This window comes from Desulfosarcina widdelii, from assembly GCF_009688965.1.
Lineage (GTDB): Bacteria > Desulfobacterota > Desulfobacteria > Desulfobacterales > Desulfosarcinaceae > Desulfosarcina > Desulfosarcina widdelii.
On record NZ_AP021875.1, the window covers coordinates 115,344 to 173,014 of the forward strand.

General features: G+C 51.6%; 56 protein-coding genes (2 of these 56 cut by a window edge). 38 read left to right on the forward strand and 18 right to left on the reverse strand.

The genetic code is table 11. The features are described from left to right. The 7 genes from GN111_RS00555 to GN111_RS00585 form a co-directional block, all read left to right on the forward strand. Window positions 1-737: the end of a restriction endonuclease subunit S gene (locus GN111_RS00555; RefSeq protein WP_155301879.1), read on the forward strand. The gene continues 853 nt to the left of window position 1, outside the view; only the last 737 of its 1,590 coding nucleotides appear in the window; its start codon lies beyond the left edge, outside the window; the stop codon is at window positions 735-737. 58 nt (window positions 738-795) lie between these two features. Beyond that, window positions 796-1,824 (forward strand): death domain-containing protein, encoded by a 1,029-nt coding sequence (locus GN111_RS00560; RefSeq protein ID WP_155301880.1) that lies wholly within the window; start codon window positions 796-798, stop codon window positions 1,822-1,824. A 3-nt stretch (window positions 1,825-1,827) separates the two neighbouring features. Further along, window positions 1,828-2,358, forward strand: coding sequence for a hypothetical protein (locus GN111_RS00565; RefSeq protein WP_155301881.1), 531 nt, complete (start codon window positions 1,828-1,830; stop codon window positions 2,356-2,358). 425 nt (window positions 2,359-2,783) lie between these two features. Next, window positions 2,784-3,461, forward strand: coding sequence for a tyrosine-type recombinase/integrase (locus GN111_RS00570; RefSeq protein WP_155301882.1), 678 nt, complete (start codon window positions 2,784-2,786; stop codon window positions 3,459-3,461). Window positions 3,462-3,464: 3 nt separating this feature from the next. Further along, window positions 3,465-3,764, forward strand: coding sequence for a hypothetical protein (locus GN111_RS00575; protein WP_155301883.1), 300 nt, complete (start codon window positions 3,465-3,467; stop codon window positions 3,762-3,764). A 91-nt stretch (window positions 3,765-3,855) separates the two neighbouring features. Further along, on the forward strand, window positions 3,856-4,173 hold the full coding sequence (locus tag GN111_RS00580; protein WP_155301884.1) for a DUF2958 domain-containing protein: 318 nt from the start codon (window positions 3,856-3,858) through the stop codon (window positions 4,171-4,173). A gap of 31 nt (window positions 4,174-4,204) precedes the next feature. Beyond that, window positions 4,205-5,035, forward strand: coding sequence for a hypothetical protein (locus GN111_RS00585; protein WP_155301885.1), 831 nt, complete (start codon window positions 4,205-4,207; stop codon window positions 5,033-5,035). Window positions 5,036-5,124: 89 nt separating this feature from the next. On the opposite strand, the gene GN111_RS00590 is transcribed toward GN111_RS00585, so the two are convergent. Next, the gene (locus GN111_RS00590; RefSeq protein ID WP_155301886.1) at window positions 5,125-5,418 is read right to left on the reverse strand and encodes a hypothetical protein; all 294 of its coding nucleotides are present in this window, start codon (window positions 5,416-5,418) and stop codon (window positions 5,125-5,127) included. A gap of 265 nt (window positions 5,419-5,683) precedes the next feature. Here GN111_RS00590 and GN111_RS00595 point away from each other — a divergent pair, with 265 nt between their 5' ends. The 4 genes from GN111_RS00595 (at window position 5,684) to GN111_RS00610 (ending at window position 8,534) form a co-directional block, all read left to right on the forward strand. Continuing rightward, window positions 5,684-6,019, forward strand: a complete 336-nt coding sequence (locus GN111_RS00595) for a helix-turn-helix domain-containing protein (RefSeq protein WP_155301887.1) — start codon at window positions 5,684-5,686, stop codon at window positions 6,017-6,019. Between the two features lie 265 nt (window positions 6,020-6,284). After that, complete coding sequence (locus GN111_RS00600) at window positions 6,285-6,569, forward strand: integration host factor subunit alpha (RefSeq protein ID WP_155301888.1); 285 nt, start codon at window positions 6,285-6,287, stop codon at window positions 6,567-6,569. Continuing rightward, complete coding sequence (locus tag GN111_RS00605; protein WP_155301889.1) at window positions 6,559-7,362, forward strand: nuclease-related domain-containing protein; 804 nt, start codon at window positions 6,559-6,561, stop codon at window positions 7,360-7,362. The genes GN111_RS00600 and GN111_RS00605 overlap by 11 nt, the downstream gene beginning before the upstream one ends. Before the next feature lie 275 nt (window positions 7,363-7,637). Further along, window positions 7,638-8,534 (forward strand): hypothetical protein, encoded by an 897-nt coding sequence (locus GN111_RS00610; RefSeq protein ID WP_155301890.1) that lies wholly within the window; start codon window positions 7,638-7,640, stop codon window positions 8,532-8,534. Window positions 8,535-8,806: 272 nt separating this feature from the next. Here the strand turns inward: GN111_RS00610 and GN111_RS00615 are convergent, their stop codons facing one another. Further along, entirely contained in the window at window positions 8,807-9,688 is an 882-nt protein-coding gene (locus tag GN111_RS00615) for a hypothetical protein (protein WP_155301891.1), read from the reverse strand. 188 nt (window positions 9,689-9,876) lie between these two features. On the opposite strand from GN111_RS00615, the gene GN111_RS00620 reads away from it, so the two are divergent. From GN111_RS00620 to GN111_RS00645, 6 genes are all read left to right on the forward strand, one after another. Beyond that, window positions 9,877-10,494, forward strand: a complete 618-nt coding sequence (locus GN111_RS00620; protein WP_155301892.1) for a hypothetical protein — start codon at window positions 9,877-9,879, stop codon at window positions 10,492-10,494. A 30-nt stretch (window positions 10,495-10,524) separates the two neighbouring features. Next, window positions 10,525-10,692, forward strand: coding sequence for a hypothetical protein (locus GN111_RS00625; protein WP_155301893.1), 168 nt, complete (start codon window positions 10,525-10,527; stop codon window positions 10,690-10,692). Window positions 10,693-10,719: 27 nt separating this feature from the next. Beyond that, window positions 10,720-11,133: a hypothetical protein gene (locus tag GN111_RS00630; protein WP_155301894.1), complete on the forward strand. Its 414-nt coding sequence runs from the start codon at window positions 10,720-10,722 to the stop codon at window positions 11,131-11,133. A gap of 450 nt (window positions 11,134-11,583) precedes the next feature. Beyond that, complete coding sequence (locus tag GN111_RS00635; protein ID WP_155301895.1) at window positions 11,584-12,084, forward strand: hypothetical protein; 501 nt, start codon at window positions 11,584-11,586, stop codon at window positions 12,082-12,084. Window position 12,085: 1 nt separating this feature from the next. Continuing rightward, window positions 12,086-12,637 (forward strand): AHH domain-containing protein, encoded by a 552-nt coding sequence (locus GN111_RS00640; protein ID WP_155301896.1) that lies wholly within the window; start codon window positions 12,086-12,088, stop codon window positions 12,635-12,637. Further along, window positions 12,628-13,146, forward strand: a complete 519-nt coding sequence (locus GN111_RS00645; protein ID WP_155301897.1) for a hypothetical protein — start codon at window positions 12,628-12,630, stop codon at window positions 13,144-13,146. Before GN111_RS00640 ends, GN111_RS00645 begins: the two co-directional genes overlap by 10 nt. Before the next feature lie 1,008 nt (window positions 13,147-14,154). On the opposite strand, the gene GN111_RS00650 is transcribed toward GN111_RS00645, so the two are convergent. The 3 genes from GN111_RS00650 to GN111_RS00660 form a co-directional block, all read right to left on the reverse strand. Continuing rightward, window positions 14,155-15,867, reverse strand: a complete 1,713-nt coding sequence (locus GN111_RS00650) for a hypothetical protein (RefSeq protein WP_155301898.1) — start codon at window positions 15,865-15,867, stop codon at window positions 14,155-14,157. Between the two features lie 300 nt (window positions 15,868-16,167). Beyond that, on the reverse strand, window positions 16,168-17,526 hold the full coding sequence (locus GN111_RS00655) for an ISNCY family transposase (protein ID WP_155301899.1): 1,359 nt from the start codon (window positions 17,524-17,526) through the stop codon (window positions 16,168-16,170). 120 nt (window positions 17,527-17,646) lie between these two features. Next, on the reverse strand, window positions 17,647-18,450 hold the full coding sequence (locus tag GN111_RS00660) for a hypothetical protein (RefSeq protein ID WP_155301900.1): 804 nt from the start codon (window positions 18,448-18,450) through the stop codon (window positions 17,647-17,649). Window positions 18,451-18,896: 446 nt separating this feature from the next. Between GN111_RS00660 and GN111_RS00665 the strand changes: the two genes are divergently transcribed. The 3 genes from GN111_RS00665 (at window position 18,897) to GN111_RS00675 (ending at window position 22,687) form a co-directional block, all read left to right on the forward strand. Further along, window positions 18,897-20,402 (forward strand): GMC oxidoreductase, encoded by a 1,506-nt coding sequence (locus tag GN111_RS00665; RefSeq protein WP_170302064.1) that lies wholly within the window; start codon window positions 18,897-18,899, stop codon window positions 20,400-20,402. Window positions 20,403-20,567: 165 nt separating this feature from the next. Then, window positions 20,568-21,344, forward strand: coding sequence for an SDR family NAD(P)-dependent oxidoreductase (locus tag GN111_RS00670; RefSeq protein WP_197740475.1), 777 nt, complete (start codon window positions 20,568-20,570; stop codon window positions 21,342-21,344). A gap of 227 nt (window positions 21,345-21,571) precedes the next feature. After that, window positions 21,572-22,687: an IS110 family RNA-guided transposase gene (locus tag GN111_RS00675; RefSeq protein WP_155301902.1), complete on the forward strand. Its 1,116-nt coding sequence runs from the start codon at window positions 21,572-21,574 to the stop codon at window positions 22,685-22,687. Window positions 22,688-23,148: 461 nt separating this feature from the next. Here GN111_RS00675 and GN111_RS00680 read toward each other — a convergent pair whose 3' ends face one another. Next, window positions 23,149-23,646: a hypothetical protein gene (locus tag GN111_RS00680; RefSeq protein ID WP_155301903.1), complete on the reverse strand. Its 498-nt coding sequence runs from the start codon at window positions 23,644-23,646 to the stop codon at window positions 23,149-23,151. Window positions 23,647-23,671: 25 nt separating this feature from the next. After that, window positions 23,672-24,514, reverse strand: a complete 843-nt coding sequence (locus GN111_RS00685) for an SDR family oxidoreductase (protein ID WP_155301904.1) — start codon at window positions 24,512-24,514, stop codon at window positions 23,672-23,674. A 211-nt stretch (window positions 24,515-24,725) separates the two neighbouring features. On the opposite strand from GN111_RS00685, the gene GN111_RS00690 reads away from it, so the two are divergent. Both GN111_RS00690 and trkA read left to right on the forward strand, forming a co-directional pair. Next, window positions 24,726-25,991, forward strand: coding sequence for an ATP-binding protein (locus tag GN111_RS00690; RefSeq protein ID WP_155301905.1), 1,266 nt, complete (start codon window positions 24,726-24,728; stop codon window positions 25,989-25,991). 11 nt (window positions 25,992-26,002) lie between these two features. Next, window positions 26,003-27,406, forward strand: coding sequence for a Trk system potassium transporter TrkA (gene trkA, locus GN111_RS00695; RefSeq protein WP_231715636.1), 1,404 nt, complete (start codon window positions 26,003-26,005; stop codon window positions 27,404-27,406). Window positions 27,407-27,583: 177 nt separating this feature from the next. Here trkA and GN111_RS00700 read toward each other — a convergent pair whose 3' ends face one another. After that, on the reverse strand, window positions 27,584-28,996 hold the full coding sequence (locus tag GN111_RS00700) for a TrkH family potassium uptake protein (protein ID WP_231715637.1): 1,413 nt from the start codon (window positions 28,994-28,996) through the stop codon (window positions 27,584-27,586). Window positions 28,997-29,228: 232 nt separating this feature from the next. On the opposite strand from GN111_RS00700, the gene GN111_RS00705 reads away from it, so the two are divergent. Further along, window positions 29,229-30,485 carry a CinA family nicotinamide mononucleotide deamidase-related protein gene (locus GN111_RS00705; protein ID WP_155301907.1) on the forward strand — a complete coding sequence of 419 codons (1,257 nt, stop codon included), beginning with the start codon at window positions 29,229-29,231 and terminating at the stop codon, window positions 30,483-30,485. A gap of 104 nt (window positions 30,486-30,589) precedes the next feature. After that, window positions 30,590-32,059 (forward strand): mannose-1-phosphate guanylyltransferase/mannose-6-phosphate isomerase, encoded by a 1,470-nt coding sequence (locus GN111_RS00710; protein WP_155301908.1) that lies wholly within the window; start codon window positions 30,590-30,592, stop codon window positions 32,057-32,059. A 69-nt stretch (window positions 32,060-32,128) separates the two neighbouring features. On the opposite strand, the gene GN111_RS00715 is transcribed toward GN111_RS00710, so the two are convergent. From GN111_RS00715 to GN111_RS00755, 9 genes are all read right to left on the reverse strand, one after another. Next, window positions 32,129-33,082: a nucleotide-binding protein gene (locus tag GN111_RS00715; protein WP_170302067.1), complete on the reverse strand. Its 954-nt coding sequence runs from the start codon at window positions 33,080-33,082 to the stop codon at window positions 32,129-32,131. A 187-nt stretch (window positions 33,083-33,269) separates the two neighbouring features. After that, window positions 33,270-33,710 (reverse strand): D-aminoacyl-tRNA deacylase, encoded by a 441-nt coding sequence (gene dtd, locus GN111_RS00720; protein WP_155301910.1) that lies wholly within the window; start codon window positions 33,708-33,710, stop codon window positions 33,270-33,272. Between the two features lie 8 nt (window positions 33,711-33,718). After that, a complete protein-coding gene (locus tag GN111_RS00725; protein ID WP_155301911.1) occupies window positions 33,719-36,010 on the reverse strand; it encodes a Tex family protein in 2,292 nt (763 codons plus the stop codon). A 101-nt stretch (window positions 36,011-36,111) separates the two neighbouring features. Beyond that, window positions 36,112-38,394, reverse strand: coding sequence for a type I DNA topoisomerase (topA, locus tag GN111_RS00730; protein WP_155301912.1), 2,283 nt, complete (start codon window positions 38,392-38,394; stop codon window positions 36,112-36,114). Between the two features lie 19 nt (window positions 38,395-38,413). Beyond that, entirely contained in the window at window positions 38,414-39,532 is a 1,119-nt protein-coding gene (gene dprA / locus GN111_RS00735; protein ID WP_155301913.1) for a DNA-processing protein DprA, read from the reverse strand. Then, complete coding sequence (gene secF, locus GN111_RS00740; RefSeq protein WP_155301914.1) at window positions 39,533-40,567, reverse strand: protein translocase subunit SecF; 1,035 nt, start codon at window positions 40,565-40,567, stop codon at window positions 39,533-39,535. It abuts the gene before it with no gap. Between the two features lie 77 nt (window positions 40,568-40,644). Further along, window positions 40,645-42,222, reverse strand: a complete 1,578-nt coding sequence (gene secD, locus GN111_RS00745; protein WP_155301915.1) for a protein translocase subunit SecD — start codon at window positions 42,220-42,222, stop codon at window positions 40,645-40,647. Between the two features lie 139 nt (window positions 42,223-42,361). Further along, entirely contained in the window at window positions 42,362-42,742 is a 381-nt protein-coding gene (gene yajC / locus GN111_RS00750; protein ID WP_155301916.1) for a preprotein translocase subunit YajC, read from the reverse strand. 154 nt (window positions 42,743-42,896) lie between these two features. Then, window positions 42,897-44,390 (reverse strand): Rne/Rng family ribonuclease, encoded by a 1,494-nt coding sequence (locus tag GN111_RS00755; protein ID WP_155301917.1) that lies wholly within the window; start codon window positions 44,388-44,390, stop codon window positions 42,897-42,899. Window positions 44,391-44,715: 325 nt separating this feature from the next. On the opposite strand from GN111_RS00755, the gene leuS reads away from it, so the two are divergent. Together leuS and lptE are read left to right on the forward strand one after the other, a co-directional pair. Then, on the forward strand, window positions 44,716-47,310 hold the full coding sequence (gene leuS, locus GN111_RS00760) for a leucine--tRNA ligase (protein WP_155301918.1): 2,595 nt from the start codon (window positions 44,716-44,718) through the stop codon (window positions 47,308-47,310). Between the two features lie 155 nt (window positions 47,311-47,465). Further along, window positions 47,466-47,987, forward strand: a complete 522-nt coding sequence (gene lptE / locus GN111_RS00765) for an LPS assembly lipoprotein LptE (protein WP_155301919.1) — start codon at window positions 47,466-47,468, stop codon at window positions 47,985-47,987. Window positions 47,988-48,076: 89 nt separating this feature from the next. Here lptE and rpsT read toward each other — a convergent pair whose 3' ends face one another. Continuing rightward, window positions 48,077-48,340, reverse strand: coding sequence for a 30S ribosomal protein S20 (gene rpsT, locus GN111_RS00770; RefSeq protein ID WP_155301920.1), 264 nt, complete (start codon window positions 48,338-48,340; stop codon window positions 48,077-48,079). Between the two features lie 111 nt (window positions 48,341-48,451). Here rpsT and murJ point away from each other — a divergent pair, with 111 nt between their 5' ends. From murJ to hslV, 12 genes are all read left to right on the forward strand, one after another. Beyond that, entirely contained in the window at window positions 48,452-50,059 is a 1,608-nt protein-coding gene (gene murJ / locus GN111_RS00775) for a murein biosynthesis integral membrane protein MurJ (protein WP_155301921.1), read from the forward strand. Beyond that, the gene (locus GN111_RS00780; protein WP_155301922.1) at window positions 50,056-50,355 is read left to right on the forward strand and encodes an FtsB family cell division protein; all 300 of its coding nucleotides are present in this window, start codon (window positions 50,056-50,058) and stop codon (window positions 50,353-50,355) included. Before murJ ends, GN111_RS00780 begins: the two co-directional genes overlap by 4 nt. A gap of 1 nt (window position 50,356) precedes the next feature. Continuing rightward, entirely contained in the window at window positions 50,357-50,653 is a 297-nt protein-coding gene (locus GN111_RS00785; RefSeq protein WP_155301923.1) for a hypothetical protein, read from the forward strand. 37 nt (window positions 50,654-50,690) lie between these two features. Beyond that, window positions 50,691-51,167, forward strand: a complete 477-nt coding sequence (locus tag GN111_RS00790) for a hypothetical protein (protein ID WP_155301924.1) — start codon at window positions 50,691-50,693, stop codon at window positions 51,165-51,167. A gap of 58 nt (window positions 51,168-51,225) precedes the next feature. Continuing rightward, window positions 51,226-52,428 (forward strand): bifunctional phosphopantothenoylcysteine decarboxylase/phosphopantothenate--cysteine ligase CoaBC, encoded by a 1,203-nt coding sequence (gene coaBC, locus GN111_RS00795; protein ID WP_155301925.1) that lies wholly within the window; start codon window positions 51,226-51,228, stop codon window positions 52,426-52,428. Between the two features lie 65 nt (window positions 52,429-52,493). After that, window positions 52,494-53,198 carry a uracil-DNA glycosylase gene (locus GN111_RS00800; protein ID WP_155301926.1) on the forward strand — a complete coding sequence of 235 codons (705 nt, stop codon included), beginning with the start codon at window positions 52,494-52,496 and terminating at the stop codon, window positions 53,196-53,198. 39 nt (window positions 53,199-53,237) lie between these two features. Then, a complete protein-coding gene (locus tag GN111_RS00805; RefSeq protein WP_155301927.1) occupies window positions 53,238-54,545 on the forward strand; it encodes an NfeD family protein in 1,308 nt (435 codons plus the stop codon). Between the two features lie 49 nt (window positions 54,546-54,594). Further along, the gene (locus tag GN111_RS00810) at window positions 54,595-55,359 is read left to right on the forward strand and encodes a slipin family protein (protein WP_155301928.1); all 765 of its coding nucleotides are present in this window, start codon (window positions 54,595-54,597) and stop codon (window positions 55,357-55,359) included. A gap of 140 nt (window positions 55,360-55,499) precedes the next feature. Beyond that, a complete protein-coding gene (locus GN111_RS00815; protein ID WP_155301929.1) occupies window positions 55,500-55,823 on the forward strand; it encodes a transcription termination factor Rho in 324 nt (107 codons plus the stop codon). A gap of 28 nt (window positions 55,824-55,851) precedes the next feature. Further along, complete coding sequence (locus tag GN111_RS00820) at window positions 55,852-56,424, forward strand: 5' nucleotidase, NT5C type (protein ID WP_155301930.1); 573 nt, start codon at window positions 55,852-55,854, stop codon at window positions 56,422-56,424. Continuing rightward, entirely contained in the window at window positions 56,421-57,350 is a 930-nt protein-coding gene (locus tag GN111_RS00825) for a tyrosine recombinase XerC (RefSeq protein ID WP_155301931.1), read from the forward strand. Before GN111_RS00820 ends, GN111_RS00825 begins: the two co-directional genes overlap by 4 nt. 210 nt (window positions 57,351-57,560) lie before the next feature. Next, window positions 57,561-57,671 carry the 5' portion of an ATP-dependent protease subunit HslV gene (gene hslV / locus GN111_RS00830; RefSeq protein WP_155301932.1) on the forward strand. Its footprint extends 447 nt past the window's final position, so 111 of the gene's 558 nt are visible here — the first part of the coding sequence; its start codon is at window positions 57,561-57,563; the stop codon falls past the right edge of the window.

A 57,671-nucleotide genomic window follows, 5' to 3' on the forward strand; every position in this document is an offset into this window, starting at 1 on the left:
ATGATGAGCCTGCATCGGTTCTGTTAGAAAAGGTAAGAACAGAACAAAAACGAAAAATTAAGGAATCTAAACTAAGAGAAACTAAACCAATTAAACCCATAACTCCAGATGATATTCCAACATCTATACCAAGTGGGTGGGGTTGTGAGCGTTTTGGTAACATAGCTCTTATCAGTGGAGGAGTTACGAAAGGTAGAAAATTAGCTGGTAGGAAAACAGGCTATTACCCCTATTTGAGAGTGGCCAATGTTCAAAGATGGCACCTTGATTTAAATGAGGTAAAGGAAATTGAAATACCTGTTGATGAACTTGATAAATACAAACTGGAAAACGATGATATTCTAATCACTGAAGGTGGCGACTGGGATAAAGTTGGTCGGGCTGCGGTGTGGGAAGGTCAAATAGAAACCTGTTTGCATCAAAACCATATATTTAAAGCCCGTCTTTCCTGCGATGAAATTGAAAAGAAATGGCTATTGTTGTTTATTAATTCTCCAGTTGGGCGTGAATATTTTGAAAATTCTTCAAAACAGACCACAAACTTAGCGTCAATAAACATGACACAGCTTAAACATTGCCCTGTCTATATTCCTCCTGTGAATGAACAAATAAGGATTATAAATAAAGTCGATGAACTATTGTCGTTGTGTGATGACCTCGAAAGACAATTGAATGAGGGAGAGTCTTGTAGAAATCGATTAATCGGCGTTTTTGTTAGTCACTTATTAGCGGCTTAATGTATGTTCACGATAACCGCTCCATTAAATAAATAACACTTATTTTAAAGGAGTTAAAATGATTGAGGAAGCGAGAATAACTTTCTATGAAATAGAAAGATGTGGGTACTATAGATATAACCATGATGAACCAGAGTTCGGATCTGTTTTGGATGTTATGTCCCAATTACATGACTGGGTAAAACAAGATGATTGTGTTTTGGGTGAAACTTGTACTTATAAAGTTGAAGAAGGAGAATCAGTTTATCATACATACTGTTTCGATTTGGTAAAGGGTAACCCAACAAATGATTTCCTGTTAACTACATGGAATGAGGTTCCCTCTGTTAATGGACAAATTGCCGCTGTAAATGCAACTGAGCATGTAGGTGCAGCTACGGTTAACCTAAGTGAAATAGCCGAAGGTCATATACCTGGATATGCAACATATTTCTGGATTATACCAGAAAGAAAGATTTTTGCCACTATATGCTTTCATAATGCATTAAATGGTCATCAAAATTTCAAAAAATATATGAAAGAATATATAGCAAAGTTTACTAGTTATGTTGTGGCTGAAGAAGATGAAGATCAAACGAATATAATTGGTTATGCACAGAATCCAGGTGAACAAGCTCAAAATTATCTACCAAGCTTTAATTCACGTTTATTCCGTCTTCCAAGCAAACTTGAATATCTAAGAAATAACCATCAATTCATAAAAAAGATAATCAGAAAAAATAAGTTGAATCCTGACGTTCAAGAGAATCTGTCATTTTGGGAATGGATGTTAAGGAACATTGGTATTGCTGATCCCGAACCGCTTGAGAATGAAATACGAATAAGGTATGAGTTCAATCGTACACCGTCTATAGAAGAGCTTAATACCATTATTCACCAGTATTATGAAGATCATGATTCAAAATGGGATGATGTTGGATTCCATCTTGAAGGTGAGGATGCGCCGATTTGGTTAAGTCATTCAGTTGCTAAGAACAAGTTTGATCTTGATATTGAAAAGGACAATGCTGAAATCATAAATGCTAATTCGCTTCTCGCAGCTATTTGTCAGAACCGTCAAAACATACTCAATCTTGTAAACAATTAAAAAATGTTAAAATCAAATATTATAAAATTTTTATTAACGATTATATCTGGAATAGGATTTTTTTATTACGGTAAAAATATTCCTTTTTCCGAACAGTGGATACTATATGAAGCTCTTAGAAATACGTCAGCAATTATCTTTGGTGTGATGGGTGCATGGCTTGCAATATTGTACCCTTCTGGACTTTTGAATATCTTTGGTAAAAAAGAAAATATGCCAGACACTAACACCTCCAAAAATGTTAAAAAGTTTTTCCCGCCAATTGTGTATTCAACTCTGATATTAAGTTATGTTTTAATGGCCGGAGTTATCGCTCCATTACTAAAGACAATTCCCATTTTAATGAATTACAAAGATATTTTAAGAGGTTTGTCTTATTCAATTATTGGCATGCTTACTTTAGTACAATTATGGGCATTGATTCTAACTTTAGTACCCAGCTATATTTTACATCGTAAACTTGATCATCATGAATCAAAAGAAGCTCAAAGAAAAAGAATGTTTTCTAAGACTCAGAAAAAAAGAAAAGGATAAAAATATTTTTTTTAAATTTATGCATTAGCGGGTCATTATTTCAATAATGAAAATTGATTATCATTTAATGCTTTTGTGGGGCGGTACATATTGACGGATATGAAAAGTTTGAACTCAATATAATCTGTTCAAAATATATTGGGTTCAGCTGTGATTCCGGTTGTAAATAACTGAATTGTGGTTTCAAATCTACACCGAAACTCAATAGAAAATCGTTTCATCGGCTAAAAACAGCCAAAAATTGTGCAAAATACATATAAAAACAGTTGTTTATAACAAATTTAACTCTTTACACAAAAATTTGAAAATGATATAATACTGAAATAACAACGTAATATTAATTTTTAACCTGAATTAGAAAGCCGTCACGTGCAATTTGTGCGTGGCGGTTTTCAGGTTCTTAGGGACAATGAAAAGGAGGCTGCATGGGAGAACCTGCGGTGGTAGTTCAATTGCCAGTGAAAAGACCAGTTCGGAAAAGAAGGAAAAAGCCTCCTCAGAATATCGATGGCATCAAGTATTTCACAGAGAACCAGATCAAGCTGATTCGTAAAACCGTTCGTGATAAAGCTAATCTGGATCATGCCAAGGCCAATGTCACCGGTATACGTGAATGGATGGCAATCGATCTGATAACATCGACTGGTTTGAGAGTGGCTGAGGCTTCAGACCTTTGCTGCGGTGACATTAGATGTGGATACGGTCAAAGCGAGATTTATGTTCGTGACGGCAAAGGCGGTAAAGCACGAACGGTTCAAATACCGGCCAGCCTTAAGAAGCACCTTAGCCACTTTCTGAAATGGAAGGAAGAACGTGGAGAAGGTGTTTCATATGACGATCACCTTTTCATTGGTCAGCGTGGGCCATGGACAACTCAGGCAGTGCAGCAACTTGTGAAGAAGCATCTGAAGGTCTTGGGGCTGTATGAGTCCGGGAAATCAGTACATGCATTGCGACATTCATACGCTGTGCAGTTGTATCGTCAAAAAAGGGATCTAAGGGCCGTACAAAAGCAGCTGGGCCATGCTTCAATCCAAACAACGCAGATCTATGCCGATGTGACATCGGAAGATATTCAAGATCAAATTAAAGGAATCTGGTGAATAATGAATCGGCGATTGGTTATAAAGAAAATGATTACAACAGCGGTAAGTTTTACCATCGGTATGCCACTTGTTTTAGAATTTATATTTTTCGTTAGCCACTGTGATGAAAATAAAAAGAATCTATCATTCGTAGCAATCATCGAAAAAACAATAGATCACCTTTATATAAAAGATGGTTTCGTTGATCTGGTTACGCTTTCTACGGAATTATTACAAAATGGACAACTTGAAATGATCGGTGGAATGGAAAATCTACTTTTCATAATTGATCGCTATAATCTCTACGATAGACTAAACTAAACGTCATCAGATAGAAGTAATCTTTGCAATGCCGCTCTGGACTATTCCAGGCGGCTTTTGTTTTTTTTATGTGCCGATAAAGGAGAAAGCCATGTGGAACGAACCATCGAAACAAGACTTGCAGAAAATTGGAATACCGAAATTGTACGATGATGAAGAAACCCCGCTAAAAGATAAACTGATATACGGTCACTTCTTCATCGGTGCATGTGACTGGTTCATTGCCGAATGGGACGGTGGCGATTTGTTCTTTGGATATGCGAACCTGGGTGATGATCAATGCGCCGAGTGGGGTTACATATCATTCAGTGAACTTAAATCGTTAAACATTAATGGTTTTGAAATTGAGTATGATGCGCATTGGAAAATTCGACCTGCCAAAGAAGTCTCTAAAATCATTTTTCGATAATAAATCTCTACTACAGATAGGAATGTTATAAATGGATAAAGGTTTCCGATTTGGAAATAGAAAGTCGTATCTTGTTTTAGATAAACTCGGTAACGGTTTTGAGGGAACGGTGTACGCCGTATATAGTAAGAAGGAGTTGAAGGCAGCCAAGATAACTATCATTGGTGAAGAGACCATCTACCAGTGTTCCAGTTATAGCCGTAGTGAGTTCGACCTACGGCGAAGCCACCCATTTAAACCGTTACCGGCAAAATGGTATTCGTGTGCCGACGATGACCTCAAGAATGAGGTGATAGACGTATTGAAGCTGCTGAAACAGCAGCATGCGTTGCATTCGCAAATACAGCGGAAAAAAATACCGTGGCTAATACCGCCCTTGCAGGATTATGGATTGCTCCTTCTGCCATCGGACGATGGGTTGACGCCGGCTACTTGGGAAATATATCCGCTTGTGCAGGGGCAAACGCTCAAGCGCCTGCTCGACAACCTGAACGATGTGATCCTGATGCAGTCCTTCCTTAACACTGGTCGGATAAGAGCTGGAATAGATGCTAAGGCGGCCTACAGCAGATTGGCTGACATGGTTATCCAGCAACTTACCCATGGTATAGAGATTTTATACAAGCATGGGTTCGCTATCGCCGAGATCGACCTACACCCAAGCAACCTGCTATTCGGTGCAGTGGACGGTGGGGCCAATAGGGTTTACCTCATAGACAACCGATTATGTGCTGAGGGATGTGGGTGTAATAAAGACGAATTGCTCAACGAAATAGAAATGGTCGGAGGCCATATTCGTGATTGGCATAAAAAAGGAATGATATACAGTGCGTATTATAATAGTCTGATTGACGATATCTGAGAAAGTACTCAAATGAGTAGACCACCTAAAGAAAAACCGGGTATTTTGATTAGATTGTTAACCATAATACCCGGTTTTTTATTATTTTTTTAAAGAGTTTCTACAATCTGGGTAATTCTTTGATGGACCCTCTTGGTCCGTGTTCGGTCAAGAATTAAATCCCATGTCCAGAGTGGTATCAATCTTGCTTTTGATACTATTTCAACCGCCGTGTCCCCGGTAGTTATTTTTGTTTTTCCGGTTTTTAGAGAAATCAAGATGCCGTTCTTGATACTATCAATACCCTTTAGCTTTACGCTTTTCATCATTTGTAAATCACTAAATAATTTTGTTTTTAGCTCATCCAAATTAATTTTTTTGTTGATTGTTTTTTTGTGTGCCATAAATCCTCCTTTTAAATTGGTATATAAGTTGATGTTGATGAAGATAAACAGATATGTTTCTTATATTATCATTTGTCCTACGGCTTTTGGTTACGCCATTTTAACCTCCATTTTCAGTGGGTTAACTGAATGTAGCTCATAATGTTTCAATCGCTCTTTAATCTTTTTCCATACAACCTAAACGTAGTATCGGCATTTAATTTATTACCTTTAGGTGTCTGTATAGACCTTCCCTTGTCAGATATAAGCAGGGTGGAGGTTTTATATGGATTTCAATGCATTAAAGAAGCGATTTGGGATCAGACTCAAAAAACTGCGACTTGATAGAGGCTTGAGGCAGGAGGATCTTGAAAAGTGGGGATTTTCATATCGACACTACGGACGGCTTGAAAGAGGCCTTGTTAATCCGACACTTGAGACCATGGTTAAGCTTTGCCAGGTATTTGAAATCACACTTCCTGAAATGTTTAAATTCTTGGATTCAAAACAGTCGCCGACTGAGGATCAAGAGGCTGTATTGTTAAGTTTAAACAGGATCCTTCAGGACGGCAATGAAGATAAAATCCGGAAACTAAAAATTTTCTTACAAGAAATCCTGTAATGGATGAATCAGTTTCTCACCGCTGGAGCATCCATCCGTATTGCCCTTCCAGCTAACTGCTGTCCCCACAGCCCCCATTATCCATCACTTTGAGTTATAAGTGGCAAAATGTCTGAGCCTTCTATGATGGCCCTATCCAAGAGTTGACTCTTTATTATGTTAAAAATTGTTTCTGATATACTAACATATTGACAATTCTATTAATATTTGAAATTCTTCATTTATTTCTCCTTCTAAATAAATCCTAAAAAAGCGGTATTGTAATATGGCACTGACTAAACACGATATCGTTGATCAGATCCAGAACCAACTCGGTATCCCGAGAAATGTGTCCGCTGACGTTACCGAAACCCTCCTTGAGATCATCAAGGCTACACTGGCATCAGGTGAGGACGTCTTGGTCAGCGGGTTCGGCAAGTTCTGTGTGAAGGACAAACAGGAGCGGAAAGGCCGTAATCCAGCTACTGGTGAGGATATGATGCTGAAGCCGAGGCAGGTGGTGACGTTCAAATGCTCTGGATTGCTGAGGAACAAGGTAAATGGCAAATAAGTTTACAATTACTAAAAACACAAAACGATCCCCGTTAAAGGCTTTACCGCTTCATACGGCTGGACAATCTATAGACGAAGAAATCCACAGAATACAAACCGTTGAGATTGGCAGCTACTTTGCTGGAGCGGCGTGTATGGTGTTCATTGCCTGCTTTGAGTGGTACAAATGGGTGACATCAGCGCCACCATCTCCGGTATCGATTAGTATCGGAGCAGCCGTAGTTGTTTCATACTGCGTTTACAAGATTATAAAGTTTCGGAAAGAGGTGAAAACGCTGCGGTTAGCACGGGATGGTGAGAGAGCGGTTGGGGAATACTTGGATTCCTTCAGACAGCAAGGCTATAGAGTCCTTCATGACTTGGTGGGAGGCGATTTCAATATTGATCACATTATAATCGGGAAAACTGGTATTTATACAATAGAAACAAAGACCATCAGCAAATATGTCCGGGGTACTCAAAAGATTAATTATGATGGAGAAGAATTATCCATCAATGGAATGAAACCAGACAGGAATCCCATAATTCAGGCGAAAGCACAAGCAGGCTGGGTAAAAGAGTTCGTCCGAGATTTTCTGAAGAAAAATGTTCCCATCCAGCCTGTGGTTGTATTCCCTGGCTGGTTCGTTGAAGGGAATCAAAAATCGGAGGTTTGGGTACTTGAACCGAAGGCTCTAAAAGGTTTCATCAGCCGCAGAGATGAAGTTATGGATGAAAAAGATGTCTCGATTATCGCAAATTACCTTACCAGACATCTAAGAACCCGTGAAGAATACTATAGGAAGAATTGATGCCAGAGAATCGTCAAAAGACGAAGATCACCTGACAAACCTTATAGACTTAATTTATGTGGTTTGACAGACGTGAATGATGTTATATGCCATCGTGTTAATTCATGAATGATCTCAATTAGTCTTTAATTTGACCTCTCACAATAAGCTACGCACACGCACCCACCGTAGCTAATTTACCTGCCATATTATTCGATTATAGAATTGTTTCGCAGCGAATTAATGTGTAAATTGGGCCTGTATCATTGATATCAAATTGAGGTGTAATAAACGTTATGACGGGAACTATTCTTCTATCCATTCTTTCGGGGGTTTCATTTGCGGGAGCAGGCCTTGGATACAAGATGGCAGAACGCTGGCGGTGCCGATCATCAGTATTCATACTTGTTTTTGCGATAACCGGTGGAGCTTTTGCAGGGGTTAAGGCTTTTTCCGAAACGACGGTATGGCTTGAACCAAAGTTATGGATACTGGGGATAGCCATGGGACTTTTATTTGATCTGGCTATTTATTTTATCATGCAGGCCAACCGTCTTGGACCAGCATCGGTGAGTTGGACAGTATTGAATCTGGGATTATTGGTGCCGATTTTTATTTCGCCGTTCATTGTTGATGAAAAAGTGCTCTGGTTGGACCCGATTATTGTAGTGCTGTTTATTTTAATGTTATTGATGTTTGCCCGTGGCATGAAAAATACTGGTGAGGTAATACAGGGAGGTCATAAACTGCATATCCTGATGTTGTTAGGGATATTTTTTGCTCAAGGTTTGTTTCTGCTGGGCAATAAAATCAAGTACGCTTTATTCAACGATGCAAATACGGCTGCGCTGACATTTATTGTATATATGAGTGGAGCGGTGGCGGTATTGCTCTTTATCTATACTACTAAAAAACGGGTCACCTTTTTGGGAAGTGAGTTGAAGGCCGGGGCTATAACGGGCATTTGTAACAGCCTTGGGGTTATTCTGCTATTAAGCGCAATGAGCCTACCATCAACGATAGTATTTCCCTTGAGCGCATCTATCGCATTGTTAGGAGGCGTATTTTTAACTTGTTTGATATATGGGGAAAGACTAGACCGAATGAAAACGACAGGCGTGATGTTGGGATTAACGGCATTAATATTAGCTGTTTTTCGGGAAAACTTGGTAAGCTTTTTAACCGGGAATTGAGGAGGTAAAGTTTATAGAGTAATGTTTGTGGTATGTATAAACCACCAAATGCCAAATAAAGTTAATGCAGCCAACGTAAAAAGTCGAGGGCCGGTCTACAGCATTCGTACTCACCAGGACTAAGTAGCCTGCTTAAAATCGGAAGTTTGGGTGATACAGTTATCGCCAAATCATCAACAGAAAAATGGTTTCTGAAAAGCTACGATGCCATACTGTCAAGCGAAGGCTCGGCACTCATTCCAGTTTTAACGGACTATCTTAAAAAAGATGAATCAGACATTTGAACCTTCCATAGACAATGCCCTTCCAGCCACCCGCTGTAACCACATAGCGCACTGTTCCGGTCCGCCAGCTATCCATGGCTGTGTTGAGTGAATCTTGGTAAATAGATCTTTGTGCTGGATATCACCTGCCAGAAAAATTAATGCGAAATGCACCCGACGCATGATCAATTGGAACAACCGGTGGCTGTCCATTGCTTTTTCAATTTCAGCCGGAATCTTTTGTAATCCATTCCATGGTCCAATATACCGCCGCAGATACTCTTTCACCAGATCAATGAGACTCCTATCGTTCCCCTCAAGCATCGGATATATATAGAATTTCAGCATATCGACGGCTTCCACTCGTGTGCTGTCGTCCTTGATAAAGGCTTGCCAGCATGACCTTTTAAGTAGCGTAGACTCGAACTGTAGCTGGCTCAGTGGCAGAATGTTGCTAAGCATAGGGAACTCCTTTACCTCGCAGGAACGCTGAACCATCCAAACGATGGACGGTTGGCCCTTCAATAGCTGGTACTCACGGCTATTAAAGCCATGAACAACAGCGGCTTCCGTTAACCGGCAGGCCACGATGTCTGGATTGATTCCTATGAGCGGTTCCTTGCATTCGCATGAATTTTCAATGTCCTCGTCGGCCATGCAGGTTCGGCAGTAGGCAGCAGATCGGTAAATGCTCTGCATCAGGTTCCGTGTCTCTTGGAGCAGGACGGCTATCTCGATGCAGGCCTGCGGTTGTACAGTGTGGCCGGCGTCCTCAGCCAAATTTATCTGTTTGGCTAACTCATCGATGGAATCGTATTCTGGGAAAACGAGTTGGTTCTGTGATTCAACGACGGGATGTACTGTACGTTCATTTTTTGTGAATAAATCCATGTTGTCCTCCATGCCGGTTTAAAACGTTGATTTTTTTATTTATTAAACTGGCAAAAGGGAGGCTGACATTCGTAACATCAATAAATATTATGGATTAAATCAATATTGACATTTTTTATTAAACTTTTTTGGTACAGAAACCGATATTGAATTAAAAATAACCTTTAGATTTACAGTAGGAGTTATCAATGCTGGAAGATATCTATAAACCAACGGTTTCTTTTAAGAAAAACTTAGTTTTCTTTCTGGTCATTTTTGTATCATCGATGATCACAGGTTGTGGTAAAGATGCTTCTGATCATCGGAGCGAACTTATAGAATCCATAGAAAATAAGTTTGAGAATGTATATCACTGTGATGATATAGAATCATATAAGATAGATAAAAATGAGCAAGTTATTTATCCTGAAATGTCTTTCAGAGACAAAGGTAATAATAAAATAATAATTTCACATAATTCATTAAAAAATAATAGTAAGAAAATTGTTTTTAATGGAAAAAGTTATAATATTTCAAAGTCATCATTTTTATTTTGGGAAAAAATAGAAATATTTCCTTCATCCTATGATCAAAGTGATTTTCAATATTTTAAATGTAATAATCAAGGTTGCAGACTGATTGATCCAAATAATGATCACACGTCATCAGTTAATTTCTTTGCAACTCTTCTCATTGGTGCTGTGTTTGGTTTTGATGCTGGTGACGGTGCTGCAGGTGAGCTAATTACAAAATATGAAATGAGGATCTTAATTCCTGATGATATTAAAGCCATAACCATGCAAGTTAATTTAGGCAACCACGTCTAAAATCAAAAATTATAATTCTCAGGAGAAAATATGGCTAAATTTAGTATTGTTTATAAAATAATATCCAAAAAAGATCAACGGAATATGCATATAGATGCTCTTGATAAAAATGATTCCGTTGCGAAATCAAAAATGAAATTATCTCAACTATACGGTAACGACTATAAAATAATAAGTTCGGCTAAAATTGGCAATTAAATAGAATCAGTATTTATGAGGGCAACAATGGATAAAAAAGTATTTATGCTAAGATTACCAGCAGTGATCATTTTAATTACTTTTTGTTCGATATTTTTAATGTCATGCGATAACAGCACTTTAAACAAACAACAAAAAATAGATAATTGGACTCAAAAACCTGCATTTAAAACGCTTTCTTCAGATGAGCATAATCAGTTTTTTGTTAGAAAGTTAGCCAATAAATGGATGACGCATTGGAAAAAATGTATCAGAAATAATAATTTTATTTGGGGAATACTTTTCTCTTCCTTATATCTATCAGCCTTTTTTTATGCAACGCCTGTTGTTTTTTTAGGTGATTTAATTACTTTAAACATTGGTGCTGCAATTGGCTCTGTAATCGATGGAGTTGGTGGTTTAATACATGCTTTATTTGCATTATTTAGACTATTTATATAATGTAGTTTTAGGAAATAAATATTATTAGACAGATTTTTGTGGATCAAAGGATATTAGTTTGAAATATATATGCAAATATTGTGGAAACAAGACACAAAATTCAATGTATGCGCAATCAAACTGCGTGCAAAGCCCATTCAAAACACATTTGCTAATTACTGATTCTGGTAAATACGTTTGTAAATATTGCGGAATAAAAAATACTAATTCATTTTTTGTTAGAGGGTTATGTTCCAATCGGGTAAATGAGCATCATGAAATAATAAATGATATTAACTTTTATCTTTGCAAATACTGTGGCATAAAAGGGAATGATCCAATTTTTATTAGGCATAATTGTTCTAAAAGTCCACATGGTAAGCATGAATTAGTCGATCAATAATTCACAAAAAATAGCGTGATAAACGATTCGATTATTTTTTCTATATAGTTAATTAATGAGGAGGATATATGTCAATTGATAACATTCATCTAAATAACTATATAAAAAAAATAAGTTTTATATTTCTTATCGTTTTACCAGTTTTGATATTAACAGGATGTGGAAGCAATAATATTCCCTTGGAAGAACGTATAAGAAACGACTATGTAAAAAATCATAGATTAGACAGATATTACGAGCTGCATGAAAGGTATGATGGAGTAAAAGTTGTACTTTGGCTGAATAGTGAGGAAGATCGCTCATGGTTTCTAAATTTTCCAGTTTGGGCCTTTTTCTCAATTATGCCTGATTTGCCGGAAGTTTTAGCGGGAGGTGGTGTTATTGGTATTATCTATTTTGTTGCTTGGTGGATTGGCGTTACATTGACAGGTGGAGGTATATTAGCAGTCCTTGCATGGTTAGGTGCTATGGCTGGTGGTATTCCGGGTATTCCTCCAGCGATGGTAGGAATTGTATTTTTATGTTCGATGTTTGTAATACTGGTAAATATATTCGGAATGGTTTTTTAGAATGACTTTGAACGGAGGTAGCCGGATAGTAAAGACCTATTTCATCGCTCTTGCATTAACATTTAGTATGATATTCAATGCATCAAGTACAGCTCATTGCAGTATCTTCAGCAATGCAAAAAAGCAAATTACAAAAAAACTGAAATCAGTAAAAAAGGGTACTGGTGTCGGTAAGACGACCGGCGGGTCAAGCGTAGTATTGGCCAACAGGCTTGGAATAGCAGCAAGAAAAGGATGGGCAGCACATCATGTCATTCCGGTACAATTGAAAAACCACAGAGCTTTAAAAAAAATCGGAATGGATATGGATGAAATAGCTAACGGCATAGCCCTGCCTACAAAACCTGGCTTGGATCCAAAATTGCCTTTGCACCGAGGCAGCCATCCATCGTATACTGCCGCAATAGCTCAGGAACTAGATCAAATACCGGTTGATGCATCTGTTAGTGAAACCAAACGGATGGTAAGCAAAATACAAAAAAAATATAGACAAAAATTAGAATCAGGAACACCATTGCATGATAAATATGGAGCTTCAGATCCATGGTATTAAAAAATAGAATAGAAGATTTTATAGAGATAATTGGTTCTATTGATTGGTTTTGTAGAATTGGAAGCAATTACATTTTCGATAACAAAAATTTGAAATACGCAAATAGCAAAAAAAACGCTCAATCATGTTGGATATCAGAATCATTTGAAGAAGCAAGTTCAGTTGCCTGGGAGGCCTTCAGACAAGTTATCGTTACAGAAAAAAAGAAATTAAAATATTGGGAAAAAAGTTTTAATAAATGCCATGAAAAGCTTATTAAAACATTAAGCACTTCAGAAAGTGCGTTAAAATTAATTAGTAGTCTTAATCAAGATGTTGATGAGTTCGCATCGAAACTGCCCTTTTTAGGTGCAGTTGGTGAAATAATTGTATCAGATTTAAAGCCAGAATATGATTTTTTTACTACACAAATACCTTTGTATATTGAAGGTGTTTGGGTTTGTGGTTGGGAAGGAAAACTAAACTCCGAAAAGTTCGTGTATCCAAAAAAAAATTTCATTATTTATTAACTAACGTTTGGTTAAATGAAATACCACGTGGCGAAGAAACCCTCCAAGTCTATTGCAGAATACCCCCAAGATTGTCCAACAATGTGCATGCCTCTGTAGCCACAGGCAAGATCAAGCATGTTGCGGTATTTGGTACGAAGCTGAAATGGCGTAGAGGGGATGTGACATCTATCAGTCTGTCAACTAATCTTGATGAATAGCAATGCAACGGCTTTATGGCCCCCATTTACGGTCATTTCATCGTAAGTTCGCCTAAATATGGCTCAAGCAACCGTATTTGTTCCGCTTTCTGGCCAATTCTAAGCCGATTCTCCCGTATTTCGGTCGTTTGCGTATATCATGGCATGCGTTAACGGTGAAAATGCCACATTGCAGGTGTCGCACCCGAGATTGGTAATATCGGTAATTCACCAGACACGATAGCAACCAAGCCGTACACAATTTCAAGTTAGGAGCTATAGCATACCTGCCAAAAATTAGATAAAACGGCAGTCAATATTCACGGCATCGCAAGAATATAGTCCAACAATAGTTTTGTTCCGTTTTCTGACTAACCATGAGACCGTTCTCCTGCATTTCGGCTGCTTACACGTATGATGGCATGCGTTCATCGTGATAATGGCGTATTGCAGGTGTCACGCTGGAGAAGGGTAAGATCGACTTTTTGTGGTTCTATGATCACTTTTTAACCACAATCAAACTTTATTAAAATTCTGCCAATCGTCAATATGGTAATGCTATCCATGTACCAACAGATAGGAGTGGTGAACAAAGGGTTAGAAGCAATTCAGCCAGATTCAATCTGCACAACTATATAGCCATAAGAGTTAAGATATCAATTCTTATAGCTTAGGTTTACGGTGTTGCCGCTTGCGGCGTACTGGAGCTATAGATACCATGTCATGCTGTCGTACCGCCGGAGGCGGTAGTGGTGCATGTGATGATACATACCGTGTTACGCTGATAGTGTCAGATATAGCCTTAAATGTTAGTTGTCTGTATGTGAACCTATGTACGAGTGTATTTAACAAATTCAGCTTTCTTCTCCTTACTGACGATCGGTTTAATCTCGAAAGTGGGTGTCTCGAACCCAGAACGTTCACCAGCCATGGTGATTAACTTTTGAGGTATAATATCGCCTGTAATTAGTCCATCGTGCTCATTCTTATAAACAGGGATGCCGTCTTCACTGCACAATATGGTTAAGTGGTGGATAAAAGCAGCCTCTTGGCCTTGTAGCATGAACGCAGACAACGCACGCTTACAAGATGCTATGTGTTTGGGTTTTCTTAGCTCTTTGTTTCCTTTCAACCTGTCTATCAATATTGGCTTGCTGTTTGGTGATTCCCGTAAGCCTTTCTCTTTGAACTTCATGCCGCAGGCGTTTTTCCAGTGTTTTAGTCCACTGTGCCTGTATATGTAGCGTTTATCATTGCAATAGTAGAGATATGTACCCCATTGATTTGTTGCCTTGATCAAGGGCTTGAAGTGTTCATGGAGAGCTCTTAGATGCCTATTAATCCTTAGTATTTCGTAATCGTTCTCCTTGCTTATTAGTTTGTAAATTTTGCCTTTTTTATTCCAAAGAAATGTGCCCATTATTAATGAGTAGAACACTCTTTTCCACTTACTCTCTGACAGCCCCACAGATTCAGCCAGGTCTTCCCTGTTAACTGTACCGTTTACGTAATTATAAAGCCATGGGCATTTTATTCCACTATACTCTAACTCATGGTGAAAAATGTATGCTTGACTTGATTTTACATCATAGTTGTAGAGGCCATTTATACCCGCCATACAGAGGTTTTTAAAAACTTTTGATGCACTTTGAAAGCCACCGTTTCTTTCGGATAATCTTCCACCTTTTTGGATTGTGTAGGCCGCTTTGTACGTGTAGACCGGATCGTTACCGTCTGCATCGCTTAGCAATACCGGGAACTGGGCAAGGATAGTGCTTTGTGCTTTCCGGCAGTTGTTTAGCCGGCCCCTGGCTTTAGATAGCTTTTTTTGGGCTTCCTTGTGCTTAACCGAGTCCTCCCCACTGGTACGCTTAGCCTCATCAAATTCACTTTGGCAGTGTTTCATTTTGCGTTCGAGGGCATTGACGAATGTACCAGCCTTCTTGGGCCTGAAAGGAAAGGGTTGCAGCGCCTTTATGCTGCGACGTATTAAAGTCGGGGTATTAAAATCATCGCCATGTTTGTTGACATACCTGAACCTGCTAATGACCGGAGACCGCCACCGCTGACCAGTCATCAAATTGACCATCGGAGATCTTTTACCAGACCCTGTGCGCTTTAACCATAAATCACGCCAACGCTGATTTACATTTTCATAGGGCAATTTGACGACTGCTCTGTAGAGGTCTCCTACAAGCCTGAACTCCCGGGACTTACCTCTTTGGATGCTTTCAGGCTTAATTTCAATGACATTGGCATCCTTTAACTTGTGTACCTTGAAACCCCGACCAAGTTCACGTTTGATGAGCCCGCTGTAGATTGGTATAAACGGTCCATCTTGATCGCTGTGTTTATCCACTATGAGCATTGATGCGCATACGTGAGCGACAAAGCGATAGTACAAACCCTGGTCAGAGTCCGGTACATTGCTTAGCTTGGCATCCACTGTATCTTTCAGAAAGCGGTACAAAGCATCGGTAGTGCGGTACTTTTTCTGAAAGCGCCCTCGTCCGTAGTAGCTTTTTTTTCCGTTTTTACCCATATAATGATCTTTCCACGATCAAGAAAAACGTCAAATTTGATTTTTTTCGTCTACAGGTCTATTTCCGCCGGCGTTAAATCAATCGCTTGAATCCAGTCGAAATCATCGAATATTCGATTAAGTAGTGCCCGTCCAGAAACAGCGTATTTGAGTTCTCTTCGCGGAACAAAAAATTGAGCGCTACTTTTTTGAGAAGTACTTACGAAGGTGCCGCTCTTATTTTACGGTCATATGTGCATAAAGGCTCTTTTCGTGCCTACCTTTCCATCGGGTCGTTGCGCCGAACGGAAAATCCCGTTTCTAAACGGTTGCCAGTTTCTTGCGCGCCATCGTAAGCAAATTGGCGGCAACGACCGATGACAAGACATAGGATTTAAACGAACGAAATCCTTTCCAGGTGCAACGGGTCAGCCCGAAGCTGCGCTTGAGCCAGGATATGCCGGATTCGATTCCGGCACGAAACTGGCGAAGTTTTTTGTAAACGTAGTCGCTGCGGCACATGTCCGCTTCTTTTAGGCCTCGTTTTTTGGAAAAGCATACGTCTTTGATTCTGCGTTCTTTGGCTTTGGCAAGATTGTCTTTGGAGGCGAAACCGCCGTCCAAAGCGACTTTCAACGGATAGCGGCCATAGATCCTTTTTTGACGGTCGAGCATGGTTTCGACCAATTCCGTATCGGCGGGGTTGCCTTCCAAGATGACGCAATCCAGGATCAGGTTGGAGGCACCGCCCGTCAAACAGATTTTATGACCGTAATGTGTCTCTCGGCGGTCCTTGATAATGATGTCCGTATGGTCTTCGAAAATGGAAAACACCTTCTGGCCGGCCGGGACGCTTTCGCCTTGAACGATCCGGCGATAGGTTTGGTCGTATACTTGCCGGGCCAGGTCGCCATAGTGTCTGATTTCGTCGAACAAGCCCAACAAAAGCGGGTCCGCGCTGCAGTGTCGTGCCAGGATCTTTTCGGCCCGGATGGCATAGCCGATGGTTTTGCCAGTGACCTTGAGCAGATCTTTATACAGGGGAATACGCTGCTTCTCATTTTTGGCGTACTGGATACCGATCATCCTTTTCTTGGCGCGGCGCCGATGATCGGTAAAGACGATCTTGATCCCGAATTCGTCTCGGGCTTTGGTCAACAAACGGGCGATCACGCGCACCGAATCGAACAGTTGCACGGAATCGAGAGGCTTATGGATGTTGGACTCGACCACCGTACAATCGATCCGTGCCTTCCTGCCCTTTTCGATTTTATCGTCCTTAGCGCAGGCCAAAAGGTCGTCGGATATACGTTGCCATGTTTGCGGCGACAACGTTTTGATATTGGCGTTGAGGGCCGACTTTTTGAATCCCTTGTCGGCGATGCCGATGCGACAGAATCGTCTCAAGGCCCTGGAGTCGGAGATATGAAACGCCAGGTCTTCATATGTGAAACCGTAAAGCCGCATCACCACCGCAGCACGAATAATCTGCTCGGCCGTCATGCCGCGAGCCCCGGTTCGACGCTTGATGATTTTTCCCTTGTTGAGATCTTGCAGTACATGATCGCAAATGGTAGGAGTGCTATCGAGCACAATGCTGATCGCTTCCAGCTCTTTTTCCTTGGGATGACCGGTTGGGGGATCGATAAGCAGCATTTGTTTTTGATGTTTTTCGCGCATTTTGTGTTTGGCCCTTTTCTTTTTTTTGTATTGATATTGAACGTTTGGCGACATTCAATATACTACAATGAGAAAAGTAAAGCCAGTGCAAAATGCGCTTTTTTTATCAATAACGGCAGGTTACGTTGCCGGATGGGCACTAAGTAGCCCAGATAATAGCTCTAATTCGTGGAAATATATTTCATCCTTAGCCATCGCCTCCCTAGCATGGTCGATATCGCCCTTTTTCAGATACTGCTGGAGCCCTTGGGTAAGAGTACGAGTGGCACTTTTAATACGGACAACTGATATATCATCGTCAACGGACTCCCCACTGGCCTTTGCTTTCTTTTTCGCCAATTTTTCTTTACGGCGTATCCATTTACGTTCATCAATCCGCTGCTGTCTGCGTGCCCATTTATCCGATTTGCTGTTGTTGTAATCATCCTCAACATAGGTAAAGCCCGGGCGTTTAATAACCTCAACCAGCATGTCGTTGACCTCCAATCGGAACATTCCAATCGATTTTGCGTCTGTAATGTCGGGTTTTGGATCAACGCCATGATTTTTAAGGAACTGATCAACGGTCTGCTTTTTCGTGCTGTGAATGATGATGTCTAAGATGTGGCATTGTGGCAGGTAGCCGATGGCTGGGAACGCCTCAATGTCAATTCGTTTTGCCATCCTCATACATCTCTGAATCAACTGTTTGTCTATGTAGGGGAACCATTTATTTAATGCTTTCAACCATTTCTTCTTGTTTTGCTTGACTGACTTTTTCAACCCAAGGAAATGTTCGCCCATCCTGATCTTGTGGGCTGTTTTCGCTAAGTTGCCCTCCATGATCAATTTAAACTCTTTTTGAATCTTGCCGCTAACATACTCAAATTTCTGCTTGTCGGTCTTGCATCCATCTGGGAACTTGATTGATGGGATATCTCGCATCGTTGACCTCGTACCGAGTTTAGGCATCAGAATTAACGTTTTTGTATGGTCGCCAAGTGGCAAACCACGGGCACTTAACGTCGGTATCTGGCCGTTACCGGCACGAGTTGGTGGAGAGAATTACCTTAAATACAAAGGGAATAGGGTAGGTGACTGCTTCGCACCTCTTTTTAAGTCGTTCTAAGAATACTGATTTGACCCGAACATTATCGTTTCCAGGGGCAAACCACGGGAAAAACGCTTGACATCGAAAAATATTGTGTGTATCTACCGCTTTCCTTTTGGATCCAAGGCTTTATTGCTGAGCATAAAGTCCGATTTGATGGTACAATGATACTGTTGGCGTCGTTTTGGGGACGCCACTTAAAAATATATGTTACATCCCTATGTACGGGCCGTTTGCGCGGGTTTTACCGCCAGGCGGCTTTTTTGTTGTTAATCGACCGATGCCCCTATCCAATCCCATACCCGAGCGTTTCGATGCCATCGTCATCGGCACCGGTGCTGGCGGCGGCACGGCCGGCTACAAGCTGGCAACCATGGGCAAGCGCGTCCTTTTTGTCGAGCGGGGAAAACGGTTTGACGATGCCCGGGCCTTTCAAGATGAACAGGCCATGCAGATCGAAAAACAGGCATCGGACGACCGGCAGTTCGATTTCGGTGGGTTGAGGGATCGGCCGTTCATCGGAGGCATTGCCGGCGGAAGCACAAGCCTATACGGGGCATGCCTGATGCGGCCGGGGCCAAGCGATTTCACGCCGGGCCGGTATTATGGCCGATACCTGGATCGAAGCCTTTGGGACTGGCCTGTTTCCCAAGAGGAGATGGCGCCGTTTTATACCGAAGCCGAAAATATTTTCCGGGTGGCCGGAGAAATCGGCCAAGCAACCCCGCATCTGATGCAGCGGTTCATGGCCTATCCCGCCGAATCCCTGCCGCTGCATCCCACCAACATTGCCCTGAAAGCGACGTTTGAAAAGGCGGGGCTGCGCCCGTTCACGCTCCCCTTGGGGATCGATCCGTCCACCTGTGACCGCTGTTCGACATGCCCGGGCTACATCTGTCCTCCCGGAGCCCGGTCTTCCAGCCTGAATCGCTGCATCGTTCCGGCAGTTGAAAAACACAATGCCGTATTGCTAACAGACACTGAAGTGACCGCGGTGAAATCCAAGGGGCGCCGGATCGTCGGCCTCGAGTTGAAAAATTCTGCTGGCAACTATAGGGTAGCTGCCGATCTTTTCATTTTATCCAGTGGTGCCATCGGCAGCCCGGCGTTCTTGATGCAGCACGGGTTGACAGGAGGAAACGATGCCATCGGTCGCAACTACATGTTTCACCTCGGAGTGATTTTTACGGCCCTGTGCGCCCGCCGAACCGGTGCCGGCCGGGAGTTCATTAAGCAGCTTGGCATCACTGACCTGTATCTGTCCGACGATGCAGCGCCCCACAAGCTGGGTTATATCCAGCAATTGCCCATACCCGGCGTTCTGACCATGCGGGAGCAATTGCCGCTTCCCCTGCCCAAGTGGCTTCTTGAGCCGGCGCTGACCCGCAACATTACTTTCGCCGGTGCCATTGAAGACCTGCCCCAATACTCGAACCGAGTTGCGCTGCGCAACGGTCGGATAACCATCACGCATCGCTACCACCCCTATGACGTCCTCCGCGCACAACTGTTGAAAAAAGGTTTCCTGCCGGCCATGCGCCGTATCCCATCCAGTCTAACCTTTGCCATGATCGCCAAAAATGAAAAGCTGCATGTCGCCCATCAGGTGGGCACCTGCCGCTTTGGCAACGATCCGGCCACCAGTGCCCTGGATAAAAACTGCCGCCTTCATCACTTGGACAATCTTTTCGTGCTCGACGGCAGCTTCATGCCCACCTCCCTGGGTGTTGCCCCGGCCTTGACCATCATGGCCAATGCCCTGAGGGTGATCGGCAGCCTTTTGTAAAGCCGATCATGCATTTGTTAGCGTTCAACCACCAGGTGGATTTAGCGCTTCCAACCGGTTCCTCACATTTTTCTAACACAGCACTGACACTATCCTGAATCTCATTGAAAGGAACGGCTGGAGACGAGGCCGGTATCAATTGAACGTAATGGGTGGAATTGAGATATGATGGAAAAGAAGGTACTCATCACCGGTATCACGGGCACCTTGGGCAGCGCCCTTGGAGAACTTTATTTAAAGCGTGGTTGGAAAGTCCACGGCGCAACACGGCAATCCATTGCGCAGCATCCTGCGTGCAGCCATGTGATCACCAACGATCAAAGCAGCATCGACGATGCCCTGACCCTTCTGAAAATCGAACCCGATCTCGTCTATCTCAACGCCGGTGCCATCGAAAAGGAGATCGGCGCCATGGGCGAGCCATTGTCCGAAGTGACCCAGTCCATCACGACGATCAACTACACCTTCCCAGCCGTGTTTGCCCTCGAGGCCTCCAAATCTTCGCAAAAACCCATGGACATCATCGCCATCGGGTCCATCGCCGATGGCAGTCCTTCGGCTTTCGGACCGGTATACCACGCCTCGAAGGCGGCGCTGCACTATTTCATCCAGGGCACCAGCCCGATCTTAGGGTATGCCAATCCCAACATCAAACTGCGTCTTTACCGCCCCGGCGCCATTCACGGGCCGCTCTCCTGGGCGCCGGTGAACCGCCTTAACGAAAAGGGGCATAAGGTCCGCGCCAAGCGGTGCAAAAACGCCCCCTCGGCGGAAAAAGTCGCCCTGCACGTCGAAAAATTTCAAAAGAGCGGCAAATGGGTCACCAATTACGACGAACCCATTTCGTTCAAGTTTTTGAAGTTCTTTTTCGCTCTGGCGCCCAACCTATATTGTAAGATGCAACACTGGGTCTGGCGTCGCGCAAGCAAGTTCAAGACATAATGGTTGACAGTTTAGACCGAGCAACACGGTGAATCTATGAGAGCAACCCGCGAAAATCCATCATGACCTCCGACGAGCATTTTTAGGGGCCCATTCTCGGCCATGATGATTTTCGCTGGACTCCGCAGCAATCCCGGATAAAAAAACCTGCCATCCTTGCAAACGTGGGTTATGTTGGATGTCGTCTGATAAACCCCAACACAGAGCCAAAATCAAGGAGGCAGGTCATGACAAAGCATAACACATTTATCGGTATGGACGTCCATAAAAATTCCATTGATATCGCAATTGCTGACGAAGGCCGTAAAGGACAAGTGCGTCATTATGGTAAAATCGATGGCACTCTTTCCACCTTGGACAAGGTCGTTCGCAAACTGGTCAGCACGGGCAACCGACTACACTTTGTGTACGAAGCCGGTCCTTGTGGCTATCAGATCTATCGCCATCTTTCCGATCAGGGATTCGATTGTGATGTGGTCGCACCATCCAGGATTCCCAAGCCCAGTGGAAACCAAATCAAAAATGATCGTCGCGATGCTCTGATGCTGGCCCGTCTGCATCGTTCCGGCAACCTTACCGCTGTCTACGTTCCCCGTGCCGAAGACGAAGCCATCAGGGATTTGACCCGAGCCAGGGAAGATGTAAAAAATGACGAGAAAAGAAGTAAACATCGTCTGCTATCTTTCCTCCTTCGCAGTGGGATCCGCTATACGGGTGGATCGCCGTGGAGCATAGCCCATATGCGCTGGCTGTCTGACATCAAGATGCCTCATCAGTCCCAACAGGTCGTCCTGCAAGAGTATATCGGCACCGTGAATCAATGCAAAGAACGCGCACAACGATTGACCGAACAAATCCAACAGCTACTGCCCGAATGGCAGCTGTACCCAATTGTTCAGGCACTTCAGAGCATGCGCGGTGTCTCAACAATTGTGGCGGCCACGACCGTTGCCGAGATCGGCGACCTGAAACGGTTCCAAACACCAAGCGAACTGATGAGCTATCTGGGTCTGGTGCCGTCGGAGCACTCCAGTGGTCCAAAAACAAAGCGCGGTCCGATTACCAAAGCTGGAAATGGACATGTCCGCCGTGTCCTGACCGAGGCAGCCTGGGCATATCGGCTGCCGGCCCGGGTCAGCCGGGCATTGCTCAAACGACAAGAAGGCCTGCCAGAATCCGTCTGTGATATTTCGTGGAAGGCGCAACTCCGGCTTTGCTCTCGCTACCGTCGACTATGGAACAAAGGAAAAGCGAAACAAGTTGTCGTAACGGCCATTGCACGGGAACTATGCGGATTCATGTGGGCAATCGCAAATGAAATTGAAGTACCGGCAAACAACTAACCCAAACAGATAATCAAAGAACAACTGGCAACAATCTAACGGAGATCATTTAACAAACAAATCCAACAACGTTCCAGGGCAGTTACAGGGGCGCAACCACGGTCAGGAGAACCCTCGAGGGCACTATTGGATAGGTCGTTTGGCCGAACTCCCGAATCAAGACCGAGGCAGCTCCACGACGAAGCTATGTCATGCGGTATCCAATCCGCGAATATCAGAGTGATCAACCGTCGCAACTCTGGTTCCGCTCCTTTGAGTGCCCTGGAACATAGCACTGACAAGGACCGCTGAAAAACAGTTGGCAGGGAGTTATTTTTTCTCTTGACAACTGTCAACCATATCAGCGCCCATAGGCCTTGCCCCAACCCCACTGGGAACATTCATCCAGATGTACAGGCCGTTGTGCAGATTACACCGCCAAGCGGCTATTTTTTTTGAGAAACGAGAGAATTTGCAGCTTTTTACTCGGTTTTGCCCTTCATCTCCTCCGAAACCTTGTTGATGGGGCAGGCAAAATAAATACAGCGGTGGCATTCATGGCGCCGGACGGTGGCGGCGAACCCTGCCAAAGATAGCAGGAAAATGGCCAGCAGGTCTGGTTCGTGGATCAGCCAGATGAGGGGAAAGGCCAGCAGCGCTGCCGGAGCGGCCCAGGTCACGATTCTGTCCCTGGTATCGAGTTCTCCCGGACGCGCTGCAAAGAACTTGGGCAGGTCCCAGAAAAATATGCAGCGCAGCAGTTTGTCTTCACGGGCATAGTGAGGACAGCGGCTGCAAAAGAATTTGAGGACCAAAATTACCGCAACAACTATCAGAAGGATATACACCAGCAGGCCTCCCAACGTATTTCTTGCGATCCCCACGGCAGCCGTCAGCAGTGGAACGGCCAACAGGCAGGTATAGAAGAGAAAATCGAAAAAATCGTACCGTTCCCTTAATTCTTTCGAACACGGTTCCATGGTACCTCCTCGATTTGGGTATTATTCATCCCGGTTTGGCTGTTTCGTTGCCAATTGCCCGCCGGATCACAAGATCCGTAACGGTACGCGATAAAAAACCGTTGGAGAGCCTGTGCATGAGGTAAAGGAAGCGGGTACGGCGCCCCGGAACGCACCAGTAGGACTTTTTTTGGATGGCCCGGACAATTTCTTTTGCCGTGAATTCGGGAGTCAGGAGACCGCCCATGTTCTTTACCGCCCTTGCCTGGGGCGGCAGGGTTTTGGCTTCCGTTTCGTTCATGGGGGTGTCCACCTCGGGCGGGAAAACGACGGTCAGCGGCATTTTCAGGGGCGCGAGTTCGTAGCGCAGGCTTTCAGCAAATCCCATCAGTGCACCCTTGGAGGCGGCGTAGGCCGTATACCCGAACATGCCGAACAGGGCTGCCGCCGAGGAGAGGATGACCACATGGCCCCGTTTGGCCTTCATAGGGCCGAGCAGGGCATGGATGGGGGTGCGCACCCCGTTGACATTGACGTTCATGACCTCGGTGAACATTTCTGGGGTGATGTTCTCGAAATGGTCGGCCGCCGTATTGATGCCGGCACTGAGAATCAGGATGTCCGGGGCGCCAAAGTCGGCAACGGCGGCCCTCATTTTTTCGTAAACCTGGACATGGTTGCTTACGTCGAGGCTCAGGGTAGCGATCCTTTGCCGGTCCGATTGCCGGGTGCGTTCAACGGTCCGTTGCGCTGCTTGGAGGCGTTGCGCCGATCTGGCTACCAGCAGGATGTCCGCGCCCAGAGTGGCCAAGATTTTGGCCAAAGCAAGGCCGATTCCGCTGGAACCCCCGGTAATGTAGGCAGTTTTATTCTTGAAAGATTTCGGCATATTGAAAAAAAATATGAGTACTCGGAGCCTGTTGAATAACCATTCTTGATCGCCGGTGTCAAGGATTTACGGAAAAAAGCTTGTCCAGAAAATTCGCGTTGATCGCCTCTTCTGTCGCGTGGCCGAGCGTTCTCTGTCAGTGCCTCGATAACGGTTTGTATTCTGTAAATAAAGCGTTGACATCGTAAATTTTACAGTATAAAAGTCGATAATGAGTGAAAAAACACAGATTGCGCGGTTGCTGTCCGACCGCCTTCCTTCGTCTTCCGAAAAACGAATCGTTGTGCTTACCGGCGCACGGCAAACCGGCAAAACCACCCTGGTTAAACGTCAGTTTCCCAATCTTAACTATATCAATCTCGATGCCCCGGAAAACAGGGATGCGTTGCGGTCGTTGGCGACTTTCGCCTGGGAGAAAACCGTCGGTAGCGCCGTTATTGATGAAGCCCAGAAGGAACCGGTGGTGTTCGAGAAGGTCAAATACGCCTACGATGAAGGAGGCATCCATTTTACCGTTCTGACCGGCTCCAGCCAAATTTTGCTGTTGAAGAAAATTCGGGAAACCTTGGCGGGCAGAGCCTTTTTTTATGAACTGTGGCCCTTGATGCAGTGTGAAATCAATGCCTCCATCGACAAGGATAAAGACACCTTGCCGCTGCTGGATACCATTTTGACGGAAACCTCCACTGACGCCGTGTTGACTGAAATCCCGACGACGCTATTGGGGAAAGCTGCCAATGCCTGTCAGGAGGCGGAGGACCACATGATCAAATGGGGCGGTATCCCTGCGCTGCTGAACCTTTCGGAGGATGACCGCTGGCTTTGGCTTAAAAACTACGAATACACCTATCTCGAAAGGGATCTGAGCGATTTGGCAAGGTTGGATGATCTGATGCCTTTCCGAAAATTTCAACGACTTTCCGCATTGCGATCGGCCCAGTTGCTCAATTATTCCGAACTGGCACGAGATACCGGAATCAGTGTCGATACGGCCCGCCGCTATCTTGAATACCTTGCGCTTTCCTACCAGGTCGTTTTGTTGCAGCCGTACTACAGGAATCTGACCAGTTCGGTGATCAAGACCCCGAAACTTTATTGGATGGATATTGGGATATGGAGACATCAGACCGGGTTCAGGGGCGATCTGTCCGGTCAGCTTTATGAGACCATGGTGGTTGCCGAAATCGTCAAATGGGTTCGCACCCGGCAACGGGAGGTTGAGGTCTTCTTTTACCGGACGCGGTCCGGCAACGAAGTGGACCTTTTGTTGGAGACTTCGTCCGGTGTGATCGGCGTGGAGGTTAAATCCCGGGCAAAATTAGCTGCCAAGGATACGCGATCGTTGAAAATGGTTGCCGAGAAGTTGGGGGAACGGTGGTGCGGAGGAATGGTGGTGTATCGGGGTGATGAAATCAAGCGAATCGGCGATCCGGACATTTTCGCCGTTCCGTCCAGACGCCTTTTCCAGAAGTCATGAAAAGATCGATCATGCTTAAAAAAAAATCGTTTATCGAAAACATCCTGATCCTGGGATTGGGCGGGGTCGGTTCTTACCTGGCCAAACGTCTGGTCCACGAAGGGTATGCCGTTACCGCCATCGAACCGGACAGTAGTCTGATTCATTACGCCGACAGCCATTTGGACGCCCGGCTGATTCAGGGATCGGCGTTGGATATCGACTGCTGGCGTGGGGCCGGTGCTCAGGACATCGACGTGCTGATTGCCGTCACCAACAACGATGCGGTCAATATGTTGTCCGCCATGATTGCTGACAGGTTCCATATTCCACTGAAAATAGCCCGCGTCCGTTCCCTGGATTTCGGTGGCAGGGACGCCATCCTGAGTAATGAAGATCTCAAGATTGATCTGATCATTCACCCCGAAGAACTGGCCGCCCAGGAGATTGTGCGCCTGGTCAAACGTACGGCCGGCATCGAGATTATTGACATCGCCGACGGCCAGACCCAGGTCATGGCTACCCGGGTAACCGAGGGATCGCCCCTGGCCCATAAAAAACTCAGAGACCTTTCCAGAACCTACAACGATTTCCCCTTTCGGGTGGTGGGCATCGCCAGAGGCATCACCACCATTTTGCCAGGTGGAGACAATGAAATTTTGCCTCAGGATCAGGTGTTGATCATGGCTTCCAGACAGCACCTTCCCCGGTTGATGGCCATCACCGGCGAAGAGCAGCGGAGACGACACCGGGTCATGATTCTGGGCGGCGGACTGGTGGGCAGCCGTGTGGCCGACTTGATGGGCAAGGATGTCAAGGTCAAGATCGTCGAAAAGGACGAAGCGCGGGCTGCTGAATTGTGCCATCGACTCAGCCACGCCGAAGTGCTGCATGGTGACGGCTCCGATGCCGAATCCCTCGACCTGGCCGGTTTGACCGACATGGACACTTTTATCACGGCCACCGGAGAAAACGAAACCAACATCATGAGCTGCATGCTGGCCAAGCACCTGATGACCACCAACAACGGCGAGAGCCGCAATACCGAGCGTAAAACCATTTCGCTGGTGAGCAAAGAGGAATATCTGGTGCTGGCCGCAACCAGCGGTTCGGACATCGCATTGAACAAGAAAGTCCTGGCCGCCAACGAGATTTTGAAGTTCATCCGGCGCGGCGAACTGCTATCCGTGGCCCACCTGCACGGGTTTGACGCCGAAGTGGTCGAAATCAAGGCGGCCAAGGGCTCGTCCATTACCCGCATCCCCCTTTCCAAAATCGATCCCTCCTTTCACGGTAAAATTCTCATCGGAGGCTTCTATCGGGACGACCAGTGGAAAATTGCCGTGGGGGACACCCGCATTCTGCCCGAGGAACGGGTGATCGTGATCTGCAAGTCGATGCATCTTAAGGACGTGCATAAATTATTTCTTGGATAGGGTTCAAGGGGTCGAGGGTTCAAGGATTCAAGTGAAGATCTAAAACCAGAGCAAAGGGTTCAAGGGGTCGAGGATATAAGGGACCGTGGGTTTGTTTTCCAGGGACCGTATCAATTCTTTATAGTTTTTCAGCATTTCCCTCGAATCCTCGACCCCTTGACCCCTCGAACCCTTCTTTTATTTTTTCCAGAAGGAGGGATAAAAGATGACCAGGGCAGAGAACATCTCCAGACGGCCCACCAGCATGTTGTAGGAGAGAAACCATTTGCCCGCATCCGAGATAAAGGCGTAGTTCTCGGACGGACCGATGGCCCCGAATCCGGGGCCGATGTTCATCAACGTTGCGATTACCGAACTCATGGCGGTGACATAATCCATGTCGTCTGTAAGCACCATCACACAGCCGCCGCCCAACACCATGAAGATGTTGACAATAAAGTAGCACACCGAGAGGTGGATGATGGTGTCGTCCACCGGGCGCTGGTTAAGGCGCACATAGATGACGGACATGGGTTGGAAGAATAATTTTTTAATGGCCGCCGACATGAATTTGCACAGTACCACGTAGTGAACGATCTTGATGCCGCTGGTGGTGGATCCGGCGCAGGCGCCGATGAAGCATACCGCATACAGGAACATCTGGGCGGCCTGGGGCCATTTTTCATAGTCCGCTGTGGTAAAGCCCGTGGTGGTCAACAGGCTGGTGACCTGAAAAGTGCCGTAGCGGATGGCGTCCATCAGTCCGTATGTGTTTTCCTTCCACAGCAGCCAGGAGACCACGCCGCAGAAAAAGAGCATAAATCCGACGTACCAGCGAAACTCCGTGTTGATCCGCAGGGAATGGAAATCTCCGCGCATCATCTGGTAGAAAAGGACGAAGGTCATCCCGCCCAGAAACATGAACACAATGACGATCCAGTCGAAATAGGCGTTGTTGTAATGCCCGATGCTGGCATTGTACGGAGAGTATCCCGAGGTCGACACCGTTCCGAAGGCGTGGCACAGAGCGTCGAACAGGCTCATGCCTCCTCCGCAGAGCAAAATCGTCTGGGCCGCATTGAGACCCAGGTAAATCAACCACAAACGCACCATGGTATCCCGGTTGCGGGCATGGAACTTCTCTTTGGTGATCACTTGGCCGGGCGAGGACTCCGCCCGGAAAATGCGCAATCCCCCCATGCCGTGGGGCAGGAAGATCACCGTCAGGGTCAGAAAACCCATGCCGCCCAAAAGATGGGTTTCACTGCGCCAGAACAGCAGACCGCGCGGCACCACTTCGATATCGGTCAAGATGGTGGCCCCGCTGGTGGTGTAGCCGGACATCATCTCAAAAAAAGCGTCGGTGAACGAAGGGATCGACCCGTGGATCATGAAGGGCAGGGCGCTGAGGGCCGAAACGAACACCCAGCCGAAGGCGGCGATGAAGATGCCGTCTTTGATACCCAAATCATGGTGTTTCCTAAATCCCCACCACAGCGGTATCCCTATGAAGAGCGTCACCAGTGCAGAGATGGCCAAGGCCGCAACGTCATCGCCGCCGTAGATCAGGGCGCAGGCGACGGGCAGCAGCATCGAGATGCCGGTGACCATAAATAAGGTTCCGAAAACATGGAGAATTGGAAACAGGTGCATGGGAGAAGTCCGCTTATTTCTCTATGCGCATCGCCAACGGGCGATTTCGAATTAGTGCGTTCATATCTCAGGTGTCCGTAAAAAGCAAAACATGGCAACAATGTTTCGTTGACACGCCTTGCCGGCTGCCGCTATTGTCCAATGGCAAGATTTTCAACACGAAAACAACGCAACTTGAGAAGGCAGCCCAATGAAAGCGGAAATCCTGGCCACGGGAGACGAAATCCGGTCCGGCACGCTGGTGGACAGCAATTCGGCCCATATTTCCGAAAAACTAGAGGAAAACGGTGTAGAGGTTGTTCGTCACACCTGTGTGGGGGACGATCTTTCCATGTTGACATCCACCCTGCGTGAAATCGGCCAGCGTGTGAATGTGTGCGTGGTAACCGGCGGACTGGGCCCCACCACGGACGACCGATCGGCCGAGGCTGCCGCCAAAGCGGCGGGCCTGGAACTGGTGGAGAACGAGGAAGCCCTGGCCAACGTCGAAAGCTTCTTCAAGAAATTCAAGCGGCCCATGACCGAGTCCAACCGCAAGCAGGCCTTTTTACCGGTCGGTGCCAAGATCCTGTTCAATCCGGTGGGAACGGCCCCTGGCTTTGCCGTGTCCATCAAAGGATGCCGGTTTTTCTTTCTTCCCGGCGTGCCCTACGAGATGAAGCGCATGCTGGCCGACCACGTGATCCCCGACCTGCTGGCCATCCAGGGGGACGCGGCCCTGCACAGCCGGGTGAAGACCATCACCACCTTCGGGCTGCCCGAATCGTTGGCCGGAGAGAAGAGCGCCGGGGTGGAAGCTGCCTTTCCGGGCGTTCAACTGGGACTGCGGGCCAACTTTCCCCAGATCCAGGTCAAACTTTACGGACGGGACAGCGACGCCAGGCGCCTGGAAGAGCGTCTGGACGAGGCCGGCCGATGGATCGTGGAAAAGCTGGGCAAACATGTGGTTTCGCAAAACGGCGAGACCATGCAGGCCGTCATCGGCCAGATGCTGCTGACACAGTCGGCCACCCTGGCCCTGGCCGAGAGCTGCACCGGGGGCCTGATGGCCAACTGGCTGACCCACGTAGCCGGAAGTTCCGGCTATTTTCTCTTCTCAGGGGTAACCTATTCCAATCGGGCCAAAATCGATGTGCTGGGCGTCGACCCGAATACATTGGAAGAACACGGGGCCGTTCACGAAGAGACCGCCCGGCAGATGGCCGAAGGTGCCCGCAAGGTGGCAGGGGCCACCTACGGGCTGTCCACCAGCGGCATCGCCGGTCCCGACGGCGGTAGCGAGGACAAACCAGTGGGAACGGTTTGCATCGGTTTTGCCGCTCCCGACCGTTCCTATGGCCGCCGGCTTTTCTTTCCGTTCGGCAAGCGGCTGATGAACAAGAAGATTTTCGCCATGGCGGCCCTGGATATTTTGAGAAAAGAGCTGATGGGGATCGGTGAACCGTGAACAGTGATCGGTGAACGGTGGTCAGTGAGTGGTGAATGGTCGGGCGACCGGCCGGTCGCGCCTGCCTGCAGACAACTCGAAACCCAACAAACCCAAAGAACGCAATGAACTCAACAAACCAGACTCCAACAATTCTTCCCGTCATTCTCGCCGGCGGCAGCGGCACCCGACTCTGGCCGTTGTCTCGCGCCCTGTACCCCAAACAGCTTATCCGTTTGGTGGATCGTCATACCATGCTGCAAAACACGATTCTGCGGCTGGACGGCCTGGCGGATGTGGGCCGTCCCATGGTGATCTGCAACGACGAGTATCGCTTCATGGTGGCCGAGCAACTGCGCCAGATCGAAATCGAGCCCCATGCCATTATCCTGGAGCCGGTGGGCAGAAATACGGCCCCGGCGTTGGCCGTGGCAGCCATGCGGACCATGGAAAGCGGTGCCGATCCGGTGCTGTTGATCCTGCCCGCCGACCACCACATCCAGATCCCCGAAAATTTCAGGCAAGTTGTCCAGGCGGGCGTCAAGCATGCCCTGGATGGACGGCTGATTACGTTTGGCATCGTCCCTCAAAGTCCTGAAACCGGATACGGCTATATTAAAATGGGCGAGCCATTGGGGGAAAACAAAGAGGATGATACGGCGGTTACCATCGCCGCCTTCGTAGAAAAACCGGACTTGGAAACCGCCAAGCAGTATTTGGCCACAAAGGCTTACTGCTGGAACAGCGGGATGTTCATGTTCAGGGCCTCAACGGTGCTCCAGGCTCTTGAAGCATTTGTTCCCGACATTGTCGCCGCCTGCCGCAAGGCCGTGGAACGGGGAACCGCCGACCTGGATTTTTTCCGGCTGGACAAAAAGGCCTTTTCTTCCTGCCCCGGCAATTCCATCGACTATGCCGTCATGGAAAAAACGGATCGCGGGGCCATGATTCCCATGGAAGCTGGCTGGAACGACCTGGGTTCCTGGGAGGCCTTATGGCAGGTCGGTGAAAAGGACGGCATGAACAACGTGGTCAAAGGGGATGTGGTCCTGCATGACGTGGAAGACTCCTACCTTCACGCCGAAGACCGCCTGCTGGCGGCCGTGGGATTGAAGGACCACATCGTCGTCGAGACCTCGGACGCGGTGATGATCTCGCCCAGGGATCGGGTCCAGGATGTCAAGGGACTGGTGGATCGGCTCAAGGCCAAGCAGCGTGAAGAAACCCGCTCCCACAAGCGATCCTATCGGCCCTGGGGAACGGTAGATCTGCTGGTAACGGGCGCCCGGTTCCAGGTGAACCGGATCACGGTCAAGCCCGGCGGTGCACTCTCCCTTCAGAAGCATTTCAACCGCTCCGAGCACTGGATTGTGGTGCGCGGATCCGCATTGGTCACCCGGGCCGACGAGCAGTTCGTCCTTAAGGAGGACAGCTCCACCTACATCTCCGCCGGCGTCGCCCACCGACTGGAGAACCCGGGAAAGATTCCCCTGGAACTGATCGAGGTGCAGACGGGCGGGTATATCGGCGAGGACGACATCACCCGTCTGGAGGATATTTACGGTCGGCATCGGGAAAACGGGGGAGGTGAATAAAACGCGGGGATAAACCCCGCCCCTACACCTGCGAAGTTAAATCCCGAACATCGAACTCAACAAACCTTTCTACGCCATCTCCATACGCAGCACGATCCGTCGCAGCGCCTTGGCAAATTCGCCGTCGGGCGATTTGGCCACGTGGGGTACCAGATCCCTGGCGCTCTTCTGGATTCCGTCCGTATATGGAACGCCGCCGAAGTGGTTCAGGCGGATGGAAAGCATTTTTTGGGAAACCTTGTCCAACCGGGATACCAGTTCCTTCACTTCATCTTTTTCCCTGACCATGGTGACCACGGTGCCGGGACGGAAATTGTCCAGCAACTCTTTGACCAGGCCGTGATGGGTCGGGGCGGATTCGGCTAAACGTTCGACCAGATGGTCCATTTGGCTTCCGTTGCTGGACGCATTGGAGAAGATGAATTCCCGGATCAGTTGTTCAACTTCATGATCCCGGAACTTATGGTAGTCCGATTCGGCTCCGAACAGGCGGGTAAGCCGGCGATGCAGGGCCATTTTGATGAAGCCGTAGGCGTCCAGGTAGGATGCCGGTTCGCAGGTGGTCAGTACAAATCCCTGGTCCGCGGCCAGATAGAAGTCAAGGATGTTGTAGGTGGTATCTCCGCCCAGATCCAGGATCACGTAGTCCGCATCGATGGTCTTCAGGGCCCGCAGCAGTTTCAGCTTACGGGCAAAGGGGATGTTGGCCGCCCCGAGTTTTCCCCCGCCGCCGCCGATCAGGGTAGGGCCGTACTTGGTCGGTGTCATGATGTCGTTGATGGACGGCATCTTCTTGGTGAGAAAATCGTCGATGCGATGGGTCAATCCCCATACGCCCATGTAAAGATGCAGGTTGGCGCCTCCCAGGTCCAGGTCTACGACGACGACCTTTTTGCCAAGTTGGGCCAAAAAGACGCCGAGATTGGACACGAAAAGGCTTTTTCCGATTCCGCCTTTAGCGCCTCCCACGGCAATCATTTTACCGGGGACGCCGGGTTGTGTGGACGCGTTTGAAAGGGGCATTTTGTGTCTATCCGTGCCCATCGACAAATGGCAATTCACCTGATTGCGAAGGGGCACGATCTAAGGTTCGGTCATCTCTTTCTATTGCTTGATGTATCGGACAAACGGGGTAGAACTTTAAGCCGGGATGGACTTTTTATGCGGGACGAACGTAACGCGGATATCAGTTTTTTTAAGTAGCCGTCCGTTATCGGCTGTGAACCAGCAAAGTCACCGGCCCGTCGTTGACGATTTCCACCTGCATCATGGCGCCGAAGCGACCCTTTTGGGTGTCGATGCCCAGTTTTTTGACAGCATCGATGAAGTGGCGGTAGAGTTGCCGGGCAGCTTGCGGTTCTGCGGCGTGGACGAAGGATGGGCGCCGACCTTTGCGGCAGTCTCCCAACAGGGTGAACTGGGGAACCACGATCATCTGGCCGCCGGTATCGATCAGCGAGCGGTTCATCTTGCCGCCTTCGTCCTCGAAAATTCTCAGGTTGACGATCTTGGCGGCCAGGTATTCAGCGTCGGCAGGCGCGTCCCCCTCTGCCACGCCCAGCAGAACGTTCAGGCCGGGACCGATGGCGCCCACCGTTTTTCCATCGACAACCACACGGCTCTCTTTCACCCGCTGGACCACGGCAATCATCGCGGATCCTATCGTCCGGACGCTTTCCGGAAAGCGTCGGCAAAGGGGTTGTTGAAGGGCTTGGGACCAGCCGGCTTTGGGGGCTGGGGCGACTTTTTGGGGCCGGACGCCGGGCGTTTTTTCCGGGGAGTTTCGGCTTTGGCTTTCGACTGGGGTTTTTTGCCAGGATCGCTGCGCATGGACAAGGAGATCCGGTTGCGGGCCAGATCCACCTCCATCACCGTAACGGTGACTTTCTGCTGCACACTGACCACATCGGAAGGCGTTTTCACAAAGCGGTCGCACAATTGGCTGATATGTACCAGCCCGTCCTGATGGACGCCCACGTCCACAAAGGCTCCGAAATTGGTGACATTGGTGACGATGCCGGGAAGTCTCATACCCGGCTGCAAATCCTGGATGGTGGACACATTTTCGTCGAAAGAGAAGTGCTCGAACGGTTCGCGGGGATCCCTTCCGGGCTTGGCCAGCTCTTCCAGGATGTCCGTGAGGGTCGGCAGGCCGATGGCATCGGAAACGTAGCGCGCAAGGTCGATTTTTTTGCGCAATGCGCCGTCGGCCATCAGGTCGGAAACGCTGCAGTCCAGATCTTTTGCCATGGCATTAACCACTGCATAGCTTTCCGGGTGAACGGCGCTGGCATCCAGGGGATTGTCGCCATCCTTGATACGCAGGAAGCCGGCGCATTGCTCAAAGGCCTTGGGCCCCAGCCGTTTGACTTTTTTCAATGCATCGCGGCCGCTGAATGCACCGTTTTCATCGCGGTAGGCGACGATGTTTTTGGCAAGCTGCGGGCCTAGACCCGAGACGTAGGTGAGCAACTGGACGCTGGCCCGGTTGACTTCCACCCCGACGCCGTTTACGCAACTGACCACCACATCGTCCAGGGCCCCTTTGAGGGCAAATTGATCGACATCGTGCTGGTACTGGCCCACCCCGATGGATTTGGGGTCGATTTTGACCAGTTCCGACAAAGGATCCATGAGGCGGCGGCCGATGGAGACGGAACCGCGCACGGTGAGGTCGTGGTCGGGAAATTCCTGACGGGCGGTTTCCGAGGCCGAGTACACCGATGCGCCGCTTTCGTTGACCATGATCACCGAAATCGACCGGGCGTCCACCAGGGCCTCTTTGACAAACGCCTGGGTTTCCCGCCCGGCGGTTCCGTTGCCCACGGCCACCGCTTCGACAGCGAACTTTTTGCACAAGGTGGCCACGGTTTGCCTGGCGGCGTCGGCCTGCTTTTGGGAGCCATGGGGATAGATGGTGTCGTTGTGCAGGAGCTTGCCCTGGCGGTCCAGGCAGACCAGCTTGCAGCCGGTGCGAAATCCCGGATCGAGGCCCATTACCCGTTTGGCGCCCAGGGGGGAAGCCAGCAGCAACTGCCGCAGGTTTTCGGAAAAGACGCGGATGGCCTCCGCATCGGCGCGCTCTTTTAGGCGGACGCGGACCTCGGTTTCCATGGAGCGGGACAACAGGCGCTTGTAGGCATCCTGGGCCGCCAGGCGCACCTGCTCGGCATCGGGGCCTTCGCCGGTAACGAAGCGATCTTCGCAAATGGCGATGGCCTGCTCCGCCGGCGGGGCAATGCTCAGGCTGAGGATCTCCTCCTTTTCTCCGCGGCGCATGGCCAGGATGCGATGGGAGGGTGAGGTTGCCACGGATTCTTCCCACTCGAAATAATCCTTGAACTTGGCGCCTTCCACCTCCTTGCCCTCGATCACCCGACTGTGGATGACGCCCTTCTCGAAGAAAAGATCGCGAACCCGTGAACGGGTTTCGCCGTCTTCGTTGATGGTCTCGGCAATGATGTCCCGGGCGCCGGCCAGGGCGTCCTCCACGGTTTCCACCGATTTTTCCGGATCCATGTAATCGGCGGCCAGGGTCTGGGGATCGGCGCCTTTTTGGGCCAGGATTGCCAGTGCCAGCGGTTCCAGGCCTTTTTCGCGGGCGATGGTGGCTTTGGTGCGCCGCTTGGGCCGGTAGGGCAGGTAGATATCCTCGATTTCGGTCATGGTTGCCGCGGCCAGCACCTGGTCCTTGAGTTCGTCGGTCAGATGCCCGTGCTGCTCGAGGGACTTGAGGATCGTATCCCGCCGGCTATCCAGTTCATCCAGTTGGGTCAGCCGGTCACGGATAGCCGTCACGGCCACTTCGTCCAGACTGCCGGTGGCCTCCTTGCGGTAGCGAGAGATAAAGGGAACGGTGGCGCCGTCTTCCAGCAGACGGGCCACGGCCTGGATTCGGTCCGCCGTCAGGTTCATTTCAGCGGCGATGGTGGCGATGTGGGTCGGGTTCATAGGGTTCTTTGAGTTTGTAGGATTTATTGAGTTTATTGGATTTGTCGGGTTGTGGCGGTAGGGGCGACCGGCCGGTCGCCCGTACAATCACAGTTCACAGTTCACCGATCACTCGGTTCCTGCCGATGACGGCACTCCCGGTTGGGGCATACGTGCAGGGTGCCGTCCCGCTTGGTGGTTTTTTCCACCATGTAGGGGTTGCCGCAAACTGGACAGGGGATGGGGACCGGGCGGTCCCAACTGGCGAAATCGCATTTGGGATATCGGTTGCATCCATAAAAGATCTTGCCCCGCTTGGAAGACTTTTCCACGATCTCGCCGTCGCATCCATTTACGGGGCATTTCACACCGATGGGCTTGGCGTTGGGGCCGCCGTTCAAAGACTGGGTGTGCTTGCATTCGGGATATCCGCTGCAGGCCAGAAAATCGCCGTAGCGGCCCCGCTTGACCACCATGGGTTTGCCGCACTTGTCGCAAACCTTGTCGGTTGGTTCGCTCTGCACCGGCGCCACCGGGGCGATAACGCCCTTCTCATTCCTTTCGTAATCGCTGGAGTAGGTGCATTCGGGGTATCCGGAACAGGCCAGAAAATGGCCGTTTTTGCCCATCTTGATGCGCAGGGGATTTTTTTTGCACAAAGGGCAGGTCAGGTCAGTGGGCATGCCGACACCCTTGACGCTGAGCATGTTTTCACCGGCCTCTTCCAGTTTGCGGCTGAAAGGATCGTAAAACCGGTTGAGAATCGTCAGGGCCTCCACCTCGGCCTGTTCCACCCGGTCCAGGTCGCCTTCCAGGCGGGCGGTGAAATCGACGTCCAGGATTTCCGGAAAGTTTGCGATGAGCAGATCGTTGACGATGAAACCCAGTTCCGTGGGCCTGAAGTATCGGTTGACCAGGTCCACGTAGCCCTTGTCCCGGATGGTGGACAGGATGGCGGCATAGGTGCTGGGCCGGCCGATGCCGTTTTCCTCGAGTTCCTTGACCAGGGACGCCTCGGAAAAGCGCGGCGGCGGCTGGGTGAAGTGCTGTTTGGGATCGATGCCCAACAACTCCAGCGGCGATTTCTCCTTGAGTTCCGGAAGGGGCTGGCTTTTTTTGCTGCTTTCAGCTTCGTCGTCGGCGCTCTGATAAACGGCCAGAAATCCGGGGAACTTCACCGAAGAGCCGCTGGCGGTGAAGGTGTAGTCACCGGCGGCGATGGATAGGGTCTTCTGGTCGATCAGGGCCTGGGCCATCTGGGAGGCCATGAAGCGCTGCCAGATCATGGTGTACAGGGCCAGTTGATCCCTGGACAGGTAACGTTTGAGTTTTTCCGGCGTATGATACACGGAAGTCGGGCGGATGGCCTCATGGGCGTCCTGGGCCTTGTTCTTGTTTTTGAAAAATCGCGGCTTGGACAGGGAGTAGGGCTGGCCGAACTGCTCGCGGATCAGGCTCAGGGCTTCTTCGGCGGCTTCGTCGGCGATGCGGGTGGAATCGGTACGCATGTAGGTGATCAACCCCACGGGTTCGCCGGGCCCCAGGTCGATGCCTTCATACAACTGCTGGGCGACCATCATGGTCTTTTTGGCGGAAAACCGCAGTTTGCGGATGGCCTCCTGCTGGAGCTTGCTGGTGATGAACGGCGGCTGGGGGTTTCGGCGCGTGGTGCGTTTGACGATTTTATCGACCAGAAAGCTGGCTGTCTCCAGGTCTTTCAAGATCGCATTGGCCGTGGCTTCGTCGGGAACTTCGATCTTCTCGTCGTTTTTTCGCACCAGCTTGGCGGCGAACGCCGGTGGCGCTTCGCCTTTCAAGTCGGCCGTGATCGACCAGTATTCAACCGGTTCGAAGGCCTGAATGGCCCGCTCCCGGTCGCAGATGATGCGTACCGCCACGGACTGCACCCGTCCGGCACTCAAGCCTCCTTTGACCTTGCGCCACAGCAGCGGGGAGATCTGGTAGCCCACCAGGCGGTCCAGAATGCGGCGGGCCTGCTGGGCTTCGTACTTGTCGCGGTCCAGGTCCTGGGCCTTTTGCATGGCTTCAAGAATGGCCTTTTTGGTCAGTTCGTGAAACAGTACCCGGTGAAAATGGCGTCCCTTTTTTTTAAGGACTTCGGCCGTGTGCCAGGCAATGGCCTCGCCTTCGCGGTCCGGGTCGGGGGCCAGGTAGATCTCGGTCGCGTCGCCGGCCGCCGATTTCAGTTGGCTGAGTACCTTGGATTTGCCCGGGATGGTCCGGTAGTGTGGGGTGAAGTCCTTTTCGATATCGATTCCCAGGTCTTTACTGGGCAGGTCCTTGATGTGGCCGACGGTCGCGGCGACATTGTAGTCGCTGCCCAGGTATTTCTTGATGGTTCGAACTTTCGTGGGGGATTCCACGACAACCAGGGGTTTACTCACATAACACCTCTTGTTTCGTTTATTTCAACGGCTTCGGATCGATGCCCGGAGCCAGGGAGAACTGTTTACCCGGATGCTGAACCGCCACCTGCTTCAGTTCGAGCTGTAGCAGCAGTCCGGACAACCGCCCCGATGCCATGGCCAGTTGCCGGGCCAGGCTATCGATGTGAATGGGGTCGGCTTCCAGTACCTCCATAACCTTGGCTTCCTCGTTCGTCAATGCCGGTATTTTCGACTGCACTGATGGAACCGGCTGCCGGTCGGGTGCCTGCATGTGCGCGAATTCTTCGAGCACATCCCCGGCGTGGGCCACCAGCTTGGCCCCCTGCTTGATCAGGCTGTGGGTGCCGACGCTTTTAAAGGAGTGGACATTGCCGGGCACGGCGAAGACCTCCCGGTTCTGTTCGGCCGCCAGCCGGGCCGTAATCAAGGAACCGCTGCGTCCGGTGGCCTCCACCACCACGGTTCCGTGGCACATGCCGCTGATGATGCGGTTGCGGGCCGGAAAATGGTGGGCGTCGGGGCCGCTGTCCAGGGACAATTCGGTGATCACGGCGCCGTTTTCGGCGATTTGATGAAACAGGCACCGGTTCTCCCGGGGATAGATCCGGTCCAGGCCGGTGCCCAGAACGGCGACCGTTGTTCCGCCGCCGGCAATGGCACCGGAATGGGCCGCGGTATCCACGCCCCGGGCCATGCCGCTGACGATGGTCACTTGGTGGGCGGCCAGATCCAGGCAGAGCCGGCGGGTGGTGGCAATGCCGTAGCCGGTGGCATTACGGGAGCCGACCACCGCAATATTCAGGTGACTATCCGGCAGCTCGCCGTAGATGTACAACACAGGCGGCGGATCCGGAATCCTGCGCAGCAAAGCGGGATATCGCCGGTCTGTCAGGGTGACCAGACCGTATCCTTTGTGCTGTAAGGCTTCCAGTTCCCGATCGATTCCATCGGAAGGCCGGCAGTGTCGAATGGCGGCCGCCAGGCGGGCATTGACCCCCTGAACCGCCATCAGTTCCGTTTCGCCGGCGGCCAACACGGCATCCGGCGATCCGAACTGCTCCACCAGGCGGCGGAAGATCAGATTGCCGACGCCTGGTACGCCCTTGAGGGCGAACCAGGGCCGCAGGGCGTCCATCTATTTTCTCCGGGACTGCCAGGCCAGCAGAATGGGACTGGCAACGTAAATGGAAGAATAGGTTCCGACGAGCACGCCGACCAGCAGGGCGAAAGAGAAGTCGTGGATGATGCCGCCGCCCAGCGCGAACAGGGCGGCCACCACCACAAGGGTCGTCAGCGAGGTGAGGATCGTCCGGCTCAAGGTTTCATTGATGCTTTTGTTGACGATGGTGGTCATGGGCTCTTTATGATACTTCCGCAGGTTTTCCCGGATGCGGTCGAAGACGATGATGGTGTCGTTCAGGGAATAGCCGATGATGGTCAACAGCGCGGCCACGATGGGCAGGGTGAATTCTTTCCCGAAGATCGAAAAGAGGCCCACGGTAATGGTTACGTCATGGATCAGGGCAACGATGGCGCCCATGGCATATTTGAATTCGAAAAACCAGAAGATGACCAGAGAAACTACCAGGGCGGCCAGCATGAGAAAGGGAACCGAGACGTCGAACAGCGACAGCACGTAAACGGCCCCCATGATGGCCGCTGCCACGATGCCGCTTTTGGCCCATTTTAACTCGAAGCGACCCGAGATGTAGACCGTGATGAAGAGCAGGGCGTAGAACATGGCGAAAAGAGCCTTCTCGCGCAGATCCTGGCCTACCTGGGGTCCGACCATTTCCACCCGGCGAATTTCCACCGGTACACCGGTAGCTGCCTTAAGGTGCTGTTCGACCCTTTCGGACAGTCCTTGCAGGGCCGTAGTGGTCACGTCCGTGCGAATCAGGTACTCGTTGTCATGGACCTGGCCGAATTGCTGAACGGCCGAAGCGGCGATTTCCATACCCTGCAGGCCCTTTTTGATGTCGTCGATGGTGACAGGCGCTTCGAATTTGACCTGAACCAGGGTGCCGCCGGCAAAATCGATGCCGTAGCGCGGCCCCCGATGAACCACCAGCGTGGCGATACTGACGACGATCAGCACCAGCGAAAAGGTAAAGGCGAATTTGCGTTTGCCAATGAAATCGATGTTGATACCCGGTTTGATGAACTGCATGAATCCAATCCTTGAGATGGTGGTTTGCCGTTTTCGGCTTGGGAATTTACGCCTGCCTGGAAACGATCCCTTTCTGTTCAGATGCTGATGGTGCGAATCTTACGGCTGATCAGAAAATAATCGAATATGGCGCGGGTAAGAATCAGCGCGGTGAACAGGCTGGCCACCACGCCGAGGCTCAAGGTCACGGCAAAACCCTTGACCGGACCAGTGCCGAACTGAAACAGCACCAGGGCGGCGATCAGGGTGGTGACATTGGCGTCCATAATGGTCAACGTGGCCCGGTCGTAGCCGGAATCCACGGCTGCCCGCGGTGTTTTCCCCAGGGACATTTCCTCACGGATACGTTCGAATATCAAAACGTTGGCATCCACGGCCATGCCGATGGTCAAAATGATTCCCGCGATGCCGGGCAGGGTGAGGGTGGCGCCGAAACCGGCCAGGCCGCCGGCGATGAGCAGGATGTTGAGCAACAGGGCAAAATCGGCCACCAGCCCCGAACCCTTGTAGTAGATCATCATGAACAGGACTACCAGGATGCCGCCCACGCACATGGAGAGCAGGCCCATGCGGATGGAATCGGTACCCAAAGAAGGGCCGACCGTGCGCTCTTCGAGGATCTGGACCGGGGCCGGCAGTGCGCCGGCGCGCAGCACGATGGCCAGGTCCCGCGCTTCCTCGGTGGTGAAGTTGCCGGTGATGCGGGCCTCGCCGCCGGCGATTTTTTCCTGGATGACCGGAGCCGAATAGACGTTGTCGTCCAGCACGATGGCCAGACGCTTTTTAACGTTGTCCGCGGTGATGCGCTCGAACAGCCGAGCCCCTTTCTTGTCGAACGTTATGGAGACGTAAGGTTCGTTGTACTGGCTGTCGATCTGCACCCGGGCGTCGGTCAGGTAGGCGCCGGTCAGAGAAGTGCGTTTTTTCACCAGATAGGGGGTTTTCAAGGCACGGTGAGTGGTCCGGTCCTCCTTGGTCTGGTAGAGGATTTCGCTGCTGGCGGGAAGGTTGCCGTCCAGTGCCGATTGTACGTCGTGATCCTCATCCACCAGTTTGAATTCCAGCAGCGCGGTTTTTCCGATCAGGTCCTTGGCTCGCTGGGTATCCTTGATACCCGGAAGCTGGATCAGAATGCGCCGTTCGCCCTGAATACGGATATCCGGTTCGCTCACCCCGAACTGATCGATGCGGTTGCGAATGGTTTCCAGAGCCTGGTCCACGGCGAGTTTGCGGATATGCTCGGTTTCCTTTTCGGGAATGTCCAGAACGATCTCAAGACGCTCATCCGTTTCGCTGCGGTCGGCGATGCGAAGGTCGGGAAACTCCTCGTCCAGCATCGCGTCGAACTTTTCAATGCTTTCCGTATTTTCCACCGTGACGGCCAGTTTGACGCCTTCCACACGTTCGACGCTTCGATAGCGGATGTGCTCCTGGCGCATGAGACTGCGCATTTCCTGGCCGATGCGCTCGATGGTGTTTTCAACGGCCTTGTCCGCATCCACCTCCAGGGCCAGGTGCATGCCGCCCTGCAGATCGAGGCCCAGATTGATTTTCTTATGGGGCCACACACCGGGCGAAAAAGTCGGAATCACATAGACGACGGCGGCCAGAATGACCGCCGCAATCACGATGAGCCTCCACGAAAGATTCTTCAACGCTTCTTTCCTTTCATGATCTACAAACCAAAGCCCCGGCCGCCGCTTCATGCCAGCGCCGACCGCAGGCAAGCCGGCAGTCGGAACAGGTCAGTAGTCCGGTGGCAAAGGGGCTTTCTATTGAAAAACGATGAGCTGCTTAGGATTTGCCGTTATCGTTTTTTTCTTTTTTATCCTTTTTGGCGGCTTTGGCGGCGGCCGGCGGAGAACTGCTCTGCATAATTCCGGAAACCGATCCCCGGTTGACCTTCACCCGGACTTTTTCGGCAATTTCCACGGTCAGGGTGCTTTCCGACACGCCGGTGACCCGGCCGTGCAGACCGCCGCTGGTGATAATGCGATCTCCGGTTTTCAGGTTTTCGATCATCTGTTTGTGTTCTTTGGTCTTTTTCTGCTGGGGACGGATCAGCAGAAAATAGAAGATGACGAACATGAGGATCAGTGGAATGAACGATGCAAAACCTCCCGATCCACCCTGAGCGGCGGCCCCGCCCTGTCCCATTGCGTAAGCGATATTCATTGGTAAACAAACCTCCTGTCAGAAATGATCGGCGGACGCCGGATCGTTTTGCCGATTTATTGTGCTGGCGTCACAACCGTTTCGGCTCGGGTTGAAAGTGGCGCTGGTATACTGCAAATCCCCTCCGCCGTCAATGGTTCTTGAACACGCGGCTTTAAACGGAGGGCGTCTCGGCGGCCTTGGCTTTGCGGTCGTAGACCACATCCATCTGGCCGGGGACCAAGTCATCCCGGGAGACGATGGTGATACCCAGGTCCCGTTTGATTTCCAGGTCGCTCAGTTCCCTGCGCTTGCGATTGAGCAGATAGTTCGCCACGGGCGCCGGTAGGCCGGCGGTTACATGCCGAACCCCTTCTTTAAGGGTTTCCAACTTCAGCTTGCGCATGAAGCTCAGTCCCAAGGATTCCGTAGACGGTACCTGCCCCTTGCCGCCGCAGTGGGCACAGGTTTCCATGCTGCCGAAATCGATGGAAGGGCGCAGGCGCTGACGGGAAAGTTCCAACAGCCCGAACTTGGAAATCTTGCCGATTTTGACCCGCGCCCGATCCTGCTTCATGCTGGCGCGCAGGGTTTTTTCCACCTGGTTGCGGTGCTTTTGATCCCGCATGTCGATAAAATCAACCACGATGAGTCCGCCCAGATCGCGGATGCGCAACTGGCGGGCGATCTCCGCGGCCGCCTCCAGGTTGGTCATCAGTGCAGTCTCCTCGATATTTTTTTTCTGGGTGCCCTTGCCGGAGTTGACATCGATGGCCACCAGGGCTTCGGTGCGATCCAGCACGACCGATCCGCCGGATTTGAGCGCCACCCGGTTGCCGAAAAGGGTCGCAATCTGGTCCTCGAGCTGGAAACGGGTGAAAAGGGGCTTGTCCGATTTGTGGAACTTGACAATCTGGGTCTGTTTGGGGGCGATTATATGGACAAAATTTTTCACCTCCTGGTGGACCGCTTCATCGTCGATGAGAATTTCTTTGATGTCCGGAGAGAAATGGTCCCGGATGGAACGCACCGCCAGGTTGCGATCCTTGTAAAGGGAACACGGGGCCTTGGCCTTCACGGCCCGGGCGGTGATGTTCTTCCACAGGCGCAGCAGGTACTGGACATCCTTGGCCAGTTTGGTCTTGGTGCAGCCTTGGCCGGCGGTACGGATAATGATGCCGAAACCGTCGGGCAGGTTGAGTTTGGAAACGATTTCCTTGAGGCGGTCACGTTCGGCTTCGTCTTCGATCTTGCGGGAAATACCGCGGCCGCTGCTCCCCGGCATGAGCACGGCATAACGGCCGGGCAGGGAGATAAACGTGGTGAGCATGGCCCCTTTTTTCATGATGGGGTCCTTGGTCACTTGCACCATTAGCTCCTGGCCGCGCTTTACCAGGTTCTGGATGGCTTTGGCGCTGGCCGGCGGATCCTGGAAGTAGTCGCTGTGGATTTCCTGTTTTTGCAGAAAACCGTGCCGTTCGGCGCCGAAGTCCACGAAAACGGCCTGAAGGCTGGGTTCGACGCGGGTGATCACTCCTTTGTATATATTGCTGTGCAGAATTTCATGCGCCGACGTCTCGATGTGAAATTCTTCCAGAAGGCTGTCCTTGACGATGGCGAGGCGAACCTCTTCCGAATCTACCGCGTTAATGAGAATTTTTGTGGTCATTCGCTGCTGCTTTTTCCCATTGGTCATTGGGGGGTTAATGTTAAATCTGTTTAGATAATGGTTTGTTATGGCCAAGTCAATGGGTTTTTCGTCTTTGGGTGTGAAGGGGGCCGGCGGAAAAACCGTTGACGCTGCCATGGGTACGGCCCGGTCGCGGTACATTCCCATCCTGGGTCCTTGATCTTTAGCGGTCTTTGTGGCATGAGGGTGCACGCTGTCCGACCGTTGCCGATCACAGATGTAAAAGGTAGAAATCTTTTGGATTTTGCAGCCATCGCCGATGGCTTCGCATAATCCGCAATGTTCGCAGGAAGATAGGAAAGTCATGGATTCACGCTACAATCCACAATCGATCGAAACCAAGTGGCAGAAACGCTGGCAGGATGACAGGCTGTTCAATGTTACCGAAAACCCCGGCCAGAAAAAATACTACCTGCTGGAAATGTTTCCCTATCCGTCCGGCAAAATTCACATGGGCCACGTGAGAAATTACACCATCGGCGATGTGGTGGCCCGCTACAAGCGCATGCGCGGTTACAACGTCCTGCATCCCATGGGGTGGGACGCCTTCGGCATGCCGGCGGAAAATGCCGCCATCGCCAACAACACCCATCCGGCCAAATGGACCTACGACAATATCGATGCCATGCGGGCCCAGCTCAAGCGATTGGGCTTTTCCTACGATTGGGAGCGTGAACTGGCCACCTGCCGACCCGAATACTATCGCTGGGAGCAGTGGCTGTTTCTCAAGATGGTCGAAAAGGGCATGGCTTATCGCAAGGAGTCTTTCGTCAACTGGTGTGAGCCCTGCCAGACGGTGCTGGCCAATGAACAGGTGGAGGCGGGCATGTGCTGGCGTTGCGGCAAGCCGGTTCGCCAGAAAAAATTGTGGCAATGGTTCTTCAGGATCACCGACTTTGCTGAAGACCTGTTGGTGCATTGCGACAAACTGCCCGGATGGCCCGAAAAGGTGACCACCATGCAGCGCAACTGGATCGGCAAAAGCATCGGTGCCGAAATCCGGTTTGCCGTGGCCGACAGCCAGGCGGTCATCAGCGTCTTCACCACCCGGCCGGATACGGTTTTCGGGGCCACCTTCATGTGCCTGGCGCCGGAGCATCCCCTGGTTTCCGAACTGTCCACTGGAACGGAGCAGGAAGTGGACGTGGCGGCATTCGTCGAGCGCATCTCCCTGCAGGAGCGGTCGAGCAAGGCCATCGAAAGCTATGAAAAAGAGGGCATCTTTACCGGGGCGTATTGCATCAATCCCATGAACGGCCGTAAAATGCCGATCTACACGGCCAATTTCGCTCTCATGGAATATGGCACCGGGGCCGTCATGTCGGTGCCGGCCCACGATCAGCGCGATTTCGATTTTGCCAGAAAATACGACCTGCCCATTGTTGTCGTGGTGCGTCCACCGGAAGAAGGTCTGGACGGGAACACCATGGAGGCGGCCTACACCGACGAAGGCATGATGGTCAACTCCGGGGCGTTCGACGGCATGGACAACCGCAAGGCCATCGATGCCATCACCGCCGCCCTGGAGCAAAAAGGTCTGGGTAAAAAGACGGTCAGCTTCCGGCTGCGGGATTGGGGTATCTCCCGACAGCGCTACTGGGGGGCGCCCATTCCCATGATTCATTGCGAAAGCTGCGGTATCGTGCCGGTGCCCGAATCTGACCTGCCCATTTTGCTGCCTGAAAACGCCCATATGCTGGAAGGTGGGCGGTCGCCGCTGCCCAGCCTGACCGAGTTCGCCCGGACCCGCTGCCCCCAATGCGGCCGCGAGGACGCCCGCCGGGAAACCGACACCATGGACACCTTCGTGGAATCGTCATGGTACTTCGAACGCTATTGCAGCCCCCGCTGCGATACGGCCATGTTCGACAAACAGGCCGTCGACTACTGGATGCCGGTGGACCAGTATATCGGCGGAGTGGAGCACGCCATCTTGCACCTGCTTTATTCGCGATATTTTACCCGGGTGCTGGAATCCATGGGCCTGGTAACCTTCAAGGAGCCCTTCACGCGCCTTTTAACCCAGGGCATGGTGTGCAAGGAGACCACCGCCTGTCCGCAGCATGGCTTTCTCTTTCCCGAAGAGGTGGTCGAAACGGGTGACGGCGGGCGCGCGTGCCGGCACTGCGGTCAGCCGGTGACCGTGGGGCGGGTGGAAAAAATGTCCAAGTCCAAGAAAAACGTCATCGACCCCAATGTACTGCTCGATCAGTACGGGGCCGACACGACCCGTCTTTTCTGCCTGTTTGCCGCACCTCCGGAAAGAGACCTGGAATGGAGCGAGCAGGGGGTGGAGGGCAGCTATCGGTTTTTGCAGCGGGTCTGGCGTCTCGCCGAAGGCTGGCTGCCCATCATCGGGGACACGCCACCGGCTGAGGGCGATCTGTCTCCAACCCAGGCCGAAACCAAAGAACTCTGCCGTAAAACGCACGCAACCATCAAGCGGGTCACCCAAGACATCGAAGAGCGCTTTCACTTCAATACGGTCATCAGTGCGGTCATGGAACTGTTCAACGCCATGCAGGCCCTGGACGAAGGCAATGTGCAGGATGCGGACAAGCCGGTCATGCGCTTTGCATTGGAGACCGCCGTCCTGCTCCTGTCTCCCATCGTTCCCCATTTTTGCGAAGAGCTGTGGGAGAATCTGGGGCGCCGCAAGAGCGTTTTGCTCCATCCGTGGCCGACCTTTGACGACGCCGCCACGGTGAAAGACGAAGTGGAGATCGTGGTACAGGTCAACGGCAAGCTGCGCAGCCGTTTTTCGGCGGCAGTGGATGCCGATGACGCCAGCTTGAAAGAATCTGCCCTGTCCGACGAACGGATTGGGAAGTTTATCGATGGTAAGACAGTCCGGAAGGTGATTGTTGTCAAGAATAAACTGGTTAATATTGTTGTATAAATAAAAAGTGTTAAGTATTAAGTTTTAAGTGTTACGTTGAGGATGTTGCTCGATTGGATAAGCGGAAAAAGAGTGGCGTTTTTTCTTTTTTTAATCGACAGCATTCATTCGCTTAACCACTTAAAACGTAACACTCTTGAATCAATGGAAGCCCGATGAAACGCCGGATTCTATCCACACTCGCAATCGCCGCATTCTTCGCCTGTTGTTCCGGCTGCGGCTACCATTTTTCCGGCAGCGGCAGCTATCCGTCCGGGGTCAGCCAAATTTTTATCACCCTTTTGGAGAACCGAACGGCCGAGACCGGGGTGGAGAGCACCTTTACCAACGACCTGATCTACGAATTCACACGCAATCGCAAGGAGAGCCTGGCTCGTGATCGCTCGTCTGCCGACGGCATTTTGTCGGGGACCATTGCCCGGTTGTCGGTGGCCAACATCACCCGAACCAGCGTGTCGACTGCCACGGAACGACGGGTGACCGGCACGTTAATCCTGCGGTTGGAATCGCCGGAGGGGCGGCTGCTCTGGAGTTCGGGAAATATTGTCGAAAGCGAGGCCTATGCGGTGGTAGCCGGAGACAAAATGGCGACGGATCGCAACAAATCGGATGCCATCGCCACGCTTTCCCAGAAACTGGCCGAATCGGCCTTCAACCGTCTGACGGAAGATTTTTGACGACGGCGGGCAGCAACCGGCCGAAAGGCGAAAAACCGGCAGGGGAGCGTCCACTGCCGGTTATCTATAACTGGAAGACAGGTAACGTTTCAGGCTTGCTGAGCGTTGACCTGGCGGGCGAGACGGGAAATTTTACGGGAAGCGGTCCTTTTATGGAGCACCCCTTTTTTGGCCGCCTTGTCGATGGCGGATTTGGCCGCGTTCAGCTTTTCGGCCGCATCGCCCTCATCCTGGGCGAAGGCGAGGCGCACATCCTTGACAACGTTTTTGACCCGGGTCTGAACCGCTTTGTTACGCAGCCGCCGACGTTCGTTCTGCCCGGCGCGTTTCAGTGCTGATTTATGGTTAGCCACCTTGTTCTTACTCCTTTCGGAAATGAGTTGGGAAAATACAAAACTTCTTGATAAACAAAAAATTTGGGGAAGTCAAGGACTATTGTGGAAGATCGTCATTGTCGGGGCCTTATGAATTCAAGCCGAGAGCGGCAGCCAAAAAGCGAGAACCGACAGGTCACCCGCGCGGCCGGCGTGGTGGGAGCGGCCACCCTGCTCAGCCGGATTTTCGGGTACGTGCGCGACATGGTGCTGGCCTCTTTTTTCGGAGCCGGAATGGCCGCCGATGCCTTTATCGCCGCCTTCAGGATCCCTAATTTACTCCGTCGGCTGTTTGGTGAAGGCTCCCTGAGCCTAGCCTTCGTGCCCGTTTTTACCGATGCCATGATCAACGGGAATCGTGAGGACGCCCATCGGTTGGCCGTCAGTTCGCTGAAATTGCTACTGGTCTGCCTGTCGGTGGTCGCCATTGTCGGCGTGGTGGCTGCTCCGCTCATCATCCGGGCGGTAGCACCAGGATTCGCTTCGCCTCCTGAGAAGATGGCCCTGACAGTGACCTTGACCCGCATCATGTTTCCCTACGTGATCCTGATCGGGCTGGTAGCCCTGTGTATGGGAATTCTCAATGTGTTGGGGCATTTTGCCGCTCCGGCCGTGGCGCCGTTGATGTTGAACCTGGCCATGATCGGCGCCGTATTCGCCGTGTCCCGGTTTTCCGAATCCCAGACGGTTCGGGTTCTGGGCCTTTCCGCAGGGGTGCTGCTGGGGGGCATTCTTCAACTGGCGATGCAACTGCCCTATCTGGTCAGGCACGGCATCCGGTTCTGGAAGCGTTCCGGGTTGTGGCATCCACGGATGAAAACCGTAGGTTTGCTGATGCTGCCTACGATTTTCGGTGCGGCGGTATACCAGATCAACATCCTTGTGGGCACCCTGCTGGCCTCCCTGCTTCCCGAAGGCAGCGTATCCTATCTCTACTACGCCGACCGGCTGGTTCAATTTCCGCTGGGGATCTTCGGCCAGGCGGCAGCTACCGCGGTTCTGCCCAGCCTGTCGCGTCAGGCCGCCAGCCACGATTATACCGGTATGGGCGAAACTTTCGGCCACGCTATGCGCCTGGTCCTGTTTCTGACCCTTCCGGCCATGGTCGGGCTGATCGTTCTGCGCGAGCCCATCGTGGCGCTGTTGTTCCAGCGCGGGGCTTTCGACACCCAGACCGCACGATTGACCTCCGATGCGCTTTTGTACTATGCTTTAGGATTATGGGCCTTCTCCGCGGTGAGAATTGTGGTCTCCACCTTCTACGCCATGCAGGACACGCGCACACCGGTAATCAGTGCGACGCTGGCCATTGCCGCCAACATCCTCTTGGGCATGGCGCTCATGGGGCCCATGGGGCACTGCGGGCTGGCTTTGGCGACAGCGCTTTCCTCCATGGTGAATCTGACGATTCTGGTGGTTCATCTGAAAAGAAAGCTGGGTGTGATCCGGTGGCGGGCGATTCTCTCCAGTTGCCTGAAAACCCTGATCGCCAGCGGGGTGATGGCCGCGGCCGTCATCATGCTCTGCCGACCACTTTTCCCCGATGCATCGACGGTCGGCGGTTTACGAATGCTGCTGAATGTCAGTATTGCCATCGGCGCAGGTATCCTCGTTTTCTGCGGCATGGCCGTCATTTTGAAAATACCGGAATGGCAGAAGATGACCGCCCTGGTCAAAAGGAGTCTTAAACGATCATGAACCTGAACCGGAAATGGTTGATTGCCGCTGCGGCGGTGATCCTGTTCAACCTGATGCTGGTGATCGTTTTCGGCGACAACGGGCTGGTGGAGCTTTCCCGGATGCGGGAACGACAGCGGCATCTGGCTGCCGGGAACGAAACGCTGGCCAGGGAAAACGTCAGCCTTTACCGCATCATCGGGCGACTGAAAAACGATCCGGTCTATATCGAGAGCGTTGCCCGCCACGAACTGGGCATGATCGGCAAAGATGACTTCATTCTTTCGCGGACCACAGACAAAAGAGCCGGAAAATAAGATGAGCGCTGACGGAGACAAAACGTTTTATACCGTGACCATGGCCAGGGTCTATGCGGACCAGGGCCGCAATGAAGAAGCTGCCCGGATCTACCGTTACCTACTGGATCGAACCCCGGATCGCCCGGACCTGCAAAGAGCCCTGGACGATGTTCTGGCCAAACTGCCGGAAGCCCCCGGCGGTTGGGCGGACATTGCCGGATCGGTGGAACGGTGGATCAGCCTGATGCTGCGGTACAATGCGCTGCGCAAGCTGGAACAGACACGGTTGCCGTCGGAAGCAATGGATCGGCGCTGATGATGGATTGAACCTGCACGCAGATCGAGGAGGAAAAATGGGCGAATCGAACGGATGGTTTTCCAAAACGGCAACCATTGCCTTTTTTATGGGCCTTTTGATTCTGCTGGCAGGAGGCTGCGCCTCCCAGAAAGGGATGTCCGGAGAAGCTGCCAACGAAGGTACCGATCCCAACGCCCCGTTGTATTACGATTTCGGCGATGTGCTGGTTCCCCGTGAAATGAAGGTCGACAAGAACGCCTCTTTCGTTTTTCGTACCCCGGGACTTTCCGCCGGGGTATTGTCCATGAAGGGCCGGGTGGACGGCTCCTCGTTGATTGCCTTTTTCGAAAGCAACATGGCCAACGACAACTGGAGTTTGGTCAGTGCCTTCAAATCCTACCGCAACATCATGCTGTTCAAAAAGGAAAACCGCTGGTGCGTGATCAACATCACCGAGAAAAAGATGTACACCTATCTCGAGATCTGGGTGTCGCCCACAATTGCCGGCGCATCCCCCGGACTTTACAAGTAGTGCCTGTTTTTAAAAGGGAATTGACATTGACTGGCAACGACCCATCGGGGCGGATATCATGAATCGATCGGTGCTGGACAAGAAGAATATCGTTCTAGGCGTGTGCGGCGGCATTGCCGCGTACAAAAGTGTGGAAGTGCTCAGACGGTTGGTGAAGCTGGGCGCCCGGGTACGGGTGATCATGACCCAAAGCGCCGCCCGGTTCGTTGGCCCCATGACATTTGAAGTTCTTTCGGGAAATCAGGTCTGCGTGAATCTGTTTGACGAAAAGGACGATGCGGCCATTCGACACATCGCCTGGGCCGAGGACGCCCATGGCGTGGTCATTGCGCCGGCCACGGCCAACATGGTCGCCAAACTGGCCCACGGCATCGCCGACGACGCCCTGAGCACCTTCATGCTGGCCGTGACCTGCCCGGTCATGATCTGCCCTTCCATGAACTCCAACATGTTCGAGCACCCTGCCCACCGGCGCAATCTCAATCAGCTTCAAGCCGACGGTTGCCATCTGCTGGCGCCTGGAGAAGGGGAGTTGGCCTGCGGCGTCACCGGACCGGGGCGGCTGCCCGAACCGGAGGAGATCGTCGACCGCCTGGGCGCCCTGCTGACCCGCAAGGACTTTGCCGGCAAACAGGTGCTGGTCACTGCCGGGCCCACCCGCGAAGCCATCGATCCGGTACGATTCATCAGCAATCCTTCCTCCGGGAAAATGGGCTATGCCATAGCCCGCGCCGCCGAAAATCGCGGCGCGCGGGTGGTTCTGGTCAGCGGGCCGGTGAGTCTTCAGCCGCCGCTGAACGTGGTGCGGATTTGCGTTTCGACCGTGGACCAGATGGCTGAGGCGGTCTTTGCCCACCTTGAACAGTCTCATGTGGTGGTTAAGGTGGCGGCGGTTTCCGACTACCGGCCGGTGAAGACGGCTACCCATAAGATTAAAAAAGGGGAGGACAGCCTCCAACTGAGCCTGGAGCGCACTACGGACATTTTAAAAGAGGTTGGCAAGCGCAAAGGCAATCAATTCGTGGTGGGATTTGCCGCAGAAACCCGCGACATGGAAGCGTACGCCCGTAAAAAGCTGAAGGAAAAGCATCTTGACATGATCGCTGCCAATCTCATCGGACCGCCCGACTCCGGTTTTGCCGCGGACACCAACCGCATGACCCTGTTTTTCGCCGACGGCAGCCAGGAAGCGCTTGACGTCATGGACAAGCAGGCCGTGGCCCATCTGATTCTGGACAGGATCGTCGACCGGTTGGGATGACCGACCGTTTTTCCATAGAAACGAACCTCCATGCCGTGCATCCCGCAATGCCCTGGTGAAGCGATATGACCAATACTCCTTCCGTTGATCGGATCATACGGGACATCCACCACTCCCTCGTCCATCTCAAGGAAAGCGGCTGCACCGGATTCGACTGCTCTTCCCGCAGCCTGGAGATCCTCGGTGGCCTGGGATGGCCGGCGACAGAGACATCCGGGAAACACGACGAGACTTTGGCGGACATCCGGGCAGACCTGGGCGATTGCACCCGCTGCGGCCTGAGCGCCTCGCGAAACCATATTGTTTTCGGAGAAGGCGCGGAAAACGCGCGGCTGGTTTTCGTCGGTGAAGGGCCGGGGTTCGATGAGGATCGATGCGGTCGGCCTTTCGTGGGCGCTGCCGGGCAACTGCTGACCCGGATCATTGCCGCCATGCAGTTAACCCGCGAAGCCGTCTATATCTGCAATGTGATCAAATGCCATCCCCCCGGCAACCGCGACCCGGAACCCGAAGAGATCCGGCACTGCCTGCCTTTTCTCAAGCGGCAGCTTGCCGTAATCCGGCCGCGCGTGATCTGCGCCTTGGGAAGGGTGGCCGCCCAGACCCTGCTGGATACCCAGGCGCCCATTTCCCGGCTGCGAGGCCGGTTTCACGACTTCATGGGCATCGCGGTGATGCCGACTTTCCACCCCGCCTATCTGCTGAGAAATTCGGAAAAGAAGCGGGAAGTTTGGGAGGACGTGCAGCAGATCATGAAGCGACTGGAATAGATTCTTAACCCGTCCCTTTAACCGTTTTAAGGGGATGTTATGAACAAAAGCATCCTTATTGCCCTTCCCCTGATCGCCATTCTGTCCGGAGTTCTGCTCGGGCCGCCGTTCGTGAATCCGGCCACGGCCGGATCCGCCCCGGTATACCTGGTCCGCCTCACCGGCGCCGTCAGCCCGGCGAATGCCGATTTTCTGGAATCGGCCATCCGGCAGGCCAACGCCGGAGGTGCCGGCTGCCTGATCGTGATGCTGGACACACCGGGCGGCCTGGCCGAATCCATGCGTCGGATGGTCATGGCCATTTATGCCAGCAACATTCCCGTGGTGGTCTATGTGTCGCCTTCGGGGGCGCGGGCCGCGTCGGCCGGGGTGATGATCACCATGGCCGCCGACGTGGCCGCCATGGCCCCCGGCACCCACATCGGGGCGGCCCACCCGGTCAATGCCGGCGGCAAGGACCTGGACAAGACCATGTCTGAAAAGGTGATCAACGACATGGTGGCTTTTATCAAGAGTATTGCCGAAAAACGCGGCCGCAATATCCAATGGGCAGAAAAGGCGGTCCGCGAGAGCGTGTCCATCACCGAAACCGAAGCGCTGGAAAACAAGACCATTGACCTGGTGGCCCGCGATGTGGACGCGTTGATCGATCTGATCGACGGACTCGAGATCGCCGGAAAAGGGCGCATCGACATCGATAAAGCCCAGCGGGTCTTTATTGATGAGTCTCTGCGAACCCGGGTCCTCAAGGCGCTCAGCGATCCCAACATCGCCTATATCCTGATGATGATCGGGCTGGCCGGTCTCTATTTCGAACTTTCCCATCCGGGGGTGGTGTTGCCCGGCGTGGTGGGCAGCATTGCGCTGATCCTGGCCTTTTACTCCTTTCAGACCCTGCCGGTGAATATCGCCGGGGTCCTGCTGATCGTGCTTGCCCTGATCTTTTTTATCATGGAGATGAAGATCGCCAGCTACGGACTGCTCAGCGTTGCCGGGGTCGTCAGCCTGCTGCTCGGTTCGGTGATGCTTTTCGACCGGGGCATCGACGGTCAACCCGGGATCTCCTGGAGCGTGCTGATGCCCACCTTGGTCCTGGTCAGCGGTTTTTTCGTGGGTGTAGCCGGACTGGTTTTTCGTTCCCGGCGGTGTCCGCCCATGACCGGGGATTCGGGCCTGATCGGCAAAACCGGTGTGGTGAAAACCGCGCTCGATCCCATGGGCCGGATTCAGGTGCATGGCGAACTCTGGTTCGCCCGCAGTCGGACGCCGGTAGCGGTCGGGCAGACGGTGCGCGTTGTGGCCGTGGACGGGCTGACTCTAGAAGTAGAGCCTGATGCACCCGAATAGTCGGTTTTTGAGTAAGCCAGTTGCTATTTTATCCTTTTAGGAGTTCGTTATGATACCTTACATTGGTGCCGTCGTCCTGGTTGTTTTGTTTCTGTCCGCCGCCCTGCGGATTCTCAACGAATACGAGCGGGCGGTCATTTTTCGTCTGGGCCGGGTCATCCGGGCCAAAGGGCCGGGCCTGATCATTCTCATACCCGTGGTCGATAAAATGGTGCGGGTCAGCATGCGGCTGGTGGCCATGGATGTTGATCCCCAGGATGTGATCACCCTGGACAACGTTTCCGTGAAGGTCAATGCAGTGATCTATTTCCGGGTTATCGACCCCATTAAAGCCATCGTGGAGGTGGAGAACTACACCTACGCCATTTCTCAACTGGCCCAGACAACCCTGCGTAGCGTCTGCGGACAGGCAGAGCTGGACGAGTTGCTGTCCGCCAGAGAGAAGATCAACGCCCAACTGCAGGAGATCCTGGATACGCACACGGACCCCTGGGGGATAAAGGTCGCCACGGTGGAACTCAAACATATCGACCTGCCCAACGAGATGCAGCGGGCCATGGCCAAGCAGGCCGAGGCCGAGCGGGAACGGCGGGCCAAGGTGATCAATGCCGAAGGCGAATACCAGGCCGCCGACCGGCTGGCTGCAGCGGCCAAGATCATCGACGCTCACCCGACGGCCATCCAACTGCGATACCTGCAGACCATGCGGGAGATGTCCGCCGAGAACAATACGACCACGGTCTTCCCGTTGCCCCTGGACCTGTTCAAGCCGTTTATCCGACTGGCCCAAAAAGACAGGCCGGAAAACGAATAACTTATCGATTGACACCCTTGTACCGAAGGGATTACAAAAATACCTTTTTGCCGACGAACGTCCAAAGGCCGCGCAGAACGTGTAAGCAGCATCCATGCTCGGAGATTTGACCGCAACTTCATGAAAAGGAGACTGGATCCATGACCAAAGGTACGGATGGAAAGGAAAAACCGTTGGACAAAATGACCGTCAAGGAGCTTCGTGAAATTGCCCTGGAGATACCGGATCTTACCGGCGTGCATGGCATGAACAAACAGGACCTGCTGGATGCCGTAAAGGCCCATCGGGGGATCAAGGAAGCCAAACCCAAAAAGGTGAACCGCTCGGTGAGAGAAATCAAGAAACAGATTCAGGAACTGAAAGCCAGAAAACAGGCGCTGGCCTCGGAAAAGGATCGCAAACAGAGCGACATCTTGCGCCGTAAGATTTCCCGCCTGAAAAAGAAGACGCGCCGGGCCGGCTGACAACCCCGACGGACGGACTGAAAGAATCATGATCGATCCGGCAGTATTGGCTTTTGACATTGACGGCGTGATCGCCGACACCATGCACCTTTTCCTGGACATCCTGGCTGACCATTACGATGTCCATACGGTGCGATACGAAGACATCACCTGCTATCAACTGGATCAATGCCTGGACCTGGATGAAGAGACCCTCGAAGGGGCCATTGCCCGCATCCTGGAGGGCCGCTATCGGGCCGAACTGAAACCCTATCCCGGGTCAGGTGAAGTGCTCAGGCGTATTGCAGAAACCACGGGCCGGGTGCTGATGGTAACGGCCCGTCCCGATCCGGGTCCCATCGCCGATTGGATGGACCGGCTGCTCGACGGCCAGCACCACCGGGCGCAGATCGTTGCCACCGGTTCCTTTGAGGCCAAAACCGACGTGCTGCTTCAAAACGGCGTACGCTGGTTCGTAGAAGACCGCCTGGATACCTGCCATTTGCTCAAGGCCGCCGGCATAACGCCCGTCGTCTTCTCCCAGCCGTGGAATCGGGAATCCCACGATTACGTGCAGGTGGCGTCCTGGCCGGAACTCGAACGGCGAATCGACTACCCATGAACCGTCCCCGACTGGAAGAACAGATCGACCTTTTTCTTCAGGCCCTGGTCGCGGAGAAAGGGTACTCGATCAACACCATCCGGGCCTATGGCCACGATCTCAAGGAGTTCGCCGACTACGCCGCCAAAACGTCGGGTGGGGAGGACCCAAAAGCCTCCCGGTCCATAACCGTAGATGAAATCGACAGTCTGACGGTGCGCGGATATTTGGGGATGCTGCACCGCAAGAACGAGAAGGCCACTATTGCCCGCAAGCTGTCGGCCCTGCGATCTTTTTTCCGCCACCTGGTTCGGCACCGATTGACGGACGAAGACCCCACGGCGACGATCCTGACGCCCAAGCACATCCGGCGGATGCCGTCCTATCTGTCCGTAGACGACATGTTCCGGCTGCTGGACCGCACCGCCGAGGATACCCTGCTGGGGCGGCGCAATCGGGCCCTGTTCGAGGTCCTCTACGGATCGGGCATCCGTGTTTCCGAGCTGACCGGGCTTAACATCTTCAACGTGGACTTTGCCAGCGGCTGCCTGCGGGTGGTCGGCAAGGGCGGTAAGGAGCGTATCGTGCCGGTGGGAGAAAAGGCCCTGGCGCGTGTCCGGGACTATCGGGAGACGTTGCGGGAGAAAACCGGAATCGACATGCAGACCGACGGGCCGCTGTTTCTCAACAAGAACAAAGGGCGGCTCAGCACCCGGTCCGTGGCCAGAATTCTCGAGGCACTGGTGCGCAAGTGCAGCCTGGCGGTGCCCATCTCCCCACATGGGATCCGGCACAGTTTCGCAACTCACATGCTCGACGCGGGGGCGGACCTGAGAACTGTTCAGGAACTGCTTGGCCACAAGAGCCTGTCGACCACCCAGAAGTACACCCATGTGAGTATTGACCGGCTTATGGCGGCCTATGACCGGGCGCATCCGCGGCGCTAGGCAGTGGCTACCTATTCAATGGCCAATTTGCCCGATATCCTTGTTGCGCGAAAAATTTTATCCTCGGAATATCAACCAGATACCTGCGGTAAAATTTTTTGGGCGCCTCGATCTCGACCAAATTTTCCTATTGCTGGATAGCCACTGGGGAATAAATGGCCAATCTGCTGATTAGTTGATAAATTTTTAAGAAGAAAGAAAACAATCTCTATGCCACAAGCTTCCAGCGAACCAAACCTGCGGTTTCACGGCACAACCATCCTGGCCGTGAGGGACAAAGAACGGGTGGTCATGGCCGGAGACGGCCAGGTGACGCTGAAC

What these genes read in the sequence shown, in the direction of transcription:
- GN111_RS00580 (WP_155301884.1), top strand. Translation starts at nt 3,856, where the DNA reads ATGTGGAACGAACCATCGAAACAAGACTTGCAGAAAATTGGAATACCG.
- GN111_RS00725 (WP_155301911.1), bottom strand. Translation starts at nt 36,010, where the DNA reads ATGAACCCGACCCACATCGCCACCATCGCCGCTGAAATGAACCTGACG.
- GN111_RS00625 (WP_155301893.1), top strand. Translation starts at nt 10,525, where the DNA reads ATGGCTAAATTTAGTATTGTTTATAAAATAATATCCAAAAAAGATCAA.
- GN111_RS00710 (WP_155301908.1), top strand. Translation starts at nt 30,590, where the DNA reads ATGAACTCAACAAACCAGACTCCAACAATTCTTCCCGTCATTCTCGCC.
- GN111_RS00685 (WP_155301904.1), bottom strand. Translation starts at nt 24,514, where the DNA reads ATGCCGAAATCTTTCAAGAATAAAACTGCCTACATTACCGGGGGTTCC.
- GN111_RS00785 (WP_155301923.1), top strand. Translation starts at nt 50,357, where the DNA reads ATGAGCGCTGACGGAGACAAAACGTTTTATACCGTGACCATGGCCAGG.
- GN111_RS00595 (WP_155301887.1), top strand. Translation starts at nt 5,684, where the DNA reads ATGGATTTCAATGCATTAAAGAAGCGATTTGGGATCAGACTCAAAAAA.
- secF (WP_155301914.1), bottom strand. Translation starts at nt 40,567, where the DNA reads ATGCAGTTCATCAAACCGGGTATCAACATCGATTTCATTGGCAAACGC.
- GN111_RS00825 (WP_155301931.1), top strand. Translation starts at nt 56,421, where the DNA reads ATGAACCGTCCCCGACTGGAAGAACAGATCGACCTTTTTCTTCAGGCC.
- GN111_RS00660 (WP_155301900.1), bottom strand. Translation starts at nt 18,450, where the DNA reads ATGCGAGATATCCCATCAATCAAGTTCCCAGATGGATGCAAGACCGAC.
- GN111_RS00590 (WP_155301886.1), bottom strand. Translation starts at nt 5,418, where the DNA reads ATGGCACACAAAAAAACAATCAACAAAAAAATTAATTTGGATGAGCTA.
- GN111_RS00640 (WP_155301896.1), top strand. Translation starts at nt 12,086, where the DNA reads ATGACTTTGAACGGAGGTAGCCGGATAGTAAAGACCTATTTCATCGCT.
- coaBC (WP_155301925.1), top strand. Translation starts at nt 51,226, where the DNA reads ATGAATCGATCGGTGCTGGACAAGAAGAATATCGTTCTAGGCGTGTGC.
- GN111_RS00780 (WP_155301922.1), top strand. Translation starts at nt 50,056, where the DNA reads ATGAACCTGAACCGGAAATGGTTGATTGCCGCTGCGGCGGTGATCCTG.
- trkA (WP_231715636.1), top strand. Translation starts at nt 26,003, where the DNA reads ATGCTTAAAAAAAAATCGTTTATCGAAAACATCCTGATCCTGGGATTG.
- GN111_RS00610 (WP_155301890.1), top strand. Translation starts at nt 7,638, where the DNA reads ATGACGGGAACTATTCTTCTATCCATTCTTTCGGGGGTTTCATTTGCG.
- GN111_RS00630 (WP_155301894.1), top strand. Translation starts at nt 10,720, where the DNA reads ATGGATAAAAAAGTATTTATGCTAAGATTACCAGCAGTGATCATTTTA.
- GN111_RS00565 (WP_155301881.1), top strand. Translation starts at nt 1,828, where the DNA reads ATGTTAAAATCAAATATTATAAAATTTTTATTAACGATTATATCTGGA.
- GN111_RS00700 (WP_231715637.1), bottom strand. Translation starts at nt 28,996, where the DNA reads ATGGTCACCGGCATCTCGATGCTGCTGCCCGTCGCCTGCGCCCTGATC.
- GN111_RS00790 (WP_155301924.1), top strand. Translation starts at nt 50,691, where the DNA reads ATGGGCGAATCGAACGGATGGTTTTCCAAAACGGCAACCATTGCCTTT.
- GN111_RS00715 (WP_170302067.1), bottom strand. Translation starts at nt 33,082, where the DNA reads ATGCCCCTTTCAAACGCGTCCACACAACCCGGCGTCCCCGGTAAAATG.
- GN111_RS00820 (WP_155301930.1), top strand. Translation starts at nt 55,852, where the DNA reads ATGATCGATCCGGCAGTATTGGCTTTTGACATTGACGGCGTGATCGCC.
- GN111_RS00575 (WP_155301883.1), top strand. Translation starts at nt 3,465, where the DNA reads ATGAATCGGCGATTGGTTATAAAGAAAATGATTACAACAGCGGTAAGT.
- GN111_RS00800 (WP_155301926.1), top strand. Translation starts at nt 52,494, where the DNA reads ATGACCAATACTCCTTCCGTTGATCGGATCATACGGGACATCCACCAC.
- GN111_RS00635 (WP_155301895.1), top strand. Translation starts at nt 11,584, where the DNA reads ATGTCAATTGATAACATTCATCTAAATAACTATATAAAAAAAATAAGT.
- GN111_RS00670 (WP_197740475.1), top strand. Translation starts at nt 20,568, where the DNA reads ATGATGGAAAAGAAGGTACTCATCACCGGTATCACGGGCACCTTGGGC.
- GN111_RS00600 (WP_155301888.1), top strand. Translation starts at nt 6,285, where the DNA reads ATGGCACTGACTAAACACGATATCGTTGATCAGATCCAGAACCAACTC.
- GN111_RS00620 (WP_155301892.1), top strand. Translation starts at nt 9,877, where the DNA reads ATGCTGGAAGATATCTATAAACCAACGGTTTCTTTTAAGAAAAACTTA.
- GN111_RS00615 (WP_155301891.1), bottom strand. Translation starts at nt 9,688, where the DNA reads ATGGATTTATTCACAAAAAATGAACGTACAGTACATCCCGTCGTTGAA.
- GN111_RS00690 (WP_155301905.1), top strand. Translation starts at nt 24,726, where the DNA reads ATGAGTGAAAAAACACAGATTGCGCGGTTGCTGTCCGACCGCCTTCCT.
- GN111_RS00605 (WP_155301889.1), top strand. Translation starts at nt 6,559, where the DNA reads ATGGCAAATAAGTTTACAATTACTAAAAACACAAAACGATCCCCGTTA.
- GN111_RS00560 (WP_155301880.1), top strand. Translation starts at nt 796, where the DNA reads ATGATTGAGGAAGCGAGAATAACTTTCTATGAAATAGAAAGATGTGGG.
- GN111_RS00665 (WP_170302064.1), top strand. Translation starts at nt 18,897, where the DNA reads ATGCCCCTATCCAATCCCATACCCGAGCGTTTCGATGCCATCGTCATC.
- GN111_RS00810 (WP_155301928.1), top strand. Translation starts at nt 54,595, where the DNA reads ATGATACCTTACATTGGTGCCGTCGTCCTGGTTGTTTTGTTTCTGTCC.
- GN111_RS00675 (WP_155301902.1), top strand. Translation starts at nt 21,572, where the DNA reads ATGACAAAGCATAACACATTTATCGGTATGGACGTCCATAAAAATTCC.
- GN111_RS00755 (WP_155301917.1), bottom strand. Translation starts at nt 44,390, where the DNA reads ATGACCACAAAAATTCTCATTAACGCGGTAGATTCGGAAGAGGTTCGC.
- yajC (WP_155301916.1), bottom strand. Translation starts at nt 42,742, where the DNA reads ATGAATATCGCTTACGCAATGGGACAGGGCGGGGCCGCCGCTCAGGGT.
- dprA (WP_155301913.1), bottom strand. Translation starts at nt 39,532, where the DNA reads ATGGACGCCCTGCGGCCCTGGTTCGCCCTCAAGGGCGTACCAGGCGTC.
- GN111_RS00680 (WP_155301903.1), bottom strand. Translation starts at nt 23,646, where the DNA reads ATGGAACCGTGTTCGAAAGAATTAAGGGAACGGTACGATTTTTTCGAT.
- GN111_RS00645 (WP_155301897.1), top strand. Translation starts at nt 12,628, where the DNA reads ATGGTATTAAAAAATAGAATAGAAGATTTTATAGAGATAATTGGTTCT.
- GN111_RS00650 (WP_155301898.1), bottom strand. Translation starts at nt 15,867, where the DNA reads ATGGGTAAAAACGGAAAAAAAAGCTACTACGGACGAGGGCGCTTTCAG.
- GN111_RS00815 (WP_155301929.1), top strand. Translation starts at nt 55,500, where the DNA reads ATGACCAAAGGTACGGATGGAAAGGAAAAACCGTTGGACAAAATGACC.
- murJ (WP_155301921.1), top strand. Translation starts at nt 48,452, where the DNA reads ATGAATTCAAGCCGAGAGCGGCAGCCAAAAAGCGAGAACCGACAGGTC.
- GN111_RS00570 (WP_155301882.1), top strand. Translation starts at nt 2,784, where the DNA reads ATGGGAGAACCTGCGGTGGTAGTTCAATTGCCAGTGAAAAGACCAGTT.
- dtd (WP_155301910.1), bottom strand. Translation starts at nt 33,710, where the DNA reads ATGATTGCCGTGGTCCAGCGGGTGAAAGAGAGCCGTGTGGTTGTCGAT.
- leuS (WP_155301918.1), top strand. Translation starts at nt 44,716, where the DNA reads ATGGATTCACGCTACAATCCACAATCGATCGAAACCAAGTGGCAGAAA.
- GN111_RS00705 (WP_155301907.1), top strand. Translation starts at nt 29,229, where the DNA reads ATGAAAGCGGAAATCCTGGCCACGGGAGACGAAATCCGGTCCGGCACG.
- GN111_RS00805 (WP_155301927.1), top strand. Translation starts at nt 53,238, where the DNA reads ATGAACAAAAGCATCCTTATTGCCCTTCCCCTGATCGCCATTCTGTCC.
- GN111_RS00655 (WP_155301899.1), bottom strand. Translation starts at nt 17,526, where the DNA reads ATGCGCGAAAAACATCAAAAACAAATGCTGCTTATCGATCCCCCAACC.
- lptE (WP_155301919.1), top strand. Translation starts at nt 47,466, where the DNA reads ATGAAACGCCGGATTCTATCCACACTCGCAATCGCCGCATTCTTCGCC.
- GN111_RS00585 (WP_155301885.1), top strand. Translation starts at nt 4,205, where the DNA reads ATGGATAAAGGTTTCCGATTTGGAAATAGAAAGTCGTATCTTGTTTTA.